Origin of the sequence: Yinghuangia soli (assembly GCF_021502675.1) — a bacterium.
Lineage (GTDB): Bacteria > Actinomycetota > Actinomycetes > Streptomycetales > Streptomycetaceae > Yinghuangia > Yinghuangia soli.
The window spans coordinates 5429-61326 of the sequence record NZ_JAKFHA010000031.1 but is presented as its reverse complement, the minus strand read 5'-3'; the positions used below and the strand labels follow the sequence as shown (position 1 = coordinate 61326).

Annotated in this window: 54 protein-coding genes and 1 pseudogene (1 of these 55 cut by a window edge); 29 read left to right on the top strand and 26 right to left on the bottom strand. The window is 74.2% G+C overall.

Going from position 1 to position 55898, the window contains the following annotated elements; all coding sequences use genetic code 11:
- Positions 1-563: the 3' portion of a glycerophosphodiester phosphodiesterase gene (locus LZ495_RS34205; protein WP_235057019.1), read on the top strand. Its footprint begins 331 nt before the window's first position; only the last 563 of its 894 coding nucleotides appear in the window; its start codon lies off the left edge, out of view; its stop codon occupies positions 561-563.
- Between the two features lie 3 nt (positions 564-566).
- Here LZ495_RS34205 and LZ495_RS34200 read toward each other — a convergent pair whose 3' ends face one another.
- The 3 genes from LZ495_RS34200 to LZ495_RS34190 all read right to left on the bottom strand — a co-directional run bounded on the left by LZ495_RS34200 (position 567) and on the right by LZ495_RS34190 (position 3175).
- The gene (locus LZ495_RS34200; RefSeq protein WP_235057018.1) at positions 567-1355 is read right to left on the bottom strand and encodes a YoaK family protein; all 789 of its coding nucleotides are present in this window, start codon (positions 1353-1355) and stop codon (positions 567-569) included.
- Positions 1356-1709: 354 nt separating this feature from the next.
- Positions 1710-2519, bottom strand: coding sequence for a hypothetical protein (locus LZ495_RS34195; RefSeq protein WP_235057017.1), 810 nt, complete (start codon positions 2517-2519; stop codon positions 1710-1712).
- A 197-nt stretch (positions 2520-2716) separates the two neighbouring features.
- Positions 2717-3175 carry a flavodoxin family protein gene (locus LZ495_RS34190; protein WP_235057016.1) on the bottom strand — a complete coding sequence of 153 codons (459 nt, stop codon included), beginning with the start codon at positions 3173-3175 and terminating at the stop codon, positions 2717-2719.
- Between the two features lie 319 nt (positions 3176-3494).
- On the opposite strand from LZ495_RS34190, the gene LZ495_RS34185 reads away from it, so the two are divergent.
- From LZ495_RS34185 to LZ495_RS34170, 4 genes are all read left to right on the top strand, one after another.
- Positions 3495-3689 (top strand): hypothetical protein, encoded by a 195-nt coding sequence (locus tag LZ495_RS34185; RefSeq protein WP_235057015.1) that lies wholly within the window; start codon positions 3495-3497, stop codon positions 3687-3689.
- A 273-nt stretch (positions 3690-3962) separates the two neighbouring features.
- On the top strand, positions 3963-5576 hold the full coding sequence (locus tag LZ495_RS34180) for a hypothetical protein (RefSeq protein WP_235057014.1): 1614 nt from the start codon (positions 3963-3965) through the stop codon (positions 5574-5576).
- 314 nt (positions 5577-5890) lie between these two features.
- A complete protein-coding gene (locus tag LZ495_RS34175) occupies positions 5891-8920 on the top strand; it encodes an ATP-binding SpoIIE family protein phosphatase (protein ID WP_235057013.1) in 3030 nt (1009 codons plus the stop codon).
- A 431-nt stretch (positions 8921-9351) separates the two neighbouring features.
- Positions 9352-9726 carry an RNA polymerase-binding protein RbpA gene (locus LZ495_RS34170; protein WP_235057012.1) on the top strand — a complete coding sequence of 125 codons (375 nt, stop codon included), beginning with the start codon at positions 9352-9354 and terminating at the stop codon, positions 9724-9726.
- A gap of 230 nt (positions 9727-9956) precedes the next feature.
- Here LZ495_RS34170 and LZ495_RS34165 read toward each other — a convergent pair whose 3' ends face one another.
- On the bottom strand, positions 9957-10427 hold the full coding sequence (locus LZ495_RS34165) for a hypothetical protein (RefSeq protein ID WP_235057011.1): 471 nt from the start codon (positions 10425-10427) through the stop codon (positions 9957-9959).
- A gap of 589 nt (positions 10428-11016) precedes the next feature.
- Here LZ495_RS34165 and LZ495_RS34160 point away from each other — a divergent pair.
- Positions 11017-11604 (top strand): hypothetical protein, encoded by a 588-nt coding sequence (locus tag LZ495_RS34160; protein ID WP_235057010.1) that lies wholly within the window; start codon positions 11017-11019, stop codon positions 11602-11604.
- A 210-nt stretch (positions 11605-11814) separates the two neighbouring features.
- Here the strand turns inward: LZ495_RS34160 and LZ495_RS34155 are convergent, their stop codons facing one another.
- A complete protein-coding gene (locus LZ495_RS34155; protein WP_235057009.1) occupies positions 11815-12525 on the bottom strand; it encodes a cation efflux transmembrane domain-containing protein in 711 nt (236 codons plus the stop codon).
- The gene (locus tag LZ495_RS34150) at positions 12525-12866 is read right to left on the bottom strand and encodes an ArsR/SmtB family transcription factor (protein WP_235057008.1); all 342 of its coding nucleotides are present in this window, start codon (positions 12864-12866) and stop codon (positions 12525-12527) included. The genes LZ495_RS34155 and LZ495_RS34150 overlap by 1 nt, the downstream gene beginning before the upstream one ends.
- Positions 12867-12940: 74 nt before the next feature.
- Here LZ495_RS34150 and LZ495_RS34145 point away from each other — a divergent pair, with 74 nt between their 5' ends.
- Entirely contained in the window at positions 12941-13147 is a 207-nt protein-coding gene (locus LZ495_RS34145; protein WP_235057007.1) for a DUF3703 domain-containing protein, read from the top strand.
- Between the two features lie 43 nt (positions 13148-13190).
- Here the strand turns inward: LZ495_RS34145 and LZ495_RS34140 are convergent, their stop codons facing one another.
- From LZ495_RS34140 to yczR, 7 genes are all read right to left on the bottom strand, one after another.
- Positions 13191-13397, bottom strand: a complete 207-nt coding sequence (locus LZ495_RS34140; protein WP_235057006.1) for a hypothetical protein — start codon at positions 13395-13397, stop codon at positions 13191-13193.
- A gap of 125 nt (positions 13398-13522) precedes the next feature.
- Positions 13523-14137 (bottom strand): DUF4865 family protein, encoded by a 615-nt coding sequence (locus tag LZ495_RS34135; RefSeq protein WP_235057005.1) that lies wholly within the window; start codon positions 14135-14137, stop codon positions 13523-13525.
- Between the two features lie 81 nt (positions 14138-14218).
- The gene (locus LZ495_RS34130) at positions 14219-14794 is read right to left on the bottom strand and encodes a TetR/AcrR family transcriptional regulator (RefSeq protein WP_235057004.1); all 576 of its coding nucleotides are present in this window, start codon (positions 14792-14794) and stop codon (positions 14219-14221) included.
- A 283-nt stretch (positions 14795-15077) separates the two neighbouring features.
- Complete coding sequence (locus tag LZ495_RS34125; protein ID WP_235057003.1) at positions 15078-15656, bottom strand: FxsA family protein; 579 nt, start codon at positions 15654-15656, stop codon at positions 15078-15080.
- Positions 15657-15860: 204 nt separating this feature from the next.
- Positions 15861-16853, bottom strand: coding sequence for a polyprenol monophosphomannose synthase (locus tag LZ495_RS34120; RefSeq protein ID WP_235057002.1), 993 nt, complete (start codon positions 16851-16853; stop codon positions 15861-15863).
- A gap of 1526 nt (positions 16854-18379) precedes the next feature.
- On the bottom strand, positions 18380-18778 hold the full coding sequence (locus LZ495_RS34115; protein WP_235057001.1) for a nuclear transport factor 2 family protein: 399 nt from the start codon (positions 18776-18778) through the stop codon (positions 18380-18382).
- A gap of 150 nt (positions 18779-18928) precedes the next feature.
- Positions 18929-20428: a MocR-like transcription factor YczR gene (gene yczR, locus LZ495_RS34110; RefSeq protein WP_235057000.1), complete on the bottom strand. Its 1500-nt coding sequence runs from the start codon at positions 20426-20428 to the stop codon at positions 18929-18931.
- Positions 20429-20598: 170 nt separating this feature from the next.
- Here yczR and yczE point away from each other — a divergent pair.
- Both yczE and LZ495_RS34100 read left to right on the top strand, forming a co-directional pair.
- A pseudogene (gene yczE / locus LZ495_RS34105) lies at positions 20599-21198 on the top strand (membrane protein YczE); the annotation flags it as partial.
- Between the two features lie 798 nt (positions 21199-21996).
- Positions 21997-23775, top strand: a complete 1779-nt coding sequence (locus LZ495_RS34100; RefSeq protein WP_235056998.1) for a glycosyltransferase 87 family protein — start codon at positions 21997-21999, stop codon at positions 23773-23775.
- A gap of 100 nt (positions 23776-23875) precedes the next feature.
- On the opposite strand, the gene LZ495_RS34095 is transcribed toward LZ495_RS34100, so the two are convergent.
- Positions 23876-24187 (bottom strand): AzlD domain-containing protein, encoded by a 312-nt coding sequence (locus tag LZ495_RS34095; protein ID WP_235056997.1) that lies wholly within the window; start codon positions 24185-24187, stop codon positions 23876-23878.
- Complete coding sequence (locus tag LZ495_RS34090; RefSeq protein ID WP_308268683.1) at positions 24184-25092, bottom strand: AzlC family ABC transporter permease; 909 nt, start codon at positions 25090-25092, stop codon at positions 24184-24186. Before LZ495_RS34090 ends, LZ495_RS34095 begins: the two co-directional genes overlap by 4 nt.
- Before the next feature lie 382 nt (positions 25093-25474).
- On the opposite strand from LZ495_RS34090, the gene LZ495_RS34085 reads away from it, so the two are divergent.
- Entirely contained in the window at positions 25475-25996 is a 522-nt protein-coding gene (locus LZ495_RS34085; RefSeq protein WP_235057046.1) for a helix-turn-helix domain-containing protein, read from the top strand.
- 85 nt (positions 25997-26081) lie between these two features.
- On the opposite strand, the gene LZ495_RS34080 is transcribed toward LZ495_RS34085, so the two are convergent.
- Complete coding sequence (locus LZ495_RS34080) at positions 26082-27371, bottom strand: outer membrane protein assembly factor BamB family protein (protein WP_235056996.1); 1290 nt, start codon at positions 27369-27371, stop codon at positions 26082-26084.
- 355 nt (positions 27372-27726) lie between these two features.
- On the opposite strand from LZ495_RS34080, the gene LZ495_RS34075 reads away from it, so the two are divergent.
- On the top strand, positions 27727-28305 hold the full coding sequence (locus LZ495_RS34075) for a DUF6069 family protein (RefSeq protein ID WP_235056995.1): 579 nt from the start codon (positions 27727-27729) through the stop codon (positions 28303-28305).
- A 144-nt stretch (positions 28306-28449) separates the two neighbouring features.
- Here the strand turns inward: LZ495_RS34075 and LZ495_RS34070 are convergent, their stop codons facing one another.
- Together LZ495_RS34070 and LZ495_RS34065 are read right to left on the bottom strand one after the other, a co-directional pair.
- On the bottom strand, positions 28450-29073 hold the full coding sequence (locus LZ495_RS34070) for a DUF6461 domain-containing protein (protein WP_235056988.1): 624 nt from the start codon (positions 29071-29073) through the stop codon (positions 28450-28452).
- Positions 29074-29200: 127 nt separating this feature from the next.
- Positions 29201-29590 carry a VOC family protein gene (locus LZ495_RS34065; RefSeq protein ID WP_235056979.1) on the bottom strand — a complete coding sequence of 130 codons (390 nt, stop codon included), beginning with the start codon at positions 29588-29590 and terminating at the stop codon, positions 29201-29203.
- 379 nt (positions 29591-29969) lie between these two features.
- Here LZ495_RS34065 and LZ495_RS34060 point away from each other — a divergent pair, with 379 nt between their 5' ends.
- From LZ495_RS34060 to LZ495_RS34030, 6 genes are all read left to right on the top strand, one after another.
- Positions 29970-30989 carry an ADP-ribosylglycohydrolase family protein gene (locus tag LZ495_RS34060; protein WP_505011346.1) on the top strand — a complete coding sequence of 340 codons (1020 nt, stop codon included), beginning with the start codon at positions 29970-29972 and terminating at the stop codon, positions 30987-30989.
- A gap of 350 nt (positions 30990-31339) precedes the next feature.
- Positions 31340-33151: a bifunctional phosphatase PAP2/diacylglycerol kinase family protein gene (locus LZ495_RS44580; RefSeq protein WP_284701872.1), complete on the top strand. Its 1812-nt coding sequence runs from the start codon at positions 31340-31342 to the stop codon at positions 33149-33151.
- Between the two features lie 41 nt (positions 33152-33192).
- The gene (locus tag LZ495_RS34045; protein WP_235056970.1) at positions 33193-34077 is read left to right on the top strand and encodes a hypothetical protein; all 885 of its coding nucleotides are present in this window, start codon (positions 33193-33195) and stop codon (positions 34075-34077) included.
- Between the two features lie 227 nt (positions 34078-34304).
- Positions 34305-34766, top strand: coding sequence for a hypothetical protein (locus LZ495_RS34040; RefSeq protein WP_235056959.1), 462 nt, complete (start codon positions 34305-34307; stop codon positions 34764-34766).
- A gap of 1708 nt (positions 34767-36474) precedes the next feature.
- Positions 36475-37758 (top strand): MurT ligase domain-containing protein, encoded by a 1284-nt coding sequence (locus LZ495_RS34035; protein ID WP_235056957.1) that lies wholly within the window; start codon positions 36475-36477, stop codon positions 37756-37758.
- Positions 37755-38489, top strand: coding sequence for a type 1 glutamine amidotransferase (locus LZ495_RS34030; RefSeq protein ID WP_268823702.1), 735 nt, complete (start codon positions 37755-37757; stop codon positions 38487-38489). The genes LZ495_RS34035 and LZ495_RS34030 overlap by 4 nt, the downstream gene beginning before the upstream one ends.
- Positions 38490-38721: 232 nt before the next feature.
- Here LZ495_RS34030 and LZ495_RS34025 read toward each other — a convergent pair whose 3' ends face one another.
- The 4 genes from LZ495_RS34025 to LZ495_RS34010 all read right to left on the bottom strand — a co-directional run bounded on the left by LZ495_RS34025 (position 38722) and on the right by LZ495_RS34010 (position 41645).
- Entirely contained in the window at positions 38722-39252 is a 531-nt protein-coding gene (locus LZ495_RS34025; protein ID WP_235056956.1) for a dihydrofolate reductase family protein, read from the bottom strand.
- Complete coding sequence (locus LZ495_RS34020) at positions 39249-39830, bottom strand: TetR/AcrR family transcriptional regulator (RefSeq protein WP_235056954.1); 582 nt, start codon at positions 39828-39830, stop codon at positions 39249-39251. The genes LZ495_RS34025 and LZ495_RS34020 overlap by 4 nt, the downstream gene beginning before the upstream one ends.
- 134 nt (positions 39831-39964) lie before the next feature.
- Complete coding sequence (locus tag LZ495_RS34015; protein ID WP_372498685.1) at positions 39965-41242, bottom strand: RNA polymerase sigma factor; 1278 nt, start codon at positions 41240-41242, stop codon at positions 39965-39967.
- A 31-nt stretch (positions 41243-41273) separates the two neighbouring features.
- Positions 41274-41645, bottom strand: coding sequence for a YciI family protein (locus LZ495_RS34010; protein ID WP_235056952.1), 372 nt, complete (start codon positions 41643-41645; stop codon positions 41274-41276).
- 238 nt (positions 41646-41883) lie between these two features.
- Between LZ495_RS34010 and LZ495_RS34005 the strand changes: the two genes are divergently transcribed.
- Positions 41884-43449 (top strand): MFS transporter, encoded by a 1566-nt coding sequence (locus tag LZ495_RS34005; protein ID WP_235056951.1) that lies wholly within the window; start codon positions 41884-41886, stop codon positions 43447-43449.
- On the opposite strand, the gene LZ495_RS34000 is transcribed toward LZ495_RS34005, so the two are convergent.
- On the bottom strand, positions 43409-43957 hold the full coding sequence (locus LZ495_RS34000; protein ID WP_235056950.1) for a DUF3291 domain-containing protein: 549 nt from the start codon (positions 43955-43957) through the stop codon (positions 43409-43411). The two genes, LZ495_RS34005 and LZ495_RS34000, sit on opposite strands and share 41 nt — an antisense overlap.
- A gap of 24 nt (positions 43958-43981) precedes the next feature.
- On the bottom strand, positions 43982-44830 hold the full coding sequence (locus LZ495_RS33995; RefSeq protein WP_235056949.1) for a helix-turn-helix transcriptional regulator: 849 nt from the start codon (positions 44828-44830) through the stop codon (positions 43982-43984).
- 90 nt (positions 44831-44920) lie between these two features.
- Here LZ495_RS33995 and LZ495_RS33990 point away from each other — a divergent pair, with 90 nt between their 5' ends.
- Complete coding sequence (locus LZ495_RS33990; RefSeq protein ID WP_235056948.1) at positions 44921-45598, top strand: DUF5984 family protein; 678 nt, start codon at positions 44921-44923, stop codon at positions 45596-45598.
- 1256 nt (positions 45599-46854) lie between these two features.
- Here the strand turns inward: LZ495_RS33990 and LZ495_RS33985 are convergent.
- On the bottom strand, positions 46855-47127 hold the full coding sequence (locus tag LZ495_RS33985; protein ID WP_235056947.1) for a recombinase family protein: 273 nt from the start codon (positions 47125-47127) through the stop codon (positions 46855-46857).
- A gap of 8 nt (positions 47128-47135) precedes the next feature.
- On the opposite strand from LZ495_RS33985, the gene LZ495_RS33980 reads away from it, so the two are divergent.
- The 3 genes from LZ495_RS33980 to LZ495_RS33970 are packed head-to-tail and all read left to right on the top strand — an operon-like array spanning position 47136 to position 49440.
- Entirely contained in the window at positions 47136-47540 is a 405-nt protein-coding gene (locus tag LZ495_RS33980; RefSeq protein WP_235056945.1) for a GntR family transcriptional regulator, read from the top strand.
- Positions 47537-48433 (top strand): ABC transporter ATP-binding protein, encoded by an 897-nt coding sequence (locus LZ495_RS33975; protein WP_235056941.1) that lies wholly within the window; start codon positions 47537-47539, stop codon positions 48431-48433. Before LZ495_RS33980 ends, LZ495_RS33975 begins: the two co-directional genes overlap by 4 nt.
- Positions 48430-49440 (top strand): ABC-2 membrane transporter-related protein, encoded by a 1011-nt coding sequence (locus tag LZ495_RS33970; protein WP_235056940.1) that lies wholly within the window; start codon positions 48430-48432, stop codon positions 49438-49440. The genes LZ495_RS33975 and LZ495_RS33970 overlap by 4 nt, the downstream gene beginning before the upstream one ends.
- 89 nt (positions 49441-49529) lie before the next feature.
- Here the strand turns inward: LZ495_RS33970 and LZ495_RS33965 are convergent, their stop codons facing one another.
- The gene (locus LZ495_RS33965; RefSeq protein ID WP_235056937.1) at positions 49530-50606 is read right to left on the bottom strand and encodes an AraC-like ligand-binding domain-containing protein; all 1077 of its coding nucleotides are present in this window, start codon (positions 50604-50606) and stop codon (positions 49530-49532) included.
- A 252-nt stretch (positions 50607-50858) separates the two neighbouring features.
- Here LZ495_RS33965 and LZ495_RS33960 point away from each other — a divergent pair, with 252 nt between their 5' ends.
- The 7 genes from LZ495_RS33960 (at position 50859) to LZ495_RS33930 (ending at position 55655) form a co-directional block, all read left to right on the top strand.
- Complete coding sequence (locus LZ495_RS33960) at positions 50859-51047, top strand: hypothetical protein (protein ID WP_235056936.1); 189 nt, start codon at positions 50859-50861, stop codon at positions 51045-51047.
- A gap of 154 nt (positions 51048-51201) precedes the next feature.
- Positions 51202-51717 (top strand): redoxin domain-containing protein, encoded by a 516-nt coding sequence (locus LZ495_RS33955; protein WP_235056934.1) that lies wholly within the window; start codon positions 51202-51204, stop codon positions 51715-51717.
- Between the two features lie 105 nt (positions 51718-51822).
- On the top strand, positions 51823-52002 hold the full coding sequence (locus LZ495_RS33950; protein ID WP_235056930.1) for a hypothetical protein: 180 nt from the start codon (positions 51823-51825) through the stop codon (positions 52000-52002).
- Between the two features lie 115 nt (positions 52003-52117).
- Positions 52118-52651: a MauE/DoxX family redox-associated membrane protein gene (locus tag LZ495_RS33945; RefSeq protein ID WP_235056928.1), complete on the top strand. Its 534-nt coding sequence runs from the start codon at positions 52118-52120 to the stop codon at positions 52649-52651.
- A 15-nt stretch (positions 52652-52666) separates the two neighbouring features.
- Complete coding sequence (locus LZ495_RS33940) at positions 52667-53230, top strand: TlpA family protein disulfide reductase (protein ID WP_235056926.1); 564 nt, start codon at positions 52667-52669, stop codon at positions 53228-53230.
- Positions 53227-55155, top strand: a complete 1929-nt coding sequence (locus tag LZ495_RS33935; RefSeq protein WP_235056924.1) for an ABC transporter ATP-binding protein — start codon at positions 53227-53229, stop codon at positions 55153-55155. The genes LZ495_RS33940 and LZ495_RS33935 overlap by 4 nt, the downstream gene beginning before the upstream one ends.
- Entirely contained in the window at positions 55152-55655 is a 504-nt protein-coding gene (locus LZ495_RS33930) for a S26 family signal peptidase (protein ID WP_235056923.1), read from the top strand. The genes LZ495_RS33935 and LZ495_RS33930 overlap by 4 nt, the downstream gene beginning before the upstream one ends.
- Positions 55656-55898 lie beyond the last annotated feature (243 nt).

Sequence of the window (55898 nt, the reverse complement as noted above, 5' to 3'; positions counted from 1 at the left end):
TGGTGATCCACGATCCGACGGTGGACCGGACGACGGGCGCGCGCGGGCGGGTGGATGCCCTGACGGCGGCCGAGGTGGGGGCGTTGGACGCGGGGCGGGGGCAGCGGATTCCGCGGTTGGACGCGGTGCTGGGGATGGCGGCGCGCAGTGGTGCGCAGGCGCTGGTGGAGTTGAAGACGGTGCCGACGCCGGAGCAGGCCCGGGTGCTGGTGGCGATGCTGGCGGAGTCGCGGGCGTCGTATGTGGTGCATTCGTTCCTGCCCGCGGCGCTGGAGGCGGTGCGGGCGGCGCAGCCGGGTGCGCCGGTGGGCCTGACGACGGGTGAGTACGTGCCGCCGGAGGCGGCGGCGCGGTTCGGATCGTTCTTCAATGTCGCGAAGGGCCAGGTGGATCCGGCGCGGGTGGCGGCATGGCATGGGGCGGGGCTGAAGGTGTACGCGTGGGTGGCGGACGATCCGGAGTCGTGGGAGGCGCTGTCCGCGGCGGGGGTCGACGGGATCGTGACGGACCGGATTCCGGCGTACATGGTGTGGGCGCGGGCGAAGTGCGCGGCGCAGCAGTGATGTTCAGCCGGTCTGCTCGCCCTGCCTACCCTGCCTAGCCTGGTCGGTCTGGTCGGTCTGGTCGGTCTGCTTGTCCTGCTCGGTGCGGCGGGTGCGGGCGGCGAGTGCGGTGGCGGCCAGGACGAGGATGAGCGGGGCCAGTCCTGCGTGGCGCGGGGTGTGGTGCTGGAGGAGGCCGACGGCGGCGGCGCCGGTGGCGAGGGCGGCGAGGCGGCCGAGGGCCCATTGTTCGTCGGTGGTGGGGCGGCGGAGCAGGCCGGCGGTGCGGGCGAGGCCGACGAGGGTGCCGGTGAAGTAGGTGGAGGGTGTCCCCCATGCGGCGGCCTGGATGCCCATGGCGAGAGCGGCGAGGGCGGTCCACACGGCCGGGGCGGGCGGGTGCCCGCCGGTGAGGGTCCAGGCGGCGACGGGCGCGGCGAGGATGGCCATTTCGGTGCCGAGCAGGGCGGGCGCGGTGTGGTGGGGCGTGGTCCGGGCGGCCAGGGCGGCGCCGGTGGCGAATCCGGCGAGGGCCGCGGCGGCGTGGACGGTGGTGGCGGTGTCGCCGCTGAGGGTGGCGGCGCCGATGAAGACGATGTTGGCGGTCATGACGCCGGCGAAGACGTGGCCCAGGCACAGGACGGCGAAGGCGTCGACGGCCCCGGAGAGGGCGGCCAGGGTGAGCAGCAGGGTGTGGTCGCGGCGGGTGGCGGTGCGGTAGGGGGCGTCGGGTGACGGTCCGGTGTGCGGCGGCGCGGGGGTGGGCGGGCCGGCGGGTCGCGGACCGGGCGGGGTGCCGGGGTCGGGCGTCACGGCTGCCATTGTGGCGGTGTGGGTGGTGTGCGGCGGTTTGCGACACCCGGGGCCGGGCCGGCCATGAGGTTCTCCGGGTCGGCGGCGCCTGGTGAGGTGACGCCGGCGCGCGGACTCGTGTGCGGGTCCCCCGCTCCCGGTGCACCCGGGTCATCGGCGCGGCCCGGTCGGGAAGACGGAACCGGACGGGACGGGACGGGACGGGACCGACGTACGGCGGGTGTTGACGGGTGTTGACGGGTGCGGGCGTGGGTGCGGCCCGGTAGCCGGGGGCTGGTGTCGGCGTACCGGGCCGCGGCCTGTGGGCCCTTCGGCCAGAGGCTGAGGCCAGGGACTCCAGGTCAGTTGCTGCGGTCAGTCGCGGCCGGTGAGTTTCTTGACCTGGGCGCGCAGGAGTCCGAAGTCCGGCTGGGGGCCGCGGTCTTCGGTGGAGTCGGCGTCCTGGGCGAGGGTGGTGACGAGGCGGTCGCCGACGCGGACGACGCTGACGGTGGCGTAGGTGCGTTTGCCCTTGTCGCCCCAGCGGAGCTGGTAGCCGGCGGCGCCGTCGCCGACGGTGGGGAGCATGTTGTCGAGGGTCTCGACCTTGGTCCAGGGGCCGCCGCCGATGCGTGCCTCGGTGGTGCGGCAGGGGGTGACCGCGTCGGCGATGGAGGCGAGGAGCTGCGGGGTGGTGCCGGCCGGGTACTCCTGGATGTTCGCGGACATCGGGTAGAGGCGTCCGGCGATGTAGACCGATGCGGCGGCGGTGGGGCGGGTGGTGGCGTGGTCGGGGTCGATCATGTCGAAGAGGGGCTGGCAGCGCGGGTCGCGGGCTTCGATCTCGGTGCTGGGCTGCCAGTTGCGGCCGTTGAGGACGGAGATGGTGCCGGCCGCGAGGTTGAGTTCGGCGGGCAGGTCGGCCTGCTTGACGAGGAGGTCTTCGAGGGCGCCCTTCTTGCCGTTGGCGCCGCCGCTTCCGCCGCCGGTGCCGGGGCCGCTGGTGACCTTGTCCTCGAACAGGCCGCCTTTCTTGCCGGAGCCGCAGGCAGTGGTCGTGAGCGCGAGTGCGGCGGCGGTCGCGGCTGCGGCGGCGATGCGCCTGCGGGCCGGCTTCCGTCGCTGCGGGTGCCTGGTATGCGTATGCGTCTGCGGTGCCGATGCGGTGTTCCCCGTGGCCGCCATGGTGTCCCTTCGCTCGGTTGCGGTCCGCTGGTGCGCGGACCGGTTCAAGGTCTCCGATGCGGAGGGGCGGGTTCGGGTTCCCGGGGCGGCGGGATGCGAGGGAGATCCACAAGCCGTTTGGTTGGGCCGGTGGCGGCCGGTACACGGCCTCGGCCGGCCGTCCGGCGGGCAGCCCCAGGGCGGCCGGCGGACAACGGCTAGGCGTCGTCCATGAGTTCGGCGGCGACCAGGGCGCCGAGGTCGGTGCAGGCCTCGCGGGCTGGGCGGGTGATCGCTCCGGTGACCTCGACCGCGGGGCGGATGCGGCGCAGGTTCATGACGGCGGCCGCGCCCTCGACGGAGCGCACCGCGCCGGCGGTGTCGCTGCCGCCGTGTACGTACAGGCCGTACGGCTTGCGGGTCAGGGAGCCGGAGTCGAGGTAGAGCAGCTGGTCGAACCAGTGCTTGAGGGCGCCGGACATGTAGCCGATGTTCGCGGGGGTGCCGAGGAGGAACGCGTCGGCCTCCAGGGCCTCGGCGGGTGCGCAGACCAGGGCCGGGCGGACGCGGACCTCGACGCCGGTGATGTCCGGGTCGCGGGCGCCGGTCAGGGCCGCGTCGAGGAGTTCGGCGAGGTTCGGGGACGGGGTGTGGTGCACCACCAAGAGGACCGCCACGCGTTCGTGCTCCTGTCCGTAGGTCGGCAAGTCGGCAGATCGGCGAGCCGGTGGGTCGGCGACGCGGCGGACCGGCGCGGGGCCGGTCGGGTGCGTCGCCTTCCGATGTCGTACCGGTGATCACCCTAGAGCGCGAGCGGGCGCGGCCACGCGGGTGAATTTCATGGGATAAGCCGCAAACTCACCTATTTGCCGCTTCCCATACGATTCACCTCTGGTGACGATGAGAACACTTTCTGTGAGTTCCGGCGTCGTGCGACCGCCGTCGTCCCACCGCACCACGTGCACGTCCCCTCGTGCACCGCCCTCAGGAGTAACCGTGGTCCTGTCCATCTCCGGAGTCCTGCTCCTCGGCGTCATCGCCTTCCTCTTCTTCCGCAAGGACGGAATGAAGATCTCCCACGCCCTGGTCTGCGCACTCTTCGGCTTCTACCTGGCCAGCACCGCGATCGCCCCGCACATCAAGGCCAGCGGCAACAGCCTGGCCAGCCTGCTGGGCGGCCTCAACTTCTAGGCCCCGTCCCGTCCCCGTCCCGTCAGCGTCTCCGCGCGGAAGCCCGGGCGCCGACACCCGTCCCCGGCCCCGGTCCCCCGCGGCCGTGGCTGGCCCGGACCGCCACCGGCCCCGACTCCTCACCGAGCCGGGGCCGTGCGCGTACGCCGGGCCGGCACCGCCGTTCCCGCGCCTGTCCCCCGGCGCGCACCCCCTCGGCAGCACCGCCGAGTGCGCGCCGGCGTCCGAACGAACCGTCCGCCGCCCCGCTGCCCTGCCGCCCCAGGAGCTCTCGTGCCGTCCCCCCTGCCGCCCACCGCACCCGCCCTGTCCCGCCGCCTGGCCGCCGCCACCCGCAGCGGCATCTCCGCCACCCGTGCCGGACTGTCCGGCGGACGCGCCCAGTTCGGCCGCATCCGCCACCACGCCCGCGACATGTTCGCACCGCTCATCCACCTCGGCCGCGGTCTGCGCCGCGAGGTCGCCTGGGCCCGCGCCTGGTGGAAGGACGCTCCCGCGGACAAGCGCAAGGCCGCCGCGGTCGGCGCCGCACTGACCGTGGTGCTGCTCTACTTCCTGCCGTTCGGGCCGCTGCTCGCCCTCGGCGGCATCATGGCCGGCGCCGCCTGGATGGGCCGCGACCGCACCCCGCCGCCGCCCCCGGGCCCGCCGCCCGGCGACGGCCGCCTGCAGGCCGTCTACAACGGCCTCGTCCCGCACCTCGCCGACGACCACGACCCGGCCGCCCTGTTCACCCCCGGCGGCGACTACAAGAAGGCGTTCGAGCACCACGAGTTCGACGGCGACCGCCTTACCCGCCTCGAACTGCGCTACTCCCCCTACTTCACCGACGACGACCCCGACGCCCGGGCCCGCATCGAGCGCGTCGTCGAGGCCAAGGCCGGGCGCTCCCGCGAGTACCTGTACGAGTGGGACACCGAGAACAACAAGCTCACCGTCGCCGCGCTCGCCCCGCTGCCCGGCCCTGTCCCGGCCCAGCACTACGTGACCGCGCCGTGCGAGATCGTCCTCGGCTTCACCGACGCCACCTCCACCAACCGGCTCATCCCCGTCGCCCTGGACCCGGCCGACCCGGCCGCGGTGTGCCAGCTGCCGCCGGTGATCTGGCGTACCGGCACCCGCACCAACGCGCCGCACCTCCTCGCCGTCGCCGGCCCCGCGGCCGGCAAGACCACGCTGCTGCGTACCGTCGCGCTGCAGGCGCTGCGCGACGGCGACGTCATCGCGGTCGACGCCACCGGCTCCGGGGACTTCGCGTACCTGGCCGGGCGGCCCGGGGTGCTGCGCGTGGACACCACCGCCGAGCAGGTCCGCGAGACGCTGACCTGGCTGCGCGGCGAGGCGGCCCGCCGCGCGGCGGCCATCGCGGACGCCAAGGCCGCCGGCCTGCCGGTGCCCGAGGACGCCCGCCGCCCGCTGTGGGTGCTGCTGGACGAACCGGCCGAACTCGGCGGCGGCGCGGCCGGCGACCTGTTCGAACTCTTGGACCTGCCGCTGCGCCTGGGCCGCACCACGCACATCAGCGTGGTCGCCACCGCGCGGCCCGCGCAGCTGGACCGGCTGCACCCGGGGCTGCTCGGCGAGACGCACACCCGGATCGTGCTCGGCGGCATGGACGAGGCGCAGCTGTACGCGGCGCTCGGTGCGGCGCCGGGCATCGCGGGCGGCGAGGCGATGCCGGCCGGCCGCGGGTACGCGCGGTTCGGGGCGGGCGCGGTGATCCGGCTGCAGACGCCGTACACGCCCGACCCGCTCGAGGACGACACGCCGGACGCCGACCGGCGGCGGATCCTGGACCTGCTGCCGGCCGCGGGCGGCCTTGCGGAGGGCTCGGGCCCGGGCAGCGCGTCGGGCGGGTCGGTGCCGTCGCTGGTGAAGTCGCTGTAGCGGTTACCGGACCAGCTACTGGAGCAGTCGCTGGAGTGGAGCCTCCGCCGCGGCGGGGGTTGCGGGCCCGGGCCCCGGACGATCACCACGATCGCCGGGGCCCGGGCCTTTTCGTATCGGCCCGTGCCGCCCCGTGTCGGCCCCTGCCGCAATCCGCTTCGGGTGCCGGAGCGTTCACTCGTACGGCCGACATCGGGCGATTCCGCTACCCCAACCGGGCATGAATACGCCAAACCGCCCGCACCATGGGGTCGGCCGCGCCATGATGGACGCTCCGAGACACCGGCCGGACGGCACCGAGGACGTGGACGCCCGTGTTCGACCTCGCGAACCTCACCCCCAGCGACCTCGTCGTCTGCGGGTCCGATCTGCGTCAGGCGACCGCTTCCGCGGAGACCGCGTCCGACGCTGCGTTCGCGCTCGCCCGCCACCTGCGCGGGACTTTCGCCGACCCCGGAACCGGCACCGCGCAGGTGTCGCTCGTGCGGGTGTACGCCACGGCGCGCACCGTGGGCGGCAGCGGGGTCCCCGGGCGGGTCCTCGAACTGCTGTCCGGGGACGGCGACTTCATCCCGGCTCCGGGCCACCCCGGGCACATGGAGCTGCTCACGCTGTCCGGCGAGGGCGCGGGTTCGCCCGCTCCGCTGCACCCGGCGCTGGAGGCGGTGCTGCGGGACCTCGGGGTGATCGAGTCGCCGGCGCCCGGTCCTCCCGGCTCCGGGGACGAGGAGGGCGGCGGGCAGGACGACGGGCCCGGCCCGCGCCCTGGCCCGCATGCCGACCCGCATGCCGGCCAGGAGCCCGAACTTCCGGTGCCTCTCCCCGACTCCGCACCGGCGTCCGGGGAGTCCGCGGGCGGTTCCCGGTCCGGTGCGCCGGCGGCCGTCGCCCCCTCGGCGCCCTTCGCGGTGGCCGAGGCGACCGGGGCCACCGGGGCCACGGGGCTTGCCGGTCTCACCGGTATCGGCGGCACCGCGGCGGAGACCGCCGGTACGGACGCGCCGACCGGCACCGTGCCCGCTCCTCCCGTACCGCCCGCGTCGCCTTCGCCGGCGTCCCCGCCCGGTGCTGCCGGGGCCGGCTCGTCTTTCGGAGCCGGTGGCGTACCGGGGGCGGTACCGGGTGCTGTGCCGGGTGTTCCGGTGCTGCCGGTCCTTCCCGAGCCTGCCGGGCTGCTGGTGCCGGACCCGCCCGGGTCCGGTCCGTTCGCGTCGGTCGCGGCCGCTGCCGCGGTGGCGGCGCTCGCCGCGGACCCGGCCGGGGCCATGGTCACCGGCGTGACCGGCGCGACCGGGGTGGCGGTCACGGGGGCGGGGGCCGCGTTCGATCCGGATGCGGAGCCGGAGCGGCATGCGATCGCGCACATCCCGGACCAGTTGGCGGTGCACCACGGCATCCGCACGGTGCTGGGGTTCGCGGGGACGCTGCCGGACGGCGAGTTGTTCGCGGTGCTGCTGTTCACCGGTTTCCACATCCCGCCCGCGGCCGCCGAGCTGCTGCGCGGGTTGACCGCGGCGACCCGGCTGGCGCTGCTGCCGGCCCCGGCGACGCCCGTCCCGACGCCCCGGAACGGGCAGTTGACCGCGGCGCGCCTGGATGCACTGGAGCAGCTGCTCGCGGCGACCGAGGACACCACGGTCGAGCAGGCCCGGACGGTGGAGACGTACCGGGGGCGGGTGCGCACCCAGGCGGAGCAGCTGCGGCTCAAGCAGCGCCGGCTGGAGCAGGAGACGCACATCGTCGAGGTGCTCTACAACGTGGGGCAGCAGTTGACGCGCGAGCTGGATCTGGACCAGTTGGTGCAGGTGGCGACGGATGCGGCGACGACGGTGATCGCGGCGGAGCACGGGCTGCTGCTGTACCGGGACGCGGACACCGACGGGCCGGGCGAGATCGGCGAGGACATCAGCCATGCGGCGGCGGTGCGCGGGGGTACGGCGCATCCGCTGCTGCCGGATCCGGCGGTGCGGCTGACGGGTGCGCATCTGGCGTCGGACGTGGTGCGGTGCGGGGATGTGGCGGAGCATCCGGGGCGGTGGCATCAGGCACCGGTGGCGGAGGATCCGGCGGCGCTCCCGGTGCGCAGCTATCTGTGCGTGCCGGTGGTGAACCGGGACGGGGAGGCGCTGGGGTCGTTCGCGTTCGCGCATTCGAAGCCGGACATCTTCACCGAGCGGGACGAGCAGCTGGCGCTGGGGATCGCGGCGCAGGCTGCGGCGGCGATCGAGAATGCGCGGTTGTACCGGAGTGTGCGGGACACGGCGGTGCGGTTGCAGCGGTCGCTGCTGCCGCCGGAGTTGCCGGACATCGACACGCTGGAGATCGCGTGCCGGTATCTGCCGGGGGCGCGCGGCAGCCAGGTCGGGGGTGACTGGTTCGACGTGATCCCGTTGTCGGCGGGGCGGGTCGCGCTGGTGATCGGTGACGTGATGGGCCGCGGGCTGGCGGCTGCGGCGGTGATGGGGCAGCTGCGGACGGCGGTGCGGGCGTATGCGGTGATGGATCTGCCGCCGGCGCAGGTGATGCGGCATCTGAACCGGCTGATGGGCGGGATGGGCGGGGAGGACCAGATCACGACGTGCGTGTACGCGGTGTACGACCCGGGGCACGATTCGATCCGCTGGTCGAATGCGGGGCATCTGCCGCCGGCGCTGATCTCGGCGTCGGGCGAGGTGCGTCTGCTCGACGACGACCTGGGGGTGCCGCTGGGGGTGGACGGGACGATGTTCGAGGACGCCGAGGTGGTGTTCGGGGCGTCGGACCGGCTGCTGCTGTACACGGACGGGCTGGTGGAGCGGCACGATGTGTCGCTGACCGAGCGGCTGCACCTGTTCACGGCGGCGATGGGCGGGGTGGCGCTGAACCCGGACGGGGTGCAGGACACGTGCGACCGGCTGCTGGGCGGGATGCTGACCGGGCGCGAGCACGACGATGTGGCGCTGCTGCTGGTCCGGGCGCAGGCGGGGCGCGAGCGGGCGGCGGCTCTGGAGCTGCCGCCGACGCCGCGGGCGGCACGCGAGGCGCGGGAGTTCGTGCGGTCGGTGCTGCTGGGGTGGCGGCTGGGGGCGCTGGTGGACGGGGCGTGCTCGGTGGCGACGGAGTTGGTGGCGAATGCGGTGGAGCATGCGCGTACGCCGATGGAGTTGCGCCTGCGGCATCGTCCGGGACGGCTGGTGGTGCAGGTGGCGGACCACGACGGGCGGCTGCCGCGGCGGCTGTCGGCGGGCGAGGGCGACGAGCGGCATCGAGGGCTGATGATCGTGGCGGCGCTGGCCGCGGACTGGGGCGTGCGGCCCACGGATGCGGGGAAGGTGGTCTGGGCCGAGCTGGCCGACCACGGCTGACGGCGCGCGCGGTTTGCGGCCGGGCTGCGGCCGACCGGGTGGCCCGCTGCGGATGGCGGCGGGGCTGCTCGGGGTCTGCTCCGGGGGTGTCCGGGTGCCGCGGGATCGCGGTGCGCAGGCTGCCGCGGGGGCGTCCTGTCCGGTGCGCGCATGTGGCGTGCGTCATCCGGCTTTCGTTTTTGACCGAAATGTAGACTTCAGGTAGGTCGATGTGCCGCCGGTTCTGACCGGTTTGACCGCGTGATGGTCCGCGCGCGTATCCAAGATGTGATGAAAAGCCCGAATGCGGGTAGTTACCCGGGCGATGCAGTGCCCGGGAGAGCGCGTCGCCCGGAAACACCGGGAATCTTCAGGGCCTGCCGCACGTTGATCGATCGAACGAGGCAGCTTCGGCTGCCGAAGTGGACTTCAAGCCCAGGAGGCACGATTTCATGAGTGAGCGAGCTCTCCGCGGCACGCGCCTCGGCGCCACCAGCTACGAGACCGACCGTGGAATCGACCTGGCCCCGCGTCGGACCGTCGAGTACGCGTGCCCCCGAGGCCACCGGTTCGAGATGCCGTTCTCCGTCGAGGCGGAGATCCCCCCGGTGTGGGAGTGCCGCAGCTGCGGCCTGGTCGCGCAGCAGGTGGACGGCGCTCTGCCGGAGGAGAAGAAGAACAAGCCGGCGCGCACGCACTGGGACATGCTGATGGAGCGGCGCACCCGCGAGGAGTTGGAGGAGGTCCTCGCCGAGCGTCTGGCCGTGCTCCGGTCCGGTGGCATCGACCTGCACCACGACCCGCGCGACAACCGCAAGTCCGCCTGAACCCGGGCGGCAAGCCCCCGACACAGGTCCCGGCCCCGGCGGATCACCCGATCCGCCGGGGCCGGGACCTTTTTGCGCCCTGCGCATGTGCGCTCTTCGCGCCCGCTCCGACGTCCGCGCCGCAGGCGCGCCGACCGGCTGCGAGGACAGGGGCGGGGCCGTGTCGTGCGGGGCTGCCCCGCAGGCGCCGTCGTAGGGGCGGTGCCGTTGTGCCGGGCGCGGTGCCGGGATCAGTCCCGGGCCGTCTCCGCGGTCGGCGCACCCGGCTCCGGGGCGGCGTCGGACCAGCCGCGCCGGGCCTCCCAGTAGCCGGTGATGGCCCGGACCTTGGCGTCGAACTCGGGGTCGGCGAGCCCCGGGCCGTCCGCCGGCAGCGGGACCTTGTGCTCCTTGCCGTCCGTCCCGACGAGCACGAGGGTGCGGCTGTGCTTGTTCCGGCGTACGGACACCTCGCGTATCCGGTCCCAAGGCACCGAGACCCGTACGAATCCCTTTGCGGTGAACGCATGGTCGGTGAGCACGACGCGCGGTCGGCAGAAGTAGAACACCGAGAGCAGCGCGAGCGGGGCGATCACGTACATGCGCGCCTCGGCGTCGAACAACCATACGGCGGGCGGCAGTACGGCGGCAGCGGCCAGCGTCGTGAGCAGCCACGTACGGGCCTGGCTCGGCGAGTGCGGGATACGGGTCTCGGGCAGCATGGGCGCAGAAACCTTTCGGCTGAGGTCGGACCGGAGTCCGGGAGCAAGGGGACGGGCTCGCGGCGGGTGTCGGGCCGCGCCGGAGATGATCTTGGCGGGGCCGCACCCTCGCCGCAACGCCGGCCCGAGGGCCGTGTACGTACCGCAGAATCCAGCGTCCCGGCGCGGCCGTGGGACGGGGTCGCGGGCCCGAGGCACACCGTCGCCCACCGCCGACCGCCGATGCAAGATCCCGGGCGCCGATTAGTCCGCCGCCGCCGCATAGCGCACGGCGCGCCGCGCTCCGCGGACACCGGAACCGGCCTAATCTCACCGGGACACCGCGAACGGGACCGCAGGCCTGGACGCCGCCCACGCCACCAGGTACGAGGACATGCCAAGCCCGGGAAGCCGCAGACACCGCCGACCGACGTCCACGGAGGTCGCCGCCCGGCTCGGACGCCGCACACCGGGGGGCGCAGGCAGGCGCGCCCGGCCGGACCGCCACTCCGGCGCACCGCGTCCACGCGCCGCGCCGAGGCCGCGGCAACCGGATGATCGCCTCCCGCGTCCTCGGGAGCGTTGCGTCCGGACTCCCCGTGGAGGCGCGTTGGCATCCGCTGCCCCGCCCTTATACGAACTGCGCACGACGTGGACGCTCCGCCCCCTGGCACGCACCGCGGGGGTCCTGGCGTTCGCCGCCGTGGCCGTGGTCGCAGGTGTGGTCGACGGGAAGTGGTGGCTGGTGCTGTTCGGCGGACTCGGCGTCGGCGCCGCCTTCCTGATGGTCCGTGACGAGTGCCGAAGCCACGTCGTCCTGGCTCTGGATGCGTACGGCGTCACCTTCCCAGTACCCCAGGGCACGCCCCCGAGAGTGATCCCGTGGTCGGAGGTCGAGGCGTTCGTCTGCCACCCGGCCGACAGCGGGGACCACCGCGTGGGCGTGGTCGCGACCCAGGCCTGGCGCGACGCGAACCCGCCCGTGCGGCTGACGGCTGTCGCCCCGGGCTCCTGTCAGGCCAGGTTCGAGGAGCGTATCGACGCCGCCGCCGGAGCTCCGGTCGTCCATACCTCGCAGTTATGGCACGGCCCGCCCCGCAAGCTCCGCGAACTAGCCCAGGCCGTCCGCACCTTCGCCCCCCACCTGGGTTTCACCCACCGCCCCCACGGCCTGTGCCGGATCGACGTCCGCCCCTGAGGCCCCCTTGCCGCTCGCCACGGGTTGGCCGGGCCGGCCGCGACACCGGTACCGACTACTGCCGCTGCGCGCAGACCCGTGCCGCAACGAACCAGCCGGGACAGCCTGATAGGGCGGGAACGGGTTGACCGCGTCACCGCTACAACCAGGTTCGGCCTGTCGAAAGCAGGAAGGCCCGCCTGCTTCCATCCCGCCCGATGCTTCGGTAGGTCAGCAGCAGGTGCAGCCCGCCGGGCATCCACAGACGTCGCTGCCGGCCTTGCCGGCGGGGGTGGTTGCGGGCGCGCAGCAGGCTTCGCCGCGCCAGGCGTTGGCGCCTTCCTTGATGGCGATGGCGGCGATGACCAGGGCGGCGATGGGGTCGGCCCAGGTCCAGCCGAGGGTCGCATTGAGAACCAGGCCGACGAGAAGGACGGCGGACAGGTAGGTGCACAGAAGGGTTTGCTTGGAGTCGGCGACCGCGCTGGCGGAGCCGAGTTCGCGGCCGGCCTTGCGTTGTGCGGCGGACAGGAACGGCATCACCGCGAGTGACAGCGCGGCGAGCGCGATGCCGGTGATCGACCGGTCCGCCTCGCCGGACCCGGCCAGTGTCCGGGCGGCGTCGACGGCGACGTACGCGGCGAGCACGAAGAACGAGACGGCGATGATCCGCAGGGTGCGCTGCTCGCGGGCCTCGCGCACGTAGTGGTCGCGGGCGGAGAACTGCCAGGCGACCGCAGCGGCGGAGGAGACCTCGATCACGGAGTCCAGCCCGAAGCCGACCAGCGCGGTCGACGACGCGATCGTCCCGGCGGTCAGCGCGACCACGGCCTCGACGACGTTGTACGCGATGGTGAAACCCACCAGCAGCCGTATCCGGCGGGCCAGCGCCTCACGGCGGACCGGGCTCGGGCCCAGCGGCAGGGATACCGGGGCGGTCATCAGCAGCAGCCCTTGTCGTCCGTGTCGGGGCAGGTCGGGTCGGCTTCGACTGCGAGGACGGTGGCGCGCAGGGTGTCCAGTGCGGTGCCAAGGCGGGCGTCGGCGAGCTCGTAGCGAGTGCGCCGCCCGACGGGGACGGCGACGACCAGGCCGCAGTCGCGCAGGCACGCCAGGTGGTTCGACAGGCGGGTCCGGGAGATGCCGAGTGCGTCGGCCAAATCGGCCGGATGCGCCGGGGCTTCGCGCAGCGCGAGGAGGATGCGGCAGCGGATCGGGTCGGCGAGGGCGCGTCCGAACCGGGTGAGGACGTCGATGTCGGTGGTGGCGGCGAGATGCGGCATGGCCACGACGGTACACGTATTCTTGAATCCATGAAACAGTGAACTCAAGTTTCGAGGGTCTCGCCGTGCCCGTCATGCCCGACACGCTTCGCGCCGCCTACACCGCCGAGATGGCCGCCGCCCGCGCCGCGGGCCCCACGTCGGACCGGTGGCGGGCGGCGGAACGCGCGCACATCCTGTCCCAGTCCTGGCCGGGCCCGCGCACCCGAACGCACGCGGTCATGCTCCGCCTCGCCGCCCTGCTCCGCGACGCGGGCATCGCCCTGGGCCCGGTCGCCTGAACGGGGACGGGCAACGGTCGGCGCACGGACACGGCCCCGCCGGTCAGGTCCGGCGCACGGCCGCGGACCTGACCTCGTTGTCCAAGTCGTCCAGGACGGGGATCAGCAGTCGGCAGTGGTGCCACGGGATCGCGTCGTACCGGAACCCGTCCTTGGTCTCCTGCGACATCGCCGCCGAGACCGTACGCACGTCGCGTTCGGTGCCCACCCACGATTTCGGCCACTGCGCCCAGAAGGCGGCATCGTCCATGGGCGGATACTCGAAGACCACCGCAACTCCCGTTCACCGGCCTTGGCGCAGACCTGCTGGGTGAGGCCCGCGTCTCGTGTCGAGTCGTGGCCCGGCCTGCGCGTCTGCTGCGGAGCGGGCCGGCGTCACCAGGTCCGGCCGTCGGGGAGGTCCCCCGCGCCGGGAGCGGACAGGTGCAGTACCTCGTAGTGTTCGGTGGCGTCTTCGTCCGGCCCGGAGGTGTCGGCCCACAGGATGAGGCGCAGCAGCGTCCAGTGGTGGGGGTCGACGGCCAGTGCGGCGGTGTGGACGCCTTCGAGGCGGGACAGCTGCCGCAGTTGCTCCGCCTCCTGGTCGATCAGGGCCGAGAGGCCCAGCCCGGTGGCGTCCGGGTCCGTGTCCTGCGGCAGGGGGACGAGGCGGCGCGAGGCTGCCCGGGGAGGTGCCGTGCGGGCGGGGCCGGCGTGGCAGGCGACACCGGTCCAGTGGTGGACGGCCGGGCGGCCGAAGTCCCGGATGATGTTCTGGAATCCGCCGCCGCCGATCAGGAAGCGGGCCACCTCGCCGGTGTCGTTCCACAGGTAGAACGGGGCGTACTGGTTGACCGGCGAGCCTGCGACGCCGCGTTCGCGGACGAGGTAGGCCTTCAGGGCCAGTCCGGCGCGGTCGTCGAGGGCGTGGCCGCCGTCGGCCACCTGCTTGCGGATGATCGCCATGTCGTAGTCGGCAGGCAGGGTGAGTTCGTACTGCTTGGCGTACACGGAGGACGGTGCCCTTCTTGGCGGACGTCGAGGGGTGTGCGGCCTGGTGGAGTACTCGGCCTCGGTGACGGAGGGCGTTCGCTACGTGCGGGGGGCGGGAACGCACGCGGTCAGGAGGCCCAGGACCCCGGTGACGGCCTGGTCGAACGGCTCCACGGAATCGGCGGCACGGGCGAGGACGTAGCCGCCCTGCAGGATCGCGGCGATCGTCGCGGCGGTTTCCTGCGGGTCCAGTCCGGCGTCCAGTTCGCCGCGTTCGCGCCCCTCGGCCAGGACCTCGGCGAGGCGCGCGCGGACCCAGGCCAGGGTCTCGTCGACCGGTGCCCGCAGCGCCGGGTCGGCCATCACGTCCGGGTCCTGGGTGAGGCGTCCGATGGGGCAGCCCTTGAGGACGTCGCGCTCCCGGCGCAGGTACGCGGTAACGCGTTCCATGGCGGTCCCGGGGGCGGCGAACTGCTCCTCGGCCTTGGCCCGCATCTCGTCGGCGGTACGCCGGATCGCGGCGAGCGCCAGGTCCGACTTGCCCGTGAAGTGGTGGTACATGCTGCCCTGGCCGGCCTTGGCGCGGTGCTGGATCGCGGTGGGGCTGGTCCCGATGTAGCCGCGCTCCCAGAGCAGTTCGCGTGTGCTCTCGATGAGCCGCTCCTCGCTGTTCACATGGCGAGTGTACATACGAGTATGTACAGAGCTTCGGCAGGGTGCGGCGTGGTCCTCGACCGGCGGGAATCACCCCCCGCTGCCCTTTTCGACCACAGGGGGGACGTCAGCAGCCCTGGGGATGTCGGGAAGCCTCGACGCTGCGGGGCGTGGTCGGGATGCGGGGCCGGGGTGGGGGGGCGGGGGGGGGGGGGGGGGTCGACGTGGGTGGAGGGACCGGCGACGGCCCGGCACCGCCGCTGGGGCGGTGCCGGGCCTTCGTGGGTGTCCGTGGGGCCGGCGGTCAGCCGGTGAGGCGGCCGGGGCCGGGTTCGGGGGTGTTGTCGCCGGGCTGCCAGATGTGGGCGCCGTCGGGGGTGATGACCTCGCCCTGGACGACCTTGCCGTCGGGCTGGTGCATGCGCATCTGGTCCTGCATGCGGCGGGCCTCGCCGACCGCGGCGCCGAAGCGGGTGCGCTTGGCGACCTGGCTGCCGACCGCGCCGCCGATGAGGCGCCGGACCAGGGGTCGGGTGAACGGCAGGATGCACAGCAGGCCGAGTGCGTCGGAGATGAAGCCCGGGATGATCAGCAGCACGCCGCCGGCGATGGCGAGCCCGGCGTCGGCCGCGGCGCGGTTGGTCGCGGGGCCGGGGACTGCGGCGACGGTGTCGTGCGGTCCGGCGTTCTCGGTCATCGCGTTCTGCAGGCGGCGCAGCGCGCGGCGGCCTTCGTAGCGGATGACCAGGGCGCCGGCGATGACGCCGGCCAGCAGGAGGAGGACGGTGTTGCCCGCGCCGATGGCGGTGCCGACCCGGCTGATCAGGTAGATCTCCAGGATGGGCACGGCGACCAGGGGCAGCAGGATCGCGGCGCGGCGCATGGCGTGGGTCTCCTTCCGGTCCCGGGCGGGCGGTACGCGGGGCGTGCCGGTCCGGGGGTGCGCCCGGGGCGGGTCCCGTTGGCGGGGGCTGCCGGGTGCGGTGCTGGTGCGGGCGGGAGGCCTGCGTGCGTCCGCGGCCCGGCGGCCCGGACGGCGGGTGCCCGGGCCGCGGCGTACGCGTTGGTCTCCTGCTGGTTAGACGCTTCAGGCGTCCGGAGTGTTCCCGCTCCCGGCTGCGGTGCTCTTGCCGCCGTCCTTCGCGGGGCCCGAGGGCGCCGCGAAGGGCGTGTCGGCCGCGGCGGTGGCCCCGGTACCACTCGCCGTGCCGGCCGCCGGGGTGCTCGGGGCCGCCGCGGTGCTCGGGGTGCCGGTCGGGGTGTCGCCCTTGCGGGGTTCGTCGGGGGTGGTGCGGCGCAGGCGGTCGACCTGGCGGCCGGCGCCCCACGCGGTGACCCGCCACAGGGCCTCGGCGACGATGGTGCGGCTCATCTTGCTGTTGCCGCGTTCGCGTTCGATGAAGGTGATGGGGACCTCGACGATGCGGTAGCCGCGGCGGGCGGCGCGCCAGGCGAGGTCGACCTGGAAGCAGTAGCCCTGGGAGGCGACCGAGTCCATGTCGATGCCCAGCAGGGTCTCCTTGCGGAAGGCGCGGAAGCCGCCGGTGATGTCGCGGAGGTCGAGGCCGAGCATGATGCGCGAGTAGGTGCTGCCGCCGCGGGAGAGGAACTTGCGGGACGCGGGCCAGTTGACGATGCCGCCGCCGGGGACCCAGCGGGAGCCGAGGACGAGGTCGGCGTCGCGGACGGCCTCCAGGAGGCGCGGGAGCTGCTCGGGCTGGTGGGAGCCGTCGGCGTCCATCTCGACGAGGATGTCGTAGCCGCGGTCGATGCCCCAGTGGAAGCCGGCCAGGTAGGCGGCGCCGAGGCCTTCCTTGCCCTTGCGGTGCAGGACCTGGACGTGCGGGTCGGCGGCGGCGAGCTTGTCGGCGAGGGCGCCGGTGCCGTCGGGGCTGTTGTCGTCCGCGACGAGGATGTCGACGCCGGGGGTGGCGGCGCGGACCCGGCCGACGATGCCCTCGATGTTCTCCGACTCGTTGTAGGTCGGGATGATGACGAGCACCTTGCCGAGGTCGCTGAAGGTCGTCTGCTCGTGGGGGGCGCTCACATCGTCTCCTCGATGGGGTCTGCCGCCGGCCATCCGGAGCGCGTGGACCCCCGTGCATAGGTCACGTTGTGTCGTCCTCGTCGTCTTCCGCGTGGTGCCCGCTGTGCGCGTCGCGCTCGGTGGTGGTCGGCCTGGTCGTGCGTGTGGTGCCTGCGCTGCCGCCCCGGGGAGGCTGGTCCCCCGGCCGGCATGCCGCGTGTACGGCTGTGACAGTACAACGTGCCGGGTCGCCGTGTGGTTTCGCGCCTGGGGCGGACGTTGGGCCGGGTGCGGTGCCAGGTGCCGTGCCGGTCGGGTGCGCAGCGGCAGGTGGGGGCGCGCGGCGGCCGCGGGGCCGGGCAGGTGGGGGGACGCGGCCGCTCCCGAACCGGCGTCCGGCGCCCCGCACGCCACGGTGGCCGGCGGAACCCACCGCGTGCACCGCATCGGACACCGCGGCGCGGTCCGCGACAGCGGGTCCCGGCACGTCGAGCCCCTGGGCCCGGCCGCGCGCTGGGAGCGGGCCGAGCGGGCCGACCGGGGCGACGGGGGCGACGGGGGCGACGGGGGCGACGGGGGCGGACGCTTCCCGGCCGGCTGCGGTCGGGGCGGCGGCAGTTGGGCCGTCGGCGGCCGGTCGCCTGCGCGCGTGGTGAAGTGCGCGCAGGAGTGCCGGGCGGGACCGGCCGTGGTCGGCGAGGAGGCGTCGGCTCCCCCATGGTGGCCATACCGCGCGTGGCGCACCTGGCCTGGGAGGTACGGCGGTTCCGGGGCGGAGGCCGGGGCTGGTGCTCCGGGCGCCGACCCCTCGGTTCTCCGGCGGTCCAGGCGGCTGCGCGCGGCATGTCCGCACGTACCGGGGAACGGGGAACGCGGAACGGGGGTGTGCACGGAAGCCGGTCGGGTCGGATCAGGCCGGTGTGCGTGTCGGGTGCGGCGGGTGGGGCCCGGTCGCCCTTCGGGCCGGCCCCCGGTCCGGCTGGCTGCGGGTCGCGGGGGCCGTTGTCTACTGGGCGGCCGGGTCCCACCCGGGTCGCACCGTCCGCCGGGGCGGTCCTCGCGGTCGGCGCGGGCAGGCGCACGGGTGCTGCCCTGCCGGACGCGTCCGCCGGTGGCGGCTGTCCGGGGTGCGCGCGTGCGGGGCCGGGTCTGGCGGGGGGTGGCCGTGGGCCACCGGGCCCGGTAGCGAGCGCGGTTCCCGGGGAGGTTGTCCCGGTCGGTCGTCCTGCGGTGGACGTGAGCGAACGTAGCGGCCCGGGCGGGCAGGGTGTCAACACTGCGTTGACCTGGGCCGTTGTGGTGTCTGCGCTGGTCAGGGCGGGGTGCGGCGGGCGGTGCCGACCGGGTGCGGACCGGCGGATAGCCCGCCGGTCGGCGTAATGTCCACCCGTTCGGGCGCGACTCGACGGCCCGTCCCCTGGCCCCGTCCTTTGGCCGCGCCGCCGTCTCGGCCCGCCCTGGCTGTGCCGGTCCCCGGTGCTGTCCGGCCCCGGGCGTCAACGCCCGGCCGTCCGGACGCTTCCCCCGGGTATCCGGCCGCCACGGCCCGCTCGCGCGGCGAGGCGAGGCGGGCGGAGGGCTCAGGACCAGAACGCGTCGCTCGCATCGATGTCGGCGACGCACTCGTCGATGTCGCTGATCTTGCCGCCGACGATGGTGAAGAACAGCGCGCCGTTCTCGTCGATGGTGCGCCCCTGGCGTTGGGCCCGGATGCGGTGCACGGAAATGACGTGGCCGCGTCCGTCGGCCATCACGCGCTCCAGGTCGACCGTCATGGTGCCGTCGGTCTGTTCGGCCATCCCCGCGTAGTACGTGCCGAGGACGTTGTCGCGGCCCTTGAAGTGCCCCGAGAGGGGGTGGGACCCCGGGACATGGTGCACGCAGTCCGCGGTCATAAGGCCGGCGAGCGTTTCCATGTCGCCGGCGCTGAACGCTGCGTAGCCGCGACGGACCAGGGCGCTGTCTGGGTGTTCGGACATGGTTTTCACCCGTTTAGTGGTGATTTGCCCCGCCTCACCATCGTGACCCCCGAGGCGCGTCCGTCACAACCCCGTGGCCGCTCGCACGGTCGGGCGGGTCGTCTCCGGCCTTCGCCGGGATCCGGAGGCGGATCCCGGCAGCCGCCCGGGTCAGGCCACGCAGCCGGCGAACGCGGTGGACAGGCCCGCGTCGGGGCGGGCGCGCCCGGTCTCGGCGGCGGCGAGGGTGAGGCGGCGTACGGCCTCGGCGAGGGTGGGCTCGTCGAGCGTGTAGGGCAGGCGTACGTGCCGTTCGAAGGCGCCGGTGGTGCTGAACAGGGTGCCGGGCGCCAGGCGCAGGCCGTGCCGGGCGGCGGCCTCGGCCAGGACGGTGGTGGAGAGCGTGTCGGTGTGCGCCCACAGCGACAGGCCGCCGGGCGGGATCGCGAACGTCCAGTCGGGCAGGTGGGTGCGGAGCATGCCGGCGAGGGAGTCGCGGGCGGCGCGCATGGCGGGGAGGCGTTCGGCGAGTATGGCGTCGGCGTGGTCGGCGATCAGGTGGTGGAGGACGAGCTGGTCGAGGACCGGGGCGGCGACGTCGAGTCCGGCGCGGGCCGTGGCGAGGCGCCGGACCAGGTCGGGGGTGCCGCGGATCCAGCCGATGCGCAGGCCGCCCCAGAACGACTTGGACGCGGACCCCATGGTGATCACGGTGCCGTTGCGGTCGTGCGCGCAGACCGGTGCGGGGTGGTCGGGGTGCGGCGGGGGCGGGGTGTCCAGGGCGAGGTCGGCGCAGGTCTCGTCGACGACCAGGGTGGTGCCGGTGGCGCGGGCCAGGTCGATGAGCTCGCGGCGGGTGGCGGTGTCCGCGAGATGCCCGGTGGGGTTCTGGAAGTCCGGGATCAGGTAGGCCAGGCGCGGGTTCGCGGCGCGCAGGGCGTCGTGCCAGGCGGGCAGGTCCCAGCCGTGCTCGGCCATGGGCACGGAGACGGGGCGGCCGCCTTCGGCGCGGACGGATTCGAGGGCGTTGGCGTAGGTGGGGGATTCGACGGCGACGCGGTCCCCGGCGTGGATGAGGGTGCGCAGGATCAGGACCCAGGCGGACAGCGCGCCGCTGGTGACGATGATCTGGTCGGGGGTGGTGGGGGCGCCGCGGCGGGTGTAGCGGTCGGCGATGGTCTCGCGCAGGATGGGCAGCCCGGCGGGGTGGTAGCCGTGCGAGGCGGTGTAGGCGGGCAGGGCCTCGGCGGCGTCGGCGACGGCGCGGTGCAGGGCGCGGCCCGGGCCGGGGAGGGCGGCGACGCCGAGGTCGATGGTGCCGGTGATGCTGGTCGGCACGAGGGCGCGGCTGGGGAGTTCGGGCCGGTGGGTGGGCAGCGCGGTCCAGGAGCCGGAGCCGCGGCGGGAGACGAGGTAGCCGTCGGTGCGCAGGATGTCGTAGGCGGCGGCGACGGTGGTGCGGGAGACGCCGAGCCGGTCGGCGAGTCCGCGCTCGGCGGGCAGCCGGGCGGTGAGCGGGACGCGGCCGTCCAGGACGAGGGCGCGGATGCGGTCGGCGAGGGCCTTGTACGCGGGGGTGTGCGGTCCGGCGGCGGCGCCCACGGGGTGCTGCCAGGGGTTGAGCAGGTCGGCCAGGCGGGTGCTGCTGACGGTGAGGTGCTGAACAGTCATCAGTCCACTCCTGTGTGATTGGCCGTGGATCAGGAATCCAGTTGTCGGCATTCTCGCACCAGTGGCTCTTTTTGGGGAGCCTCTTCGTGGGGAGGACGGGACCGGTGGACTGGTACTGGACACGACGCTTGGTGCAGCTCTACGCCGGTCTGGCACTGTACGGGTTCAGCATGGCGCTGATGCTGCGCGCCGGGCTGGGGCTGGATCCGTGGGACGTGTTCCACCAGGGCCTGCAGGAGCGTACGCCGCTCAGCTTCGGCATGGTGACGGCGGTGGTCGGTGCGGCGGTGCTGCTGCTGTGGTGGCCGCTGCGGCAGATGCCGGGCCTGGGCACGGTCTCGAACGTCGTGGTGATCGGCGTCGCCGTGGACGCCTCGCTCCGAGTCCTCCCCGAAGCCGAAGGCCTCGCCTGGCAGGTCGTGTTCATGCTGGCGTCGGTGGTGCTGAACGCGGTGGCGGGCGGCGCGTACATCGGCGCGCGGCTCGGCCCGGGCCCGCGGGACGGCCTGATGACCGGCCTGGTGCGGCGTACCGGCAGGTCGGTGCGCCTGGTCCGGACCGGCATCGAGGTCGCGGTCCTGGCGGTGGGCTTCGCACTGGGCGGCTCGGTCGGCATCGGCACGGTCGTGTACGCGCTGGGCATCGGGCCGCTGGTGCAGGTCTTCCTGCCGCTGTTCACCGTTCCGGAACGCGCCGCGAAGGCTGCGGTCGCCGGGGGCGACGAGGCCGGCACCCGGGCCGCCGGGGTCGGCACGACCGCCGGGGTCGCTGATGTCGGCGCGGCCGGCGGGGCCGGCGGGGCCGGAGGCGCCACTGCAGCCCCGACCGACGCCTCGGCGAACGCTCCGGCGGACGGCGCAGGCGGCACCGCCGACGGGCTCGGTGCGCCAAGCCGGTCCAAGTCGCCGGAGCCGGAGGGCGCAGCGGCCTGAGCCGCCACACCCTGGTCCGTGGCCGCCCGCCCCAGCCGCCACACCCCGGTCCGTGGCCGCCCGCCCCGGTCCCTCCCTGCCGCCCGCCCTGCTCCCTCTCCCTCCGCAGCCCCCGCGGTTGGTGCGATCCCTCCGATCCCCCTGCGCCCCCGCCCCCTGCAGTTCCGCACCCCCGTCCCCTTCGCGGCTCCCCTTCGCGGGTCTCGTCCGCGGGTCCGCCCACAAGGGGCGGGAAGCGCGGCGCAGCGGCGCAGTCCGGCGAATCGCCTCCGCCGCGGCGGAGGCCGCGGCAGGATGTCGATCATGGTCATACGGGGGACCGGTTCCGCACCGGACGATGACGGCGCCCGCGCCGATGTGCACATCACCGCTGCTTCCGCCGCTGCGGGAGGCGACGCGGCGCCGCCGGCAGAGCAATCGCCAGAGTCGACAGGGCAGTCCGAGCGATCCGGGCGACCGGAGGAATCCGGGCGGTCCGAGCAAGCGGGGAGACCGGGGGGTTCAGCGGGATCGGACCAGTCCAGGCAGCCCGAGCAAGCAGAGCAGTCCGAGCACCCCGGCACCTCCCCCGTCGCCGCGCCGTACGGCCTCCTTCACCTGGGCCGAGGTTGGCCGTCGTGGGCGCGGACGGGTGCCGTGGCGGCGTGCGCGCTGCTGTTCGCCGCGGCGGCCGCGGCCGTGGTGCGGATGGCGTTCGCCCGTCCGTCCTGGGATCGGCAGGCCGACCTGCACGTGTACTTCGAGGCGGTGCGCTGGGTCCGCGACGGCGAGCCGCTCTACACCTACACCGCGCAGAACGGCGACCCGTTCACCTATCCCCCGTTCGCACTGCTGGTGTTCTGGCCGCTGGGCTGGATGTCGGAGGCGGCCGCGCGGGTGGTGTGGACGGCGGCGACGCTGGCTGCGGTGCTGGTCCTCGCCGCGGCGCTGACGGCACGTCAGGGGGTGGCGGGGCGGCGGCGGTTCGCGTGTCTGACGTTGGCGGGCGCGGCGGTGCTGGTGTGGTCGGCGCCGCTGCAGTCGAACATCCGGCTGGGCCAGGTCAGCGTGTTCGTGGCGCTGCTGGCGTTCATGGACGCGCTGGAGCTGACGCCGAAGTGGGCGCGCGGTGCGCTGGTGGGGATTGCGGCGGCGGTGAAGCTGACGCCGCTGATCTTCGTGCCGTACCTGTGGGTGACCGGGCAGCGGAAGGCCGCGGTGCGCGCCGGTGCGGTGTTCGCGGCCTGCACGGGCGGGGTGTGGGCGGTGTGGCCGTCGGCGTCGGTGGACTTCTGGACCGAGGCGATCTTCGCGACGAGCCGGATCGGGAACCTGGCCGCGACCGGCAACCAGTCCGTGAACGGGGCGCTGATCCGCACGTCGCTGCCGACCGCCGAGCGGTCCGCGGCCTGGCTGGTGCTGTCGGCGGCGGTGTGCGCGGTGGCGTTCCTGGCCGCGCGCGAGCTGCAACGGCGCGGCGAGGTGGCGCGGGCCGGTGTGGTGGTGGGCTGCGCGTCGGTGGCGGCGTCGCCGGTGTCGTGGACGCACCACCAGGTGTGGACGGTGCTCGCCGGGCTGCTCCTGGTGGCCGGCACGGGGCGGTGGCGGATCGCGGGCGGGGCGGCGCTGCTGGCGGTGATGACGTTCACCGCGGGCGGGTGGGTGTCGTGGGCGCTGCCGGATCCGCTGGGCGGGTTCGTGCACGACAACCTGCGCGGCATGGCGGCGGTCGCGGTGTGCGCGGGCGCGACGGCCGGGCTGTGGCGGGTCCGGGTGCCGATGCAGGTGCGCGTGGCGCCGGGGTTCCGGCTGGTGGCGCTGCCGCGGGCGTGGATGGCGATGGCACTGGTCGCGGCGGTGGGTGCAGCAGGGCTGTTGGCGCTGTCGCGGGACGAGACGGTGCAGACGCGGGTGCTGACTGCGGAGACGGCGTCCGAGCCGTGGTTCTCGGCCGACAGCGGGCCGTGCGGGTTCATGGGCTACGACGCACCGGGCGTTCCGGTCGACGAGATGGTGTTCCCGCCGCGTCCTCCGGAGCCGACGCACGCGCTGTGCCGGAGCCCGGTCGGTGAGCGCAACGGCGGCATCCAGCTGAACTTCACCTGGGCGGCGGCCCCGCCGCCCAGCCACCCGGCCGGCCACCCCTACGAGATCATCGACGGGTTCGTCGGCACCGACGTCGCCCGGGTGGTCTACGTGCCGGTCGAGGGCACCGAGGCGATCGAGGTCCCGCTGCTTCCCGCGGAGATCGGGCCTGCCCCGGAGTTCGCGACCTTGCCGGGGGACGGGCGCCTCCTGCCCGTGCTCGACGAGCGGACACCGGGTGTGCGCCGGTTCACGATCGCGACCACGAACTCCCGGTACGCCCACATGCTTGCGTTCGACGCGGCCGGCCGGCTCATCGAGGACGGCAGCGACAAGCTCCGCGATGGCTGAGCGCCGACGGCAGAACCCGGAGGGTGGCCCCTGGTGGGGGCAGCCAGGGAGCCGGTGAGGGGCCGGCCTCCGCATCCCCCGCCGGCGCGGCGCGTTCGGGTCAGGACACCCCCGCCAGGCGCAGCAGTGCCGTGGTGGCGGCCGCGGCGACGACGATGACCGGGAACGGCGCCTTGCGGACGACGAGCAGCGCGGCGACCGCGACGCCTGCCGGGCGGGCCCAGCCCGCGAAGCCGTGGCCCTGGGTGAACGCGGCCGAGGCGACCAGCGCCGTGAGCAGGATGGTGGCGGCGACCGCGAGCAGTTGCTGGACGCGCTGCGGGATCTCGACGCGGCCGTGGAGCGCGGGGCCGGCCAGGCGCATGGCGAACGTGCCGGCGGCGAGGGCGGCTATGGCGATCAGCGGCATCATCGTCCGACCTCCTGGGGGTCCGCCGCGGCGGTGCACCAGTTGCCGGCGCCCCCGACACCCTCGGCGTAGTCGGTGTTCTCGTCGTCCTCGGTGTGCTCCGGTCGGCCGGAGGTGTGGCCCTGCTCGGGGGCCGCGCCGGGCGGGGAGCCCCCGGTCTCGGGCGCGGCGCTGTCCGCGGCGGGCGTTTGGCTGTCCTTCGTTCCGCTGCCCTTCGCCGTGTCGTCCGGGCGCTTCTCCCGGTCGAACGCGGCGACGCCGAGTCCGGCGAGGGCCAGCAGCACGGGCACGCCCGCGGGCAGGAACGGGGCCGCGGCGACGGCGACCGCGGCGCCCACCAAGGCGGCGTTGCGGGTAGTGCGTTCGGCGGCCAGCGTCGGCCAGATCAGGGCGAGCAGGACGGCGGGGAACGCGGCGTCCAGGCCGAGCGCGTCGGTGTCGCCGATGGCGCTGCCCGCCGCGGCGCCGGCCACGACCGCGGCGTTCCAGGCGGCGAACAGGCCGACCCCGCAGACCCAGAACGCGGCACGGCGGCGGGCGGGGTCGGTGAAGCGCATGGTGAAGGCGACGCCTTCGTCGGTGGTGAGGTGGGCGCCGAGGGCGCGGGTCCACCAGCGGCGGCCGAGGGTGTCGGCGACGGTGAAGCCGAAGGGCAGGAGCCGGGCGTTGAGGATGAGCCCGGTGGCGACGGCCGCGGCGGGGCTGCCGCCGGAGAGGACGACACCGATCGCGGCGAACTGCGAGCCGCCGGCGAAGACCACGACGGACATGAGCACGGGGACCCACCACTCGAGTCCGCCGGCCACGGCTATCGCGCCGAACGAGGCGCCGACGACGGCGTCGGCGACGCAGACCAGGGCGATGTCGCGGAGGGTGTCGGGCGGGACTGTTCGCCATATCGAACGCATGTCCCGTAGAATGAACGCATCGCCCGGTGTTCGTCAAGGCGAACACTTCGACTTCTGGAGCGAACGCATGGGGGAACGCACCCCCGCGAAAGTAGTCCGCCCTCCGGACCCGGCACTGCCCGGCACGGCGTTCGCCACACCGAACACCCCTGCGCCCCGGACCGCGCCCCCGCCTCTACTCTTGACCACGCTGCGCACCGACCCCGCGACAGCCCTGCCGACCTACCCGGAACCGGACGTGGACATGGAAGCCGACATGGACGCCGACGACGCCCCCGCCGACCTCGGCGCGCCCGCTTCCTCCCCTGCGTCCTCCGGCTCCGCTCCCGATTCCGGTGCGGGCGCCCGCCCGCAGGCTCCCGACGTCGTCGCGCTGATCGCCATGTCGGTACGCCGCGAACGCGAGCGCTCCGGCCTGTCCCTCACCGCGCTCGCCCGCCGCGCCGGGATCGCCAAGTCCACGCTGTCCCAGCTGGAGTCCGGCTCCGGGAACCCCAGCGTCGAGATCCTGTGGGCCCTCGGCGTCGCCCTCGACGTGCCGTTCAGCCGCCTCGTCGACCCGCCCAAGCCCGACGTCCGCGTCATCCGGGCCGGCGAAGGCCCCGTCATGTACTCCGAGCACGCCGCGTACGCCGCCACCCTGCTCGCGTCCTGCCCGCCGCACGCCCGCCGCGACGTCTACCGCATCGCCGCGCAGCCCGGCGAGCCCCGCACCTCCCAGCCCCACATGCCCGGCACCGTCGAACACGTCGTCCTCGGCACCGGGCGCGCCCTCGTCGGCCCCGTCGACCACCCCGTCGAACTCGGCCCGGGCGACTACGTCACCTACCCCGGCGACGCCCTCCACATCTTCCGCGCCCTCGAACCGGGCACCAGCGCCGTCATCGTCATGGAACACGTCTGAGCGGCGCCCCGCCGAACGACACGAACGCCCGGGGTTCCGACCCGCCCGAACGGCCCGCCCACACGAGCCGCTTCGGCCGCCCGGGTCACCCGGTGGCCCGGAAGATCTCGCACCCCGCCCCCGACGCCGGCGCGCACGCCACCGCGTACCCCGCGCCGACCTGGAAGTCCCGGAACGCCGCGAACGCCCACGCCGGCCGCGCCCGCGTGTCCGTCACCAGCTCGGCACCGGTCAGCGCGTCGAGGACCACCAGCGGACGCCCCGGCACCCACGCGTACAGCACCCCGTCCCGCGCCCCGACCAGTTCCGGCACCACCTCGGACCGCAGTGCGTCCAGCTGCCACAGCACCCGGTGCGTCGCCACGTCCACCCCGTACGCGAACCCGGTCACCGAGCACGCCACGACCCGCTCGTCCCCCACGCACTGCAGCGTCGTGGACACCAGCGGACCGGACCTCGGCACCGGCACCATCGCCACCACCTCCCCGGTACGCAGGTCCGTCATGTAGTGCACGAACCCGCTGCCGGACCGGTCGTCGCGCCGCGCCTCCGGATCGGTCGTGTCCTGCCCCACCGCGACCAGCACCCCGCCGATCGGGAAGTACTCGCTGCCCACCATCTGCACCCGCGTGTGCTCCCACACCGCCGCGCCCGTCACTGCGTCGCGCCCCCGCAGCAGGCCGTTCTCCGTCCACGCCACCACGCTGCCCGCGACGAACACCCGGCTGCCGCGCAGCGACCACATCACGCGCCCCGACTCCGCGTCCACGACCGCCGTCTCGCGCGAGAGCATCACCAGCGCCTGGTACTGCGACGTCGACGGCGCCCACTCCAGCCGGTAGTGCACGCCGCCCGGATCGTCGATGTCCGCGGTCCACAGCGCACCGCCGCGCAACGGCAGCCCGTCGATCCGCACCTGCGCCCGCCCCGGTTCGACCCGCGGGTACGCGCACAGCGCCACCGGGCCGCGCCGCGTCTCGGCCAGCACCGCCACCACGTCCACGCCGGTCGCCGCCCGCGGCGCGCGCGACGACAGCTCCCGGCGCTCGCTCAGCTTCCGGCCGGTCGCCAGGTCGTACTCGTACACCGTGCAGGACTGCCCCGAGGTGAGGAACAGGCTGCCGCCGGACACCAGATGCGTCCGCGCCCGGCCCGCGTACCCGGCACCGGTGACCTTGAACGGCCGCGGATCGAACTCCCCGGGCGGATCGAAGTCCGGCAGCGCGCCGGCCGTCCCGGCCCCGCCGCCCGGCCCGCCGCTCCCGTCCGGCACCCCGCCGGAACGCTGCTCCGCGGTCGGCGGCGTACTGGGCTCGTCCTGCCCCGACGACCACGCGCCGGAGCAGCCCGACACCGCCAGCGTCGCGGCAACCATCAGCAGGACCAAGGGATTTCGGCGCATATCCACCCCCGCATCACCAGCCAGGCTGGCGACTGCGCGGCACGCCGTCAACACCCGCGCACGCTCCGCACCGGACAACCGCACCGGCCACCGGACACGCCTCGCGCCGCGCCCGGCCCCTCCGCGCGGCCCGAAACCCACTGCCCGCCGGCCGCAGCCCCGGGGCCGCACTCGGCTGCCGCACCCGCAGCCCGCTCTGCCCGGCACCACCACGGCCGGGCCCCCGCCCGCACCGAAACCGGACGGAACGGTGCTTTACCGGGCGTGCCGCCGGGCTTTCCGGGTACAGGGGTGCGAAGTCCACGCCCCGGTTCCGAAGGGAAGCACCATGTACGGATCCGACGACCCGCGCCGCAACCCGTCCTCCCCGTACGCGCGCCCCGACCTGCCCCAGCCCACCACCCGGCAGCCCGCAGCACCCCCCGGCACCCAGCCCGGGCCGTACGCGCCGCAGCAACCCCAGCCCCAATCGCCGCCCCCGCCGCGCTCGAAAGTCGACGCCGGGCGGCTGTGGATGGGCGGCGCGATGGCCGCAGTCGTCGCCGCCCTGACCGCGGTCGTCGCGGTGCTCCTCGTCCGCGGCGTGCTCGACGTCGCGGTGTTCGCCCCGGAAGGCGAAGGCGCCTTCGGCGACGCCTCGACCGGCGCACTCGCCATAGGAGCCGCAGGCGCGGCGCTGGCCGCCACGCTCCTCATGCACATCCTGCTGCTCGCCGCCCCGCAGCCCGGCCGCTTCTTCACCTGGATCGTCGGCCTGGCGACCGCGGTGATGGTGCTGCTGCCGTTCACCACCGACGCGGAACTCTCCGCCAAGATCGGCAGCGCCGCGGTCTACCTCGCCATCGGCATCGCGATCGGCTCCCTGGTCTCCGCCTCCGGCCGCTCCGCGCTCCGCACCGCCCGCTGACGCCGACCGACCCGAACGCGCGCGTCTCGGCACGCGCATCCCCGCCCCGCACGAAGGCGGCGCCGCCCCACCAGGGCCGCGCCGCCTCTCCATGTCGTCACCACCCCCGAGGCGGCAGGCCCGGCTGGAACGGCGCGCGGACGGTCAGCGGATCGGCGCCCGCCCGCAGCGGAACGCCCCGTCGCGGAGCAGGTCCTCCGTCAGCACCACACCGGTGAGGTGCTCCGCGAGTGCGAAGCACGCCAGGCCGGGCGCGTAGTCGTCCGGCGGGTCGGGCGCGAAGTCGAAGCCCGCCGCGCGCATCGCGTCGAGGCTGCCGTCCGGATCGCTGCCCCACCGCGACTCGCAGAACGTCGGCTCGAACGCCAGCCGCAGGCCGCCGTCTTCAGCCCACACAAAGCTGTCGACGCCGTTGATGTTCACGAAGTGCGAGACCCAGCGCGTCCCGACCGAGGCCGGCAAGGCCCGGTCCTCGGAGACACCCAGGTAGCCGTTCGGCTCGATCAGCAGGGTCCACGCCCCCACCCGGGTCATGGCGAGCAGCTGCTCCCGGTCGCCCGACTCCTCCAGCAGCGCGAACGCGGCGTCGGCGAGGCCCGACACCCCGGTCGACTCGGTCCATTCCGTCGACGCCGTCCCGTCTGCGCCGCCGAGCCGCCGCACCAGCTCCTCGGGAGCGATCCCTTCGACGAGCGTGATGCAGTACGCCTCGGCGAGGTCGGGAAACAACTCGTCGAACCACCCGTACGCAGCACCCGTCGCGACCATGGCCCTGATCATCCGTCAGGGAGCCGACACCGCAGGCACCGGGGAGCAGCTCGTACCGGCCCCCGCCCGCAACGCCGCACGCCGTCACGGAGCAGCACAGAGCGGGGCGCGGGCGGGTGCCGCGTCGTCACATGCCCGGGCGGTAGCGGATCGGGTGGTCCTCCGGGACCTCCACCACGCAGATGCGCAGGCCGTCCGGGTCGGCGATCCACATCTCGTCCAGGCCCCACGGTTCGCGCCGCGGCTCCCGGACGATCTCGGCGCCGCGTTCGGCGAGTTGCTTGTGCGCGGCGGGCAGGTCGCGGACCTGGATCCACAGCTGCGTGGCGGGCGTCGGCGGCGTGTCCGAGCCGGCCGACACCTCCAGGTAGCCGCCGCCCAGGAAGAACACCGTGCCCCGGTGCGGATCGGTGCCGAACTCGCGGTACACCGCGAGTCCGAGGACGTCGCGGTAGAAAGCGCGCGTACGTTCGAGATCGGTGGGCCGCAGCAGGATGCGGCTGCTCAGGACGTCCATGCCCGACTCATCGCCCGCCCGGCGCCCGGTTATGCATCGCCCGCACATCGCCCGCACATCAGCCGCACATCACCGGCCCGTCCCCCGCGCGCCGCGCCGCACCTCGCAGACCCGCCGCAAGGACCCCGCCGACCCCGCGCCCCGCCCCCACCCGCCGCCCCGCGCACCGGAGAACACCCCAGGCGGCCACCCCAAGACCTGCCCTGACACGGCCACGGACCGGTCCTGAAACGGTCCTGAACCGGTCCCACGGCGGCCCGGAACCGCCTCCGTCCGGCCCACCGCCGACGCACGTCTCCGCGTGCTCCCACGTCCCGGGCGTTACGCTGCCGCGCAGGGCAATCGGGGCGGACGCCCCGCGGACACCAAGGGGTTGCGGGTGGCGTACGACCACGTGGCAGGGTCGATGTTCGGGCTGGCATACGGCGACGCGCTCGGCGCGCCCACCGAATTCCTGGGCTATGCGGAGATCATGCGCCGCCACGATCTGCCCGGCCCGCGCGAACTCGACCTGCGCGGCGGCGTCGCCATGGTCACCGACGACACCCAGATGGCCCTCGCGGTCGCCGACGCCCTCGGTTCCGCGCTCGAGGACGGCCACGCGCTGACCCCCGAGCGCCTCACCCCCCGCCTCCGCGGCCGGTTCCTGGCGTGGTGGGACTCCCCCGACAACAACCGCGCGCCCGGCAACACCTGCATGCGGGCCTGCGCGGCCCTCGCCGAGGGCGTGCACTGGGACTACGCGACCGTCCGCGGCTCCAAAGGCTGCGGCGCGAACATGCGGGTCACCCCCGTCGCGCTGCAGCACGGCCTCGGCGAGGCGGACCGCTGCGCCGCGGCGCAGCTGCAGGCTGCGCTCACGCACGGCCACCCCACCGCGCTGGCCGCCTCCGACCTCACCGCGGCGGCCGTCCATGCGATGGCCGCCGGGGTCGCCCCGAAGGACCTCCCGGCGTACCTGCGCGCGCACGCCGAAGGGCAGCGCCGCGTCTACCACGGCGACTGGCTGGGCGACCGGCTGTGGCGCGGCCCGTTCGGGACCACTCCGGAGGACTTCATCGCGCGCGGCTGGGAAGAGTGCCTTGAGGTGCTGGCCCGGCTGGACGCGGCGCTGCTCGTGCCGGACCGGCGCAGCGACCCGTGCAACGCCACGGGAGAGGGCTGGATCGCCGAGGAGGCGCTGGCCACCGGGCTGCTGTGCTTCCTGCTGTACCCGGACGAGCCGGTCGACGCGATCGCCCGGGCCGCGGCGACGTCCGGCGACTCGGACTCGATCGCGGCACTGGCCGGGGCGTTCGCCGGGGCCGTGCACGGCATGGGCGGCTGGCCCGGGCCGTGGGCGCAGGTGATCGAGTACCGGGAGGAGCTGGAGCGGCTGTCCGGGGCGCTCGCCCGGTGACGGGCCGCGCCGCGGGTACGGTCCGGGCAGGTGCAGCGCACCCGTCCGGCCCGCGCGGCGCAGCCGGCAGCACCACGCGTGCGGCCGGCACGACGCGTGCAGCAAGCGCAGCAGGTACGTCAGAGTCAGGCAGGGTCAGGCAGGGCAAGTAAGCCGCCGCGGTCCCCGGAACCCCCGGGGCGGCGGCCGAGTCGAGGTCGGGTGCAGTAGTGGGTTCGGTACGGCGTGCGGCAGCAGGACCGGCTGGTCGGCAGGGCGTCTCCGTCCTGTTCCCCGGCCGCGGGCGCGGCCTGTTGGCCGGACTGGTGAGCGGGCCGGCCGGCCCCGCCGGGACGTCCGCGGGCAGCAGCATGGGGCATTCCCTGGCCGGCACGGTCGGCGGATCCGTCGGCGGGCTCGCCGCCGGCGTCGCGGGCGCCCTCGGCGTGGCCAGCAAGGCCGGCGCCGCCCCTTCGGGCCCGGGGGTGCGCCCCGGCCTGCTGGGCCGCATCCACGCCGCCGACCAGGCCGCGTTCGCGTGGGTCGCCTCGCACCACGTCCCCTGGGCCAACCGCGCCCTGCCCGCCTTGTCCCGCTCCGCGAACCGCTCGCACCTGTGGATGGTCGCGGCCGGCTCCATGGCCCTGTCCGGCGGACGCTCCGGACGCCGCGCCGCGCTCCGCGGCATCGGCTCGGTCGCGATCGCCTCCACGGTCACCAACGTCCTCCTCAAGAACTGGACGCAGCGCCCCCGCCCGGTCCTCGACCTGGTCCCCCACGTGCGCCGCCTGCCGCGCCAGCCGTGGACCACGTCCTTCCCGTCCGGGCACGCCGCCTCCGCCGCCGCGTTCGCGACCGGCGTCGCCCTCGAGTCCCGCTCGCTCGGCGCTGCCGCGGGCGTGCTCGCCTCCGGCGTGGCGTTCTCCCGGGTGTACACCGGCGTCCACTACCCCGGCGATGTTCTCGCCGGGGCCGCACTGGGCGTCGCCTCGGCAGCGGTCACCCTGCGCTGGTGGCCGCGGCGCCCGGTCCAGGCCGCGTTCGCACCGCAGCCGCGCATCGTCGTTCCGGCCCTGTCCGGCGGCGAGGGCCTGGTCGTCGTCGTCAACGCCTCGGCCGGCCCGGACGGCGAAGTCGCCCCCCGGCTCCGCGAACTCCTGCCGCTCGCCACCGTGTGGGAACGCGTCCCCGCCGACAGCGACACCCCCGACGGCAACGGCAACGGCGGCGGCCCCGGCGACGATGCGGCCCCGTACCGCGAACCCGGCACCCGCGACGACGCCCGCGCCACCGCCGCGAAGGCCGCCGCCGCGAACGGCTCGGCCCCCGGAACCGGCGCAGGATCCGGCGCAGAATCCGAATCCGGCGCCGGGTCCGATGCCGCCGACGGCTCCGACCTCGTCGCCATGCTGCGCCAGGCCGCGGCCGAAGGCGTCGTCCTCGGCGTCGCGGGCGGCGACGGCACGATCAACGCCGCCGCCAAGGTGGCCCTCGAATTCGGCGTCCCGCTGGCCGTCTTCCCGGCCGGCACGCTCAACCACTTCGCCGGCGACCTCGGACTCCAGCGCCTGGAGGACACCGCCCGCGCCGTCCGTGCCGGTGAAGCCGTCCTCGTGGACGTGGCCGAGATCGCCCGCGACCGCACGCACGACTTCGGGCCCCTCAGCGAGACCGAACCCGAGGTCTTCCTCAACACCTTCTCCCTCGGCGTCTACCCCGACCTGGTCCGCGCCCGCGAGGCCATGGAAGGCCGCATCGGGAAGTGGCCCGCCATGCTCGTCGGCCTCGTCGCCGTCCTCAAGGAAGCCCGGCCCGTCAAGCTGCGCGTCAACGGCCGCGCCCGCTCCGTATGGCTGCTGTTCCTCGGCAACGGCGCCTACGCGCCTCCCGGGTTCGCCCCCGCCTACCGCCCCAACCTGCACGACGGACTCCTCGACGTACGCCTGGTCGACGCCGCCCGCCCTGCCGCCCGCATCCGCCTCGTCGCCGCCGTCCTGTCCGGCACCCTGGGCCGCTCCCGCGTGTACGAGGCGTCCACCGCCCGCGCCATGCGCCTCACCGAGATCCAGGCCGGCGCCCCCCTGGCCGTGGACGGCGAAGTCCGCCCCGGCGCGTCCCAGCTCCGCATCGCCAAGGGCCGCCGCCTGGTCGTGTACCGCCCCCTCGGCGCCCGCCGCGCCTGAGCGACCTCCCGCCCCGCCGCACCACCACCGTGGAGGCCCCCGTGCACGCCCCCGAACCCGTCCGCTTCACCGTCCCCGCCCAGGCAACGCCGCCGGCCCGGACCGCCGAGGCATCCGAAGCGGCCTCCGAGTCCTCCGGGGCCTCCGGAGCCTCCGAGGCCGACGCACCCGTCCCCGCCCAGGCATTCGCGCACCTCGCCGAGCGCTTCGAGACCGCCCGCGCCGCCGACCGCGTCCGCATCGCCCGCCTCGAACTGCAGGCCGCCCGCCTCGAACTCCGCGACACCGTCCGCGACCTGCTCGCCCTGGGCACCGGCTTCCGCGCCCTGCCCGACCGCGCCGCCGGCATCCGCGTCCCGCACGAGACCGTCGACGAGATCGTCACCGGCCTCGAAAGCGTCGCCGCCCACACCGCCGAAGCCGCCCGCGGCGACCTCGCGGGCGAAGGCGAGGACTGGGACACCTGGACCCTCGGCGAACTCCGCCACATGCGCACCACCTACGACGACATGCGCCGCGTCGCCCGCGAATTCCGCGACCAGGTCGCCGCCGCGGTACGCCAGTACACCCACGCCCTGGAGACCATGCGCCTCGCCGTCGACCGCATGGCCGTCCGCTGCGAGGCCCTCGACCTCGCCCGCGACCGCATGCACGAGGAACTCGCCGCCACCGCCCGCACCGGCGCGAACCACCACGGCCTGTACGAACTCGCCCTGGAACTCGACGCCGACGTCGACCGGCTCACCCGCGACACGGACATCTTCCGCGCCGCCGACTTCCACACCCGCGCCGACGAACTCCACGCCTGCATCGACGCCGTCACCACCGAGTCCGCCCGCCACCGCACCCCCGCACGCCGCACGGCAACCGAACCGGCCCCCGATGTCGTCCCTGAAGGCGACGCGACCGGCCGGCACCTCCGGTAGACAGAGACCGCTCGTACCGCGCACGGAATCCGGATGCGCCGCAGGCCCCCCGTTGGGCACAGTGGGCGCTGACGAAGCGCAAACGCATCGGACAGCAGCAGGCAACACGGGGACGGGGCCGGAAAGGCAGGAGGACCATGGGGGGCGGGTCGACCAGGAGCGCCGCAGCGGACACGCGCGCGCCGGCACCGAGAACACCGCATCCGGCAGCCGCAATCGCCGTGTCGGTGGCAAGCTCCGCCGCCCTCGTCGGCGCCGCAGCCCGCAGCAACCGGGCACGCCGCCGCGCCGCCGTCGCCCGCGGGGCTCTCGGCGCAGCGCGCGTCCTGGCCGCCGGACGCATAGCCGTCGGCGTCGCCCAAGCCGTCGCCCCGCAGGCTGCCGGCCGCCTCCTCCCGGCCCGCCCCGCAGGCGTCGGCGACGCCTCCGCCCTCTCCCGCGGGCTCGGCATCCGCGACACCGTCGTCGCCACCGGCTGGTGGCGCGCCCTCGACCGAGGCCACGGCGCCGAATGGGCCTGGCTCCAAGTAGCCGCGGATGTCTCCGACGGCGCCGGCACCATAGGCCGCTGGCGCGCCCTCGACCGCCGCGAAAAAGCCTGGATGGTCCTCCTCGGCGCCCTCGCCGTAGCCGACACCGCCGTGGCAGTCGCCCTGGGCGGCGCCGACGACACCCCCGAAACCCCCTGACCGACAGCCGGCGCACCCAGCGCGCCGGCCTCCTCAATCGGGCACGCCCGGCAGATCCGGCATCGGCAACACAGGCGACGCACGCACGAACTCCACGGTGTCCCACAGCGTCAACGCACTCCCGCCTCGCTCCCCAGGCAGGACGCCCACCCGCCGAGCGGAACGGAGACGATGAAGCGGCGCTTCCCAGCGTCCCGCCCACCCCACCCTGCAAGCCGCCACGCACCCCGTCCGCAGCGCTCCTCAGGCGCTCCCCACCCGCCTCCTGCCCCGTGCATCGGGCGCGCACCCGCGAGCCACACTCGACGGCTGGGCTCCCGCCGAGCGGAGCGGGGCCGTCACGGACCGGCGTTTCCCCGGCACCCCGCCCCCGCCCCCCGCACACCGTGAGGCCGACGCCCACCGCCGGCCGCCCTCGATGGCCACCCCTGCCGCGCCTCCCCGTGCCGCGCGCTGTCACCGGTGGCCCCGACCGCCACAGCCCCCAGGCGCACGCCAATCCGGAGCCGGTGCCCGCGCACCGGCGACCGGCGACCGTCACCCCACCCTTCCTGCGGCACCCCTGGCTTCGTCCACGCCGCCATCAGGCCGCGCACCCGGGCAGCCCGCCCGCGACTGCCCCGCGGACCGGCCTCGACGACCACCACGCCGCGCCGCCTTCAGCCGAGCCCGCCTCCCGCACCCGCATGCGGACGCGCCTCCGCGGAGCCGCCCCCGAGCACCACGCCCCGGCACGCCGCCTCTCGGCCCCACCACGCCCTCCGCCCACCCGCCGCGTCACTCAGGCGCAAGCCGTCTCGGAGCCGAGGCCCTCGACCTCCGGAGCCGCGACAGTCACCTCACCCCTCTGGAGACACCCTCGGCTCCGTCCGCGCGTTCGCCGACAGACCCGCGCGCGGCTCGCCGGCCGCCGCTGCGCCTCGGACCGGCCTCGACGGCCCCACGCCGCGCCACCATGTGGAGGCCCCCGTGCACGCCCCCGAAGCCGTCCGCTTCACGGTCCCCGTCCAGGCAACGCAACGCCCTGGACCGCCGAGGCGTCCCAGGCATCCGACGCCGACGAATCCGTCCCCGTCGCCGTGGCATTCGCGTACCTCGCCGAGCGCTTCGAGACCGCCCGCGCCGCCGACCGCGTCCGCGGAGCCGCCCCGAGCGCCACGCCCCGGAACGCCGCCTCGCCTCGTCCGTGCCCCCCACCTCGCCCCCACCTCGCCCCCACCTCGCTGCGCACCGAGCGCAGCGACCGTCGGGCCGCGAGCCGATCTCGACCCTGTCGGCCCGCCATCCCGTCCGCCCACCCACCGCGGCACTCAGGCGCAAGCCGTTTCCGAGCCGGGCCCTCTGTCTCCGGGGCCGCGACAGCCACCACCCCTTCCGCGGGGCCACCCCGAGCGCCACGCCGCCCCCGCACCTCCGCCGCGCAGCAACGCCCCGGCGCAGGCCGGTCTCGGGCAGCGGCGGCTTCGGTGTGCGCGTCCCTCCCGCCGTTCCCTCCCGCCGTCCCGTCTCGCCCTCTCCGCCGCATTCACCCCGTACGTGCTCCGACCCCGCGTCCGCGCGCCGAGCGCCCTCCGCACCGCGGGGGGCCGATCTCGATAGGCTGACCGCACATGCACGCAGACCCCCGACCAGCGGGGGTTTCCGAGGAGAACGGCCGCCGGCCTGGTCGCGCGGCGGCACGGCGAGACCGGTGGAGGAAACGCAACCGATGACAGGAACCCCCGTACCGGGCCAGGGCGCCGGGCCCGCGCGCGGTCCCGAGGCGCTGCCGCCGCGGGCCAAACTGGCGGTGACCGCGAGCCGCGTGACCGCGGCGATCTCGCGCCGCGCAGGCAAGGGCAGCGGTTCGGTGATCGGCGGGAAGATCGCGCTGCGTATCGCCCCCGATCTGCTGGCCCAACTGGCCGACCACCTCCAGGTGGTCCTGGTGTCGGGCACCAACGGCAAGACCACCACCACCCGACTGGTGGCCGAAGCCCTGCGCGCCGCAGGACCCGTGGTCTCCAACGCCCTGGGCGCCAACATGCCCGCCGGCATCACCTCCGCCCTCGCCGGCGCAGGCGACGCCCGGTTCGGCGTCATCGAGGTCGACGAGAAGTACCTCTCCGGTGTCGCCCGCGACGCCGACCCCATCGCGATCGTCCTGCTCAACCTCTCCCGCGACCAGCTCGACCGGGCCGCCGAGACCCGCATGCTCGCCGAGAAGTGGCGCGAAGGACTCCGCGGCACCGAAGCCGTCCTCGTCGCCAACGCCGACGACCCCCTGGTCGTCTGGGCCGCTTCGTCCGCCAAGGATGTCGTCTGGGTCGCGGCCGGCCAGATGTGGCAGGAGGACTCCTGGTCCTGCCCCTCGTGCGGCGGCGTCATGCACCGCCCCGGCGACGACTGGTACTGCAGCGACTGCGACTTCCGCCGCCCCCAGGTCACCTGGTCCCTCGTCGGCGAGGAAATGGTCGACCCGGACGGCCAGGTCTGGCCCCTCGACCTGCAGCTCCCCGGCCGCGCCAACCGCGCCAACGCCACCACCGCCGCAGCTGTCGCCTCCGTCTTCGGCGTCGACACCGCGTCCGCGCTCGCCCGCATGAAGAACGTCACCGCGGTCGCCGGCCGCTACGACGTCGTCTCCTACCGCGGCCGCAACCTGCGCCTGCTCCTCGCCAAGAACCCCGCCGGCTGGCTGGAGACCTTCTCCCTCATCGACCCCGCACCCGCCCCGGTGTTCCTCTCCGTCAACGCCCTCGACGCGGACGGCAAGGACACCTCCTGGCTCTGGGACGTCGACTTCACCAGGCTCGCCGGCCGCCCCCTGTTCGTCCTCGGCCAGCGCCGCCTCGACCTGGCCGTCCGCCTCGACGTCGCCGGCCTCGAGTTCTCCGTCCACGACGACCTCGCCGGCGCGGTCGCCGCCTGCCCGCCCGGACAGATCGAAGTCATCGCCAACTACACGGCGTTCCAGCAGCTGCGCCGCACCATCAAGGAGGCGCAGGCATGATCGGCATGAGCAAACTGCGGCTTGTCTGGATCTACCCCGACCTCCTCAGCACCTACGGCGACCAGGGCAACGCCCTCATCGTCGAACGCCGGGCCCGGCTCCGCGGCATCGACGTCGAACGCATCGACGTCCGCTCCGACCAGCCCGTCCCCACCTCCGGCGACATCTACCTCATCGGCGGCGGCGAAGACCGCCCGCAGCGCCTCGCCGCCGAGCGCCTGCGCCGCGACCCCGGCCTCGGCCAGGCCGTCGCCCGCGGCGCAACCCTCCTCGCGGTCTGCGCCGGGTACCAGATCATCGGCCACGAGTTCGTCGACGACCTCGACCGCGTCGAGCCCGGCCTCGGACTCCTCGACGTCAAGTCCGGTCGCGGGCCGGTCGGCCGCCGCTGCGTCGGCGAGGTCCTCGCGGACGTCGACCCCGTGCTCGGCCTCCCGCCGCTGTCCGGGTTCGAGAACCACCAGGGCGTCACCCACCTCGGCCCCGGCGTCAAACCGCTTGCCCGGGTCACCGCAGGCTTCGGCAACGGCACCGACGACGGCAGCGAGGGCGCCTACGCGGGCCGGGTCATCGGCACGTACCTGCACGGTCCGGTCATGTCCCGCAACCCCGGACTCGCCGACCTGCTCCTCACCTGGGCCACCGGCGTCCCGCTGACCCCGCTCGAGGACCGCTGGCACGAACAGCTCCGCGCCGAACGCCTCAAGGCCGTCCGCGCCGCCGCGAGCTGACCCCGGAAGCAGCACAGCAGCACAGGAGCAGCACAGCGCGAAGCGCCGGTGGGCGCGTACCGGGACTTCCTCGGTACGCGCCCACCGGCGTGTAGGACGCAGGGCACCGGAAGGGGTTGGATTCCCGGCGCGCCGACGCCGACAACTCTCCTCCCCGCCCCGTCAGTTCCCCGTAAAGAAACGGTTCACCGGACCCGCCGCCGCGGCCCGCTGCTTCGCCACTACTTCGCCGCTACTTCGCCACGGAGTAGCGCAACTGCGCGAACCCGCCGCCGGCATCCGCCGCCGACTCCAGACGCAGCGGCACATCCGCGGCCAGCTCCCCGAACAGCCGGTGCCCGGCCCCGATCAGGACCGGCGCGACGCTGATGACGAACGCGTCGACCCGGCCCGCCCGCACGAAGCTCTGGATCAGCCGCCCGCCGTCCGGGTACACATGCGCGAAGCCGCGCCCGTCCAGGTCCGCGATCAGCGCGTCCAGGCTGCGGTACACGGTCACCCGCGGGTCGGCGTCCTCCGCGAGCGTGGTGCTCAGCACCGCCACATGCCGGTCGCCGTACGGCCAGTTCTCCGCACCGAAGCCGACCGCCGTCTCGTACGTGTTGCGGCCCAGCACCACCGCGTCGACCGTGTCGAGGAACGCGAAGAACCCCATGTCGCCGGCCTTCTCGCCGCGCGAGGTCAACCACTCGATGTCGTCGTCCGGGCGGGCGATGTACCCGTCCAGGCTGGTCCCGATGAAAACCGTGGCACTGAAAGTCATGTGTTCCTCCCGAGCAGGTGGTCGAGGTCGCCGCGGAGCAGGGCGGCGGGATCGCCGTCGCCGGTGAGAGCCCAGCCCAGCAGCGACCCGTCCGTGGTGATCCGCACCGCGCGCGCCAGCCGCCGTACATCCGTGCCGGACGGCAGCTCGCCCTGCGCGACGGCGTCGGCGAGCAGCTCCTGAAGCGCCGCGTCCACCGCACGCGTGTGCGCGGCGGCATGCACGCGGAACTCCGGGTCCGCCAGGTCCAGTTGCAGCATCCCGAGGTGGTTCGCCATCTCCTCGGGCGTGGACATGTGCCCGGCGTTCTCCGCGGCGACGGCGTACAGCGCCGCCAACGGCGAGTCGTACGCCGCCCGTGCCCGCAGGTACGGGCCGGCGGCCTGCGCGGCCGCATCCGCGGCGAACGCCAGCAGCAGGCCCCGCTTGGACCCGAAACGCTGCGACAGCGTCGCCGGCGAGACCCCCGCCTCGGCACCCACATGCGCCAGGGTCAGCCTCCCGGGCCCGTGCGCACCGATGGCCCGCCCCGTGGCGGCGAGGATGTCGGCATCGCTGGTGGTACGTGGTCGCGGCATGGGCTCCTCCCTTCGGAACCGACCCTAGCACGTTTATAAATGGCCGTTCATTTATAAATTCGGGGAGACACGACCCAGCCCACCCGGACCCCACCACGACACACTGCACGCACCCGCCGTGCCGGCCACCCGCCCTACGGCCCCGGCCGCACCCGCGACGCCCGCCCCAGCAGATACCGCTGCTCCGCCACACTCGCCGTCCCCCGAGCCGCCTCCCGGTACCACCCGTACGCCGCCCCCGGCTCCCCCGACCGCTCCAGCAGATGCGCCCGCACCGCAGCCAGCCGGTGATGCCCCGCCAACCGCCCGTCCCCGTCCAACCCCGCCAGCAACGCCAACCCCGCCGCCGGCCCCTCCACCTCGGCCAGCGCCACCGCACGGTTCAACGTCACCACCGGATTCGGCGCGATCCGCTCCAGCACCAGGTACAGCCCGTGCACCTGCACCCAGTCCGTCTCCGCCGCCGTCGCCGCGTCCGCATGCGTCGCCGCAATCGCCGCCTGCACCTGGTACGGCCCCAACGCCGGCGCCGCCAACGCCGCCTTCGCCAACGCCATCCCCTCCGCCACCATCCCCCGGTCCCACCGCGACCGGTCCTGCTCCGCCAACGGCACCAACTCCCCCGCCGCACACGTCCGCACCCCGCGCCGCGCATGCGTCAGCAGCATCAGCGCCAGCAGCCCGCACACCTCCCCGTCCTCCGGCAGCTGCGCATGCACCATCCGCGTCAGCCGAATCGCCTCACCCGCCAGATCCGCACGATGCAACGCACCGCCCGACGACGCCGTGTACCCCTCGTTGAACACCAGGTACAGCACCTGCAGGACCACCCGCAGACGCTCCTCCCGGTCCGCACCCTCCGGCAGCGCGAACGTACTCCCCGCCGCCCTGATCCGCTGCTTCGCCCGGCTGATCCGCGCCGCCATCGTCCCCTCCGGCACCAGGAACGCCCGCGCGATCTCCGCCGTCGTCAACCCGCCCACCGCACGCAGCGTCAACGCGGTCCGCGACGCCGCCGACAGCACCGGATGGCAGCACAGAAACAGCAGCACCAACGTGTCGTCGCAGTCCCCCGGCACCCGCACATCCGCACCCGCGGCCTCCGCCGCCGCCTCCGCCGCCACCGCCGACTCCCGCACCCGGCGCGCCCGGTCGCTGCGCATCTCGTCCACCAGCCGCCGCGCCGCCACTGTCGCCAGCCAACCCCGCGGATTGCCCGGCACACCCTCCGCGGGCCACCGCACCGCAGCCGCCAGCACGGCCTCCTGCACCGCGTCCTGGCACCCCTCGAACTGCCCGTACCGCCGCACCAACCCGCCGAGGACCTGCGGCGCAAGCTCGCGCAACAGGCCCTCGGCAGACGCGGACAACCGCACCGGACCGGCAAGCGGCCCCGCCCCCTTCACGCGCACCGGCACATCCCGCCCCCGGCGCCGCCCCGGATCACGCCTCCAACGGCCCGTCGGAGAACATCACCTGGCGCACCTCCACCCCCAGGCCCGCGATCCCCGCGTCCGGAATCCGCGCTGCCAGCGCGACCGCGCGCTCCTTGTCCTCGCAGTCGACCAGGTAGAACCCGCCCAGGAACTCCTTCGCCTCCAGGAACGGCCCGTCCGTCACCACCGGCCCGCCCTCGCGCACCGACACCACACACGCCTGCGACGGATCCACCAGCGCCAACGTGGTGATCAGCTCCCCCGACTCCTTCAGCGCCTCGATGAACGCCCCGTGCCCCGCGCCGATCGCCGCCTTCTCCTCGTCCGTCAACGCCTCCAGCACCACCGGGTTGATGTGCAGGCCCACCAGGAACTTCATGACGCACTCCTCTTCGCGCTCCGGAAGGACCCGGCCGGGCCCTTCACCGGGGAAGTCGGAGCCGAACCCGCCGTCTTGACATCCCCCGCCGAAAAACCCGCACGAAATTCCGCCCCGGCCCCCCGGCATCCGCGTCAAGAACCCGCCGCCCGCTCCGACCACCCGGTGAAACAGCGACACCGCGCACCGGACGGCGGCCACGCCCCGGCGCACCCGGACACCCCGAGGAGCCCTCGCCATGCACACCCGCCGGCCCGCCTGGCCGGGACTCGCCGTCCTCATGCTGCCCACGTTCATCGTCGCGATGGACACCACCGCCCTGCTCCTCGCGCTCCCCCGGCTCGGCACCGACCTCGGCGCCACCGCCGTCGAACAGCTGTGGATCAGCGACAGCTACGGCTTCATGGTGGCCGGCACCGTCGTCGCCATGGGCACACTCGGCGACCGCATCGGACGCCGCCGCCTGCTCCTCGCCGGCGCCGCGGCCTTCGCCGCCCTCTCGGTCGCGGCCGCCTTCACGACCGACCCCGGCAGCCTGATCGCCGTCCGCGCACTCCTCGGCATCGCCGGCGCGACACTCGCCCCCGCCACCCTCGGCCTGATCATCGAGATGTTCCCCGACCCGCGGAAGCGCGGCAAAGCCGTCGCCCTGTGGGCCGCCTGCCAGTTCACCGGCGGCGCACTCGGACCCGTCGTCGCCGGAATCCTCCTGCAGCACTTCTGGTGGGGCGCCGTCTTCCTCGCCGCCGTCCCCGCCATGGCCGTCCTCCTGGCCGCCGGACCGGTCCTGCTCCCCGCATCCCGCGGCGACCGCACCGCCGCCCTCGGCCTGCCCGACGTCGCCCTGTCCCTCGCCGCCGTCCTCCTGACCGTCCACGGCATCAAACAGGCCGCCGTCCACGGCACCACCGCGGACACCCCCCGGCAGTTCCTCGTCCCGGCACTCGCCCTGGCCGCCGGCGCAGTCCTGGGCGGCATTTTCGCCCGCCGCCAACTCCGCGCCCGCACACCGCTGCTGGACCTGCGGCTGCTCCGGGACCGCCCGTCCGCCGCCGTCCTCGCCGCCCTGGTGGGCGCCGGCATCGCCCTCGCCGGCACCGGCCTGCTCGTCACCCAGTACCTGCAGAACGTCCACGGCCGCACCCCGGCCGCGACAGCACTCCTCTTCGCCCCCGTAGGCCTGGGCGTCGCGGCCGGCACCCTGGCCGCCCCCGCACTGGCCCGCCGCATGCCGCCCGCCACCGCAATCGCCGGCGGGCTCGCCCTGTCCGCGGCCGGCGGCCTCCTCCTGGCCGCCACCGGAACCGCCCGGGGAACAGCCGATTTGCTGCTGATCGTCACCGCGGCGACCGTCCTCGCCCTCGGCACCGGACCTCTCTTCGCCCTCGGGACCGGCCTCGTCGTCGGGTCCGTGCCCCCGGAGCGCGCCGGCTCGGCGGCCGCCGTCTCCGAGACCGGCAACTACATCGGCGGATCCCTCGGGTTCGCCCTGCTCGGCACACTCGCCGCCGCCATCTACCGGGAACGCACGGACGGCTCCTCGGAATCGCCCGCGGCCGCAGCCGCCGCAAGCCGCGACCTGCCCGCCGACGAGGCCGCCCGCCTGCTGAACGCCGCACACGACGCCTGCACCGCAGGCATGCGCGCCACCGGACTCGTCTGCGCGGCCGTCCTCGCCGCCCTCGCCGTCCTCGTCACCGCGGCGATGCGGCCCGCGTCGGACCGGGCGCAGGCGGGCCGGCCCCCGGAGAACGAACCGCCCGCTACCCGGCGTCCGGCGCCGGATGGCGCTGCCGGAAGGTGAAGGCCTCCGGGCTCGGGCCGTTCCGGCGGAGCAGTTCCAGGCGCTCCGCGCCCTCCTGCTCCGTCGGCCGGTGCCCGGCCGGGACCCACCACATGACCTGCGAGCGCTCCCCGATGTCGCCGAACCACTCGCCGCGGCGCCGCAGGTAGTCCAGATGCGGACCGCGGTACGCGAAGTCCCAGAGCGTGTCGATGTCCGCCCAGACCGACAGGTTCACCAGCACGTCGGCGGCGAACACGGCCGGCTCGTACGTCGCATCTGGGTTCGCCTCGTCGCCGATCAGCCGCCACACGAAACCGGGCGACGCCTCGGCAAGCTGGTTGATCTTGTGCAGCCCGGCCACGAAATCGGCGAGCTGCGGAGAGTCGATGGGCGCCCGCAGCTGCGCGACGTTGAGCTGCGCGAGCTGGTACGCGGACGAGGAACCGGCGGCAGGGGACACGGCAGGGGACACGGAATCGGTCGACGCAGTGCGCGCCGGGGCAGGTGTGTTCGGCATGGCAGCCATGTCACCACCTCACGAGCCTCTATGTCAATCATCATTGTTTTTAGAAGCTTCGGCCCCCTCCCGCACCTCCAGCACCACACAGCACCCGTCCGCACCCGACCCGATCCGCGGCCGCCACGCCGACGCCCCCACCCCCTCGACCAACCCCTCCAACAACGCCAGATTCATCCCGCACACCAACGGCGGGAACTGCTCCGCCAACCGATGGAACGGGCAATTCCGCAACCGCACCACCCCGCCCCCGCCATCCCCCGGCCCGGACCCGCCCGCAGCCGACTCGCCCGCCCCGGATGCCTCGCTCCCGGACGCATCGGCCCCGGACTCGTCCGCCCCCGAAACACCCGACTCGACCACCGGCTCGTACCCCCGGGCCCGCAACGCCGCCGCCAACCGCTCCCGCTGCTCCGCGACCGACTCCCGCACCCCCTCCGGAGCCCGGAACGCCCGCCCCGCAGCCCGCCCTTCGGCCCGCCCCGACGCCGCCACCGCATCGTCCGCCCGCAACCGCTCGAGCGCATCCGCCAGCACCAGCCCCGCCGCGTCGTACTCACGCCGCGGAACCGACACCGCCACCTCCCCCGCAGACGCCCGGTAGTACTTCGCCGGCCGCCCCGCCCCCGGCCCCGAACGCCCGGCCGGACGCGCGAACGCCACATCCACCAGCCCTACTTCGGCAAGCTTGTCCAGATGATGCGCCGCCAGCGTCCGCTGCACGCCCACCGCATCCGCAGCCTCCGCACGGCCCACGTCATGCCCCGCCGCCGCCACATACCGGAACAGCGCACGCCGCACCGGATCCGCCAGCACCGCGAGGGCGTCGAGCGCATCATCCTGCGCATTTCCGTGCGCATCGTCCCGCTTGTTCACGTCCACTCTCGGAGTCTAGGCCGCCCCCCGCCGCCAGCCCGTTTCCCCACCGCAAACCCCGGAGACACCCCCGCTGCCAGCTGCCAGACTCCCCCGATGATCGGCTTCCGCTTCGGCCTGCGCCCCCTCGACGACGTCCGCCCCTGGGGCGACGGGACCCTCCACTGGTTCGCCCTCACCGACGGCTGGTACTGCATCGACGCCGCCGGCCACGAACTCCTCCGCTACGCACCGCCCCCGAGCCCCGGCCCCGAACCTGCCGACCCCGAACCTGCCGACCCGGCACGAGACCAGCCGCCCGAGCCGGCCCCCGACCCGTTCGACCACTACGTCGACTACTTCGTGGTCCGACTCTGGGAAGACCTCCTCTACCTGCTCCCCGACCTCCTCGCCCCCGACGCCTCCGGTACGACCGGCAGCAGCCACACCCTCGACCTCGGATACCTCCGCGTCGCACCCCGCCTGCGCCTGCGGCGTACGCGCACCACCGCCGCCGACACCGTCACCCTCGCCTGGGAGAACCCGCCCGACGACCCCGACGTCCGGTTCACCGCCCCACCCGCCGGCCGCACCACCATCCCCACCGCCGACTTCCTCGCCGCCGTGGCCGACCTGCACGACAACCTCTTCACCGCCATGGACGCACGGATCCGCACCCTGGAGACCGCGGGCCTGCCACCCGGCATCCACATCGACCTGGCAGCCCTGCGCCGCGAACACGCCGACCGCGCGACCTGGCTCGAACGCGCCCTGGCTCGCACCGAGTTCGCCTGACCGCCGACACCGCCGCGCACACAAAGACAGGGTGCCGCCCCCGGACAAAGGGGCGGCACCCCGTATCGCGGGGGGCGGCACCCCGCGTCCGGTCAGGCCTCCAGGCGGTACGGGCCCCGCAAGGGGTCAGGCCGAGGCCCACATCCACACGCCCGGAAAACCGACCGACGACAACACACACGCCACGCATGGACGCACCCCACCACCCGGCGCCGTCTGCCCCCACCGCTCGCACCTACGCATCGATACCGATGAACGCCAAGGGCAGCGCCCGCACACCGCCCTGTGGCGCCGTACGCCCACTCGCCGCTCTCACGACAACTCCGCACGCCCCAATCACCAGCTGTGCGTGAGGCCTACGAGACGTCAGCGGCAACGCCCATATACCGCCCCACGGAACGCAGGCCCACGCCACCGCCCACACGCCACGCCCTCACGCGCCTCACGGCACGCGAGTCCGGACCGAACTGCCCGCCTCGCCGCGCACCGCGCACCCACGCGACGCACCCGCCACAGGTCCGCACCCCGCCACTGCTGTACATCGGTGCCGAAGGGACGCCGATGGCAGCGCTCGTACACCGCTCCGCGGGACGCGAACCCACACCGCGGCCCGCGCATGCCGCCGCACTCGCCGCTCTCTCACGACAAGTCCGCGCACCCCGCTCCGCACGCCGCATCCACGCAGTCCTGCCGGTGGCCCGACTCCGCATGCCCCTCTCCGCCAGCCCCGCCGAGCCGAATCGGTGCCTTCCCGGCCACCGGCCCGCCCTCACGCGCCGCCCCGGAACATCCCGCTGTCTTAGCCGACCCACCGCACGCCGGCCTCCGTACGCGCCCGACGCCCAGAAGCACTCCCACACCTCCGACTCCCCCGCCCGCCCCCTTGCCGCATACCCATGCCAGGGACGCCGACCGACACGACCAACTGCGTCTTTTCCCTCTCTTCTTGCTGGTGAGGTTTTTTGGGGGTCGCCGAGATTGTACGCAGTAAGGGCCTGTTACTAAATGCAGATGGCCCGCGACATCCCTTCGATACGCAGGTCCCCGCACGCTACGTCGAACTGGTGTGTGCTTTCCGGTACTTCGCTGCCAGGTCACCCGTTCGGCCCAGCGGCGGACGCCGTGGCGGGCCGTCCGACGGCCAGTAGGCGGCCCGCCACGTGCAACCGCATCGATTCCTCCCCGTCGGTGCGGCTTCCACTGTGCGGGCCATCCCCCGACGCGTCATCCGCAATCCGCGCAAGAACCCTGCGCACTCAGCGCGAGCGCAGCACGAGGCCCTGCCGCCCCGACTCGAACACCGGGGAACGCCCGCGCAGATCGGCGCCGAGGGCCACCAGGTGCAGCACCGCACGGGAGAGCCGGCCGAGCAGGGCGACCTTCAACGCGTCGCCTGCGCGCAGCAGTTGCCTGCCGCGCTCGAGCTTCGGACGGGACGCCCTCGCGCCGCTCGCAGTGTCGGCGTGCACGCGGTCGCGGTCGACGCGCCTTGCGGAATGATCGACGTAGAGGACTATAGTGCTAGGCAACTAGATAAATGGAGGAACCGGTGATTGAGTTCCACCTGAACAGCCGGTCCGGCCTGTCCCCGTACCAGCAGTTGGTCCAGCAGGTTCGGCATGCACTGCGCCTGGGTCTCCTCAGGGAGGGAGACCGGCTGCCGACGGTCAAGGACGTGGCGCGGCAGATGGCGGTCAACCCGAACACGGTGCTCAAGGCGTACCGGGAACTGGAGCACGACGGCCTGGTGGCCGCCCGTCCCGGTGTCGGGACATTCGTGACCCGGACGCTGGCCGACGACACGCTCGCCGCGCAGGGACCGCTGCGTAAGGACCTGCGGCGCTGGCTGGCCAAGGCCCGCCTGGCCGGTCTCGACGACGAGAGCATCGAGGCGCTGTTCGTGAGCACGTTTCGCAGCACTGCCGGAGAGGACGTGGCGTGAGCGCCGTCTTGCGAGCCCGTGGCCTGGGCAAGAGGTACAAGAAGCGCTGGGCGCTGCAGAACTGCGACCTCGAGGTCCCCGCCGGCCGGGTGGTGGGCCTGGTCGGCCCCAATGGCGCCGGCAAGTCGACCTTGTTGAAACTGGCCTGCGGCATGCTGACCCCCACGGCCGGCACCATCGAGGTGTGCGGTGGTCGTCCTGCTGCGGGTGTGGAACAACTGGCGAAGGTGGGCTTCGTCGCCCAGGACACCCCGGTCTACGCCGCGCTGAGCGTCGCCGACCACCTCGATTTCGGCAAGCGCCTCAGCCCGGGATGGGACGACGCCGAAGCGCGCGACCGGATCCGTCGCCTCGGCCTGGACCCGAAGCAGCGCGCCGGCAAGCTGTCCGGCGGCCAGCGCGCGCAGCTCGCTCTCACTCTGGGCATCGCCAAGCGCCCGGAGCTGCTCATCCTGGACGAGCCGGTCGCGGCCCTGGACCCGCTCGCCCGACGGGAGTTCATGCAGGACTTGATGGAGGCCGTCGCCGAGCACGAACTGAGCATCGTGCTCTCCTCCCACCTGGTCTCGGACGTGGAGCGAACCTGCGACTACGTCATCGTCGTGGTCGACTCCCAAGTACAGGTTGCCGGTGACATCGACGACCTGGTCGCCGGCCACTACCGGCTCACCGGACCGCGCCGGGACATGGATGCCCTCCCGGCCGGTCAGCACGTCATCACCGCCAGCCACACCGACCGGCAGACCACGCTCGTGGTGCGCACCGACACCGCGGTCCACGATCCGTCCTGGACCGTCGACCCGCTCGGCCTGGAAGACATCGTGCTGGCCTACATGGCCCGGCCCGCCGACGCAGTACGTGACACCCGGCCGGCACTGGAGGTAGTCCGATGATCTGGCTGACCTGGCGTCAGTTCCGCACCCAGGCCGCCGTGATGTCCGCCGCGGTGGCCGCCCTCGCCGCCCTCTTGGCGGTCACCGGCCCGCACCTGGCCGACCTCTACCGGACGGCCGGCAGCAGCCTGGTGGACCAGGTCTCCAGTTCGGACCAGACCCTCTACTACACCGGGCTGCTGGTCGTGCTCGCCGTGCCGGCGGTCATCGGGATGTTCTGGGGCGCACCGCTGATCTCCCGTGAACTGGAGACGGGCACCAACTGCCTTGCGTGGAACCAGGGCGTCACCCGCACGCGCTGGCTGGCGGTGAAGCTGGGCGTCGGTGCGGTGGCGGCCATGACCGCTGCCGGACTGACCAGCCTCGCGGTGAGCTGGTGGAGCAGCCCCATCGACCGGGCCGTCGACGGCGGTGGCGCGACGGACACATACTTCGCGCGGCTCGACCCCGTGGCCTTCGCCGCACGGGGTGTCGTCCCCATGGCCCACGCCGCTTTCGCCTTCGTCCTGGGCGTCGCGCTCGGTCTGGTCATCCGACGCACCCTGCCGGCGATGGCCGCCACCCTCGCCCTGTACGCCGCCGTCCAGATCGCCGTGCCGATATGGATCCGGCCCCACCTGGCCGCCGCGGACCGGACGACCGTGCCGATCGCGCCCGACGGCGCCCCCATCAGCATCCAGGACGGCGCCAAGCAGATCGTCGCGCACCTCGAAGACGTGCCAGGGGCCTGGGTCACCTCCCAGCAGACGCTGGACGCCGCCGGTCAGCCGGCCGCCGTGCCGTCGTCCTTCGCCGACTGCCTGCGCACCGAGGCGGGCCCGCCGACCCTGCAGCAGGTCGACCGCTGCGTCGCCGACCTCGGCGCCTTGGGCTACCAGCAGCAGGTGACCTACCAGCCCGCCGGCAACTTCTGGTCCCTTCAATGGGCCGAGACCGGGCTCTATCTCGGCCTCGCCCTGGCCCTGACCGGGTTCTGCGCCTGGTGGATCCGCCGCCGGGTGACCTGACAGACGCCACCCCCTGCCGGAGGAGATCCGAGGGGCAGCCGGGACCCGGCTGCCCCTCGCGGCGTCGGCAGGGTCCCGGTACGTCTCGCTCAGTGCCCGCGGTACGCAGCCGCGCCGCCCGAACCGCCGGCTCCTCCCCCGCCGCCCGGCAGAACCTGCAGGCCCTGGACGGCGCGCAGCTCTCCCGGTGTCATCCCGTACACGCTTCGGAACGCCCTGCTGAAGTCCCCCGGGCGCAGTGCCCACCGGGCCGCGATCTCGGCGATCGTGCGGTCCCGCAGTGCGCTGTCGGTGAGGTCCGCGCGGCAGCGCGCCAGCCGCCGGGTACGGATGGACGCGGCCACGGACTCCGGCTCCCCGCGGAAGAGTTCGTGCAGCGCACGGACCGAGATGTGGTGGTGCGCGGCGATCGCCGCGGGGTTCAGCCCGGGCTCGCCGAGGTGGCGTTCGATGAACGCCCGGACGCGGGCCAGCAGCACGGCCTTCCGCGTCGCGCCCGGCACTGCCGTGTCGTCGCCCAGCTGCGCGGCGAGCACCGTCGCGGCCAGGTCCACGCCGATGTCGCCTAGCCGTTCGAGGGTGCCCGGGTCCGAGGTGCGCGCCGCGTCGGGCAGTCCGGTGAGGTAGCCGCCGAGCAGCCGTGCGGCGCCGGTGCGGCCGCTGATCGGCCGGGCGAGCAGGCGGTCGGCGCGGTCGCCGTCCAGCGGGAGGGCGTGGCGGGGCAGCCGGATCAGCGTGAGCCGGGTCTGCCGGCCGGCGTCGAGGAAGTCGCAGTCCAGGGGCTGCGAGGTGGAGAAGAGCGCCAGGTCGCCGGCCTCCAGGAAGGCGGTGCTGCGCGCTTGTTCGAGCCGGATGGGGGTGTCGCGTACCAGGACCAGGAAGTAGCACTCGGGGTCGTGGCGGCGGATCTGCACCGCCGACCGGCGGGCCGTCATGGGCGAGAAGCCGAACGCCGCGACCTGGGCGCGCGGGGTGTCCACGACGGCCGCGCGGCCGCGGAACACCGCGGCGTGCGGGCTGCGGACGGACACCGGCATGACCTGGTCCGCGACCATGTCGGTCCACCAGCCGAACCGCTCCGCCTCGGGAACGATGCTGGTGGTCACTTCGGCGACCGGCCCCGCGCCCCCGCCGCCCGATCCGGGTGCCGCACCGGTTGAACGCATCCCGCGATGATGCCAGCGCGGCCATACGAAGGCCATGCGCAGGCAATGCGAACGCGATGCCAAGGCGATGCGAAGGCCGTGCGAAGCCACACCGGCACCGGTGGCGTCGCACACGCTCCGGGCTCCCCGTCAGTCGTCCCGGTCGCCGGCCGTTCACTTTCCGGACCCTACTGTCCGATATCAGAACAGTCCTTGGTGGAATCGCTGCCATTCCGGTCGCCACCGGGACCCCGCCTCGGCATCCCGGCACCCATGAGCACCGAGCTGCACGTGCGCGCCAATGGCGGATCCTGCCCAACCGATTGCCTGCGAAAACAAGCAGCAGGTCAGCAACTCCCTTGCGATACAATGATCTTGCTTCTCAAGATCACCAACTCCCCTTGTTACAAGGGACTTCATGGCATCGATCCGCAGATTCCACGAACTTCCGGATCATCGTGAACGATCCCCGCAGGCAATCCCGTCCGCGCGGTCCCGAACGATTTGGATGGCCAATCGTCTCGCATTCTGGATAGTCCGCGTTCTGCGGCAGATCCACACTGGCTCCCTGTGCATCCGTCCCAGGGGGTCGAACTTGCCTTACGTCATTGCCTGTTTGGTTCTCGTCGGGACCATCGCCCTGCTGAACCTCGGACTGCTCCTGGTCATCCTGCGCCGCTGGCAGGAGCTGGAGGCCGTGCGGCGGCGCGAGGACTTCGCCGCACAGGGCCCGCAACCGGGCGACAAGCTGCCGGAGTTCACCGTCACCGCGCTCAGCGGCCGGACCCTGACCCGCAACGACTACCGCTCCGGCGAGCTGCTGCTTGGCGTCTTCTCGCACGACTGCCCGTCCTGTGCCGACAGGATCCCGGAATTCGCCGAACGCGCCGACCGCACACGGGAGTCCGGAGGCAAGGTCATGGCCCTGGTGATGGGCGAGGACACCGGCGAGAGCACGCTGATCGGCAAACTCGTCGGCCCCGCGGACGAGATCGTCCCCGCGCCCGAGGCCCAGCCGCTCTTCCAGGCGCTGCGCGTGCCCGGCTACCCCACGATCCTTTCCTACCGGCGCGGCGTGATCCCGGACCGCCCCGCCGCCGAACGCCGCCGCCCCGCACCGGCGGCCCACTGAACCCCGGTGCGTCCGCCATCCGCGGCCGCACCGAGGAAAGAAGGAAATCGCACAGTTCGTCTCACCGGTCGACGCGACCCGTCGACCCACTTCGAGAGGAGAACCATGCGCACGCTCAAGGCCGGTGCCAGCCGCATGATCGAACGCATTCTGCCCAAGGCCGACGCCGAGGCAGGCTGCCCGCCGGACTGCTGGACCGAGTGGAGCACCAGCGGCCAGCGGTGCCGCCGTTGTTGCGACACTCCCCGCTGCACGGTGTCGTGCGGTAGCTGGAGCTACTGCTGACACACACGGGGCGGGCCGCTTGCGGCCCGCCCCGTTCCTTCCCCCGTGCCGTGCCCCGTCGCCTGCTCCTCTCCCTCCCCCCGCGCCGCTCCCGTGCCGATTCCCCGGAGTCACGTTGTCCGACCTGCTGCTCATCTGCCGCCTGACGCTGATCTGCGTGCTGGCCGTGGCCGGCGTCGCCAAGCTTCGCGACCGCGACCAATTCGCCGAGGCGCTGCGCGACTTCCCGTTCCTGCCCGCCGCCGCGCGCCCCGCACTCGCCGTCCTGGTGCCGGCCGCCGAACTCCTCGCCGCCGTCCTCCTGCTCCTCCCTTGGACGGTGGGCCTCGGCCTGGCCCTGGCAGCGGTGCTGTGCGCCGCGTTCACCGCCGTCGCGGTGGCCACCATGCGCCGCGGCAGCTCGGTCGGCTGCGCGTGCTTCGGCAGCCGGACCTCGGTGCCGATGGGCCCGTGGCATGTGGCCCGCAACGTGGCGCTCACCGCGCTGGCCGCGGTCGGCGGCGCGGTCGCCCTGGCCGACGGGACGTCCACGTCCCTCGAGGCGCCCGCGGTCGCGCTCGCGGTCGGCGCTGCCGCCTACCTGACCGCGCTCGCGGTCTTCACCGACGACCTCGCCTTCTTCTTCTCGGCCCGTGCCGGCCGACGCTGAAAGGACGCCCCCGAAGTGACCTACGCCGTCGCCGGCCTCGCCCTCATGGTCGCCGCCACCCTCGTCAACGCCCTGCTCACCACCAAGGTGGTCAAGGCCTGGCAGGCCGTGATCACCGCTCCGCCGCGGCCCCGCAACGCGGTCCCCGCCGAGGACGAGCCGACCCTCGCCGTCGCGGAGGGCGAGCGACTGCCCGCCTTCACACTGCACACGCCCGAAGGCGAGGCCACCGAGTCGGCGCTCGACGGGCAGCCCGCACTCATCTGCTTCCTGCGCCCCGCGTGCGGTCCGACGCGCGACAGCCTCCCGGAGATCGAGCGCTGGGCCGCGGCGAACACCCCGTCCGGAGCGCGCCTGGTCGCCATCGTCAACGGGGCCGAGGACGAGGCCGGCCCGCTCCTGGAAGCGGTCACGCCGCTCACCGGGCTGACCGCCGTCGAGCCGTCCGGCGGTCCCGTGGCGACCGCGTTCGGGGTCCGCTACCACCCCAGCTTCGTGCTCGTCCGCGCGGACGGGACCATCACCGAGACGGGCATCGGCCAGGGCTCGCTGCCCGCCCTGAACCTGCTCACCGTATGAGCACAGGACGCGGCACGAGCCGCCGCGGCACCGGCGGGCGCGGCACTGACGGGCGTGGCACGGGCAAAGTGAAACTCGCGGACCGCACAAAGGAGTTCGCCCGCGGCCTCACCGCCGCGCTGGCCCTGACGGTACGCGCCTGCCCGGGCGCGCTCGCCGTCCGCATCGCGACCGTGCTGATCGCGGGCATCGCCCCGGTCGCGGCGTCCTGGCTGCTCAAGTACGTGGTCGACAACCTCGCCGACGGCGGGTTCCGTACCGCGGACCTGACCTGGGCCGCGGCCGGCATCGGCCTGCTGACCGTGCTGCTGGCGGCGAGCGCGGCCGTCTCCGCGTACGCCGACGGCCGCATCCGCCGGGCCACCTCGACGCAGGCGCAGACCGAGCTGCTCACCGCGGTGAACCGGCTCAGCGGCCTGTCGAAGCTCGAACAGCCCGCGTTCCAGAACCGCGTGCAGCTCGGCATCCAGAGCGCGCAGGGCGCCGAGCGGCTGGTCGGCGCAGTCCTGCAGTGCGCGCAGAACGTGCTGACGCTGGCCGGGTTCCTGGGCAGTCTGCTGCTGATCAGCCCGGTGCTGACCGGGATCCTGGTCGCCGCGGCCGTCCCGGCGCTGTTCGCGCAGTTGGCCAACAGCCGCCACCGCGCCGACATGTTCTGGCGGACCAGCAGCCTGGCGCGGCGGCAGATCTTCTACCGCGGGATCCTGACCGATCCCCAGGCCGCGAAGGAGATCCGGCTGTACGGCCTGGGCGGCTACTTCGCCCGGCGCATGCGCAGCGACCTCGACGGCATCAACCGGCAGGAGGAGCAGCTCGACCGGCGGCTCGCGGTGTACGAGACGGGCCTGGCGGTGCTGGGCGCCCTCGTGTCGACCGGTGCGCTGGTCTGGGCCGTGCACAAGGCCGCGTCCGGTGCGCTTAGTGCGGGCGACGTGTCGCTGCTGGTGGCGGCGCTCGCCGGGATGCAGGCGGCGCTGGCGGCGCTGGTCGGGTGCATCGCGCAGGGGCACCAGACGGCCCTGATGTTCGGCCACTACGTGCACGTGACGCAGGTCCGGGACGACCTGCCGGCCCCGGCCGCGCCGGTGGCCCCGCCGCCGCTGGCGCGCGGACTGGAGCTGCGGGACGTGTGGTTCCGGTACTCCGAGGACGGGCCGTGGATCCTGCGCGGCGTCGACCTGGCCGTCCCGCACGGCGGCAGCCTGGCGGTCGTGGGCCTGAACGGGGCGGGCAAGAGCACGCTGGTGAAACTGGTGTGCCGGCTGTACGACCCGCAGCGCGGCAGCATCACCTGGGACGGCGTGGACCTGCGCGACATCCCCGCCGACGAGCTGCGGCAGCGCATCAGCGTGGTGTTCCAGGACCCGATGGAGTACGACCTGTCCGCCGCGGAGAACATCGGCCTGGGCGACCTGGACGCGTTCGACGACCATGAGCGTATCCGCGCCGCCGCGGCCGATGCGGACGTGCACGACGTGCTGGCGGGCCTGCCGCGCGGCTACGACACCATGCTGAGCCGGATGTTCTTCCCGGACGACCTCGACGACCCCGACGATCCCGGGGGTTCGGGCGTCCAGCTGTCCGGCGGCCAGTGGCAGCGCGTCGCGCTCGCCCGGGCGCTGATGCGGTCCGGGCGCGACCTGATGATCCTGGACGAGCCGAGCACGGGTCTGGACGCCGTGGCCGAGCGCCACGTCCACGACCGGCTCGCCGAGTTGCGCCGCGGTGCGACGAGCATCCTGGTCTCGCACCGGCTCAACAGCGTGCGCGCCGCGGACAGCATCGTCGTCATCGCGGACGGGGTCGTCCGGGAGTCCGGCACGCACGACGAACTGATGGCCGCGGGCGGGTCCTATGCCGAGTTGTTCCGCCTGCAGGCGGAGGGCTACGCGCAGTCCGAGGGGTACGAGGAGGCCGTCCGATGAGCATCGCGACCGCACTTCTGGGTGTCCTGGCCGTCCTGCTCGTCCTGGCGGCGCTCCTGGGGCTGGCCCGCGGCCGCCTGGTCGCGGTGACCGTACGCGGCTACAGCATGTCGCCGGTGCTGATGCCGGGCGACCGGCTGCTCATGCTGCGCGGCCGCCGCCGGATCGCGGCAGGGCGGGTGGCCGTGGTCGTCGCCCCCGACCGCGAACTCGGCTGGAAGACCCCGGCGGACAGCTCTCCCGACTCCTGGTACGTCAAGCGCATCGTCGCGGTCCCCGGGGATCCGGTGCCGGCCTGGGCGACGCGCTGCCCGGGGACTCATGTGCCGCCGGGCATGCTGATCCTGCTCGGCGAGCGGCCCGGTTCGCGGGATTCCAAGCAGTGGGGCTACTGCCCGCAGGACAAGCTCATCGGGACGGTCCTCTTCCGGCTCCGTGCCGCCGCGGCCGCCGCCGAGGCGGACGGCGACGACGCGGAGCCGGCTCCGAGCACCCGCTGACGGCAGTCCGGCACGGCTACGAACACCCCTGAACGCAGTCCCGCGCAGTCCCGCGCAGTCCCGCGCAGTCCCGCGCAGCTCCGAGCACGCCCCGGCCTCGGTCCCGCGAAGGCCCTTCGGGGGGACCTTCGAGGCCCTCCGAAGGCCCGCCGAAACCGGCTCTTGTCCCGGCCGCGGGGGGGGGGGGGGGGTGGGGGGGGGCCCCCCCCCCGCCCCGGGGGGTTTGTGTTGGTGGGGCGCCGA

What these genes read in the sequence shown, in the direction of transcription:
- LZ495_RS34195 (WP_235057017.1), bottom strand. Translation starts at nt 2,519, where the DNA reads ATGGCGGCCACGGGGAACACCGCATCGGCACCGCAGACGCATACGCAT.
- LZ495_RS34170 (WP_235057012.1), top strand. Translation starts at nt 9,352, where the DNA reads ATGAGTGAGCGAGCTCTCCGCGGCACGCGCCTCGGCGCCACCAGCTAC.
- LZ495_RS34165 (WP_235057011.1), bottom strand. Translation starts at nt 10,427, where the DNA reads ATGCTGCCCGAGACCCGTATCCCGCACTCGCCGAGCCAGGCCCGTACG.
- LZ495_RS34155 (WP_235057009.1), bottom strand. Translation starts at nt 12,525, where the DNA reads ATGACCGCCCCGGTATCCCTGCCGCTGGGCCCGAGCCCGGTCCGCCGT.
- LZ495_RS34150 (WP_235057008.1), bottom strand. Translation starts at nt 12,866, where the DNA reads ATGCCGCATCTCGCCGCCACCACCGACATCGACGTCCTCACCCGGTTC.
- LZ495_RS34145 (WP_235057007.1), top strand. Translation starts at nt 12,941, where the DNA reads ATGCCCGACACGCTTCGCGCCGCCTACACCGCCGAGATGGCCGCCGCC.
- LZ495_RS34140 (WP_235057006.1), bottom strand. Translation starts at nt 13,397, where the DNA reads ATGGACGATGCCGCCTTCTGGGCGCAGTGGCCGAAATCGTGGGTGGGC.
- LZ495_RS34125 (WP_235057003.1), bottom strand. Translation starts at nt 15,656, where the DNA reads ATGCGCCGCGCCGCGATCCTGCTGCCCCTGGTCGCCGTGCCCATCCTG.
- LZ495_RS34120 (WP_235057002.1), bottom strand. Translation starts at nt 16,853, where the DNA reads ATGGCCGGCGGCAGACCCCATCGAGGAGACGATGTGAGCGCCCCCCAC.
- LZ495_RS34115 (WP_235057001.1), bottom strand. Translation starts at nt 18,778, where the DNA reads ATGTCCGAACACCCAGACAGCGCCCTGGTCCGTCGCGGCTACGCAGCG.
- yczR (WP_235057000.1), bottom strand. Translation starts at nt 20,428, where the DNA reads ATGACTGTTCAGCACCTCACCGTCAGCAGCACCCGCCTGGCCGACCTG.
- LZ495_RS34095 (WP_235056997.1), bottom strand. Translation starts at nt 24,187, where the DNA reads ATGATGCCGCTGATCGCCATAGCCGCCCTCGCCGCCGGCACGTTCGCC.
- LZ495_RS34090 (WP_308268683.1), bottom strand. Translation starts at nt 25,092, where the DNA reads ATGCGTTCGATATGGCGAACAGTCCCGCCCGACACCCTCCGCGACATC.
- LZ495_RS34085 (WP_235057046.1), top strand. Translation starts at nt 25,475, where the DNA reads ATGTCGGTACGCCGCGAACGCGAGCGCTCCGGCCTGTCCCTCACCGCG.
- LZ495_RS34080 (WP_235056996.1), bottom strand. Translation starts at nt 27,371, where the DNA reads ATGGTTGCCGCGACGCTGGCGGTGTCGGGCTGCTCCGGCGCGTGGTCG.
- LZ495_RS34075 (WP_235056995.1), top strand. Translation starts at nt 27,727, where the DNA reads ATGTACGGATCCGACGACCCGCGCCGCAACCCGTCCTCCCCGTACGCG.
- LZ495_RS34070 (WP_235056988.1), bottom strand. Translation starts at nt 29,073, where the DNA reads ATGGTCGCGACGGGTGCTGCGTACGGGTGGTTCGACGAGTTGTTTCCC.
- LZ495_RS34065 (WP_235056979.1), bottom strand. Translation starts at nt 29,590, where the DNA reads ATGGACGTCCTGAGCAGCCGCATCCTGCTGCGGCCCACCGATCTCGAA.
- LZ495_RS44580 (WP_284701872.1), top strand. Translation starts at nt 31,340, where the DNA reads ATGGGGCATTCCCTGGCCGGCACGGTCGGCGGATCCGTCGGCGGGCTC.
- LZ495_RS34035 (WP_235056957.1), top strand. Translation starts at nt 36,475, where the DNA reads ATGACAGGAACCCCCGTACCGGGCCAGGGCGCCGGGCCCGCGCGCGGT.
- LZ495_RS34030 (WP_268823702.1), top strand. Translation starts at nt 37,755, where the DNA reads ATGATCGGCATGAGCAAACTGCGGCTTGTCTGGATCTACCCCGACCTC.
- LZ495_RS34025 (WP_235056956.1), bottom strand. Translation starts at nt 39,252, where the DNA reads ATGACTTTCAGTGCCACGGTTTTCATCGGGACCAGCCTGGACGGGTAC.
- LZ495_RS34020 (WP_235056954.1), bottom strand. Translation starts at nt 39,830, where the DNA reads ATGCCGCGACCACGTACCACCAGCGATGCCGACATCCTCGCCGCCACG.
- LZ495_RS34010 (WP_235056952.1), bottom strand. Translation starts at nt 41,645, where the DNA reads ATGAAGTTCCTGGTGGGCCTGCACATCAACCCGGTGGTGCTGGAGGCG.
- LZ495_RS34005 (WP_235056951.1), top strand. Translation starts at nt 41,884, where the DNA reads ATGCACACCCGCCGGCCCGCCTGGCCGGGACTCGCCGTCCTCATGCTG.
- LZ495_RS34000 (WP_235056950.1), bottom strand. Translation starts at nt 43,957, where the DNA reads ATGGCTGCCATGCCGAACACACCTGCCCCGGCGCGCACTGCGTCGACC.
- LZ495_RS33990 (WP_235056948.1), top strand. Translation starts at nt 44,921, where the DNA reads ATGATCGGCTTCCGCTTCGGCCTGCGCCCCCTCGACGACGTCCGCCCC.
- LZ495_RS33980 (WP_235056945.1), top strand. Translation starts at nt 47,136, where the DNA reads ATGGAGGAACCGGTGATTGAGTTCCACCTGAACAGCCGGTCCGGCCTG.
- LZ495_RS33970 (WP_235056940.1), top strand. Translation starts at nt 48,430, where the DNA reads ATGATCTGGCTGACCTGGCGTCAGTTCCGCACCCAGGCCGCCGTGATG.
- LZ495_RS33965 (WP_235056937.1), bottom strand. Translation starts at nt 50,606, where the DNA reads ATGCGTTCAACCGGTGCGGCACCCGGATCGGGCGGCGGGGGCGCGGGG.
- LZ495_RS33960 (WP_235056936.1), top strand. Translation starts at nt 50,859, where the DNA reads ATGAGCACCGAGCTGCACGTGCGCGCCAATGGCGGATCCTGCCCAACC.
- LZ495_RS33950 (WP_235056930.1), top strand. Translation starts at nt 51,823, where the DNA reads ATGCGCACGCTCAAGGCCGGTGCCAGCCGCATGATCGAACGCATTCTG.
- LZ495_RS33935 (WP_235056924.1), top strand. Translation starts at nt 53,227, where the DNA reads ATGAGCACAGGACGCGGCACGAGCCGCCGCGGCACCGGCGGGCGCGGC.
- LZ495_RS33930 (WP_235056923.1), top strand. Translation starts at nt 55,152, where the DNA reads ATGAGCATCGCGACCGCACTTCTGGGTGTCCTGGCCGTCCTGCTCGTC.